Annotated in this window: 42 protein-coding genes; 30 read left to right on the plus strand and 12 right to left on the minus strand. The window is 63.8% G+C overall.

All coding sequences use genetic code 11. The features are described 5' to 3' along the window. Positions 1-80: 80 nt before the first annotated feature. The 3 genes from B9A11_RS18715 to B9A11_RS18725 are packed head-to-tail and all read left to right on the plus strand — an operon-like array spanning position 81 to position 8,193. A complete protein-coding gene (locus tag B9A11_RS18715) occupies positions 81-1,934 on the plus strand; it encodes a hypothetical protein (protein WP_084662831.1) in 1,854 nt (617 codons plus the stop codon). Between the two features lie 8 nt (positions 1,935-1,942). Further along, positions 1,943-4,705 (plus strand): penicillin-binding transpeptidase domain-containing protein, encoded by a 2,763-nt coding sequence (locus tag B9A11_RS18720; protein WP_058249286.1) that lies wholly within the window; start codon positions 1,943-1,945, stop codon positions 4,703-4,705. Further along, on the plus strand, positions 4,702-8,193 hold the full coding sequence (locus B9A11_RS18725; RefSeq protein WP_143595935.1) for a hypothetical protein: 3,492 nt from the start codon (positions 4,702-4,704) through the stop codon (positions 8,191-8,193). The genes B9A11_RS18720 and B9A11_RS18725 overlap by 4 nt, the downstream gene beginning before the upstream one ends. 7 nt (positions 8,194-8,200) lie before the next feature. Here B9A11_RS18725 and B9A11_RS18730 read toward each other — a convergent pair whose 3' ends face one another. Then, positions 8,201-10,573, minus strand: a complete 2,373-nt coding sequence (locus B9A11_RS18730; RefSeq protein WP_143595936.1) for a hypothetical protein — start codon at positions 10,571-10,573, stop codon at positions 8,201-8,203. A 356-nt stretch (positions 10,574-10,929) separates the two neighbouring features. Here B9A11_RS18730 and B9A11_RS18735 point away from each other — a divergent pair, with 356 nt between their 5' ends. Both B9A11_RS18735 and B9A11_RS18740 read left to right on the plus strand, forming a co-directional pair. Beyond that, complete coding sequence (locus B9A11_RS18735) at positions 10,930-13,656, plus strand: coiled-coil domain-containing protein (RefSeq protein WP_058249289.1); 2,727 nt, start codon at positions 10,930-10,932, stop codon at positions 13,654-13,656. 134 nt (positions 13,657-13,790) lie between these two features. Beyond that, a complete protein-coding gene (locus B9A11_RS18740; RefSeq protein WP_058249290.1) occupies positions 13,791-16,715 on the plus strand; it encodes a hypothetical protein in 2,925 nt (974 codons plus the stop codon). Positions 16,716-16,732: 17 nt separating this feature from the next. Here B9A11_RS18740 and B9A11_RS18745 read toward each other — a convergent pair whose 3' ends face one another. Then, complete coding sequence (locus B9A11_RS18745; RefSeq protein ID WP_058249291.1) at positions 16,733-18,214, minus strand: hypothetical protein; 1,482 nt, start codon at positions 18,212-18,214, stop codon at positions 16,733-16,735. 679 nt (positions 18,215-18,893) lie between these two features. Here B9A11_RS18745 and B9A11_RS18750 point away from each other — a divergent pair. The 17 genes from B9A11_RS18750 to B9A11_RS18830 all read left to right on the plus strand — a co-directional run bounded on the left by B9A11_RS18750 (position 18,894) and on the right by B9A11_RS18830 (position 38,508). Further along, positions 18,894-21,014, plus strand: coding sequence for a GumC family protein (locus tag B9A11_RS18750; RefSeq protein ID WP_058249292.1), 2,121 nt, complete (start codon positions 18,894-18,896; stop codon positions 21,012-21,014). Between the two features lie 137 nt (positions 21,015-21,151). Continuing rightward, positions 21,152-22,195, plus strand: a complete 1,044-nt coding sequence (gene rfbB / locus B9A11_RS18755) for a dTDP-glucose 4,6-dehydratase (protein WP_058249293.1) — start codon at positions 21,152-21,154, stop codon at positions 22,193-22,195. Then, positions 22,192-23,058, plus strand: coding sequence for a dTDP-4-dehydrorhamnose reductase (rfbD, locus tag B9A11_RS18760; protein ID WP_058249294.1), 867 nt, complete (start codon positions 22,192-22,194; stop codon positions 23,056-23,058). Before rfbB ends, rfbD begins: the two co-directional genes overlap by 4 nt. Further along, on the plus strand, positions 23,055-23,933 hold the full coding sequence (gene rfbA / locus B9A11_RS18765; RefSeq protein WP_058249295.1) for a glucose-1-phosphate thymidylyltransferase RfbA: 879 nt from the start codon (positions 23,055-23,057) through the stop codon (positions 23,931-23,933). The genes rfbD and rfbA overlap by 4 nt, the downstream gene beginning before the upstream one ends. A 66-nt stretch (positions 23,934-23,999) precedes the next feature. Next, a complete protein-coding gene (locus B9A11_RS18770) occupies positions 24,000-25,010 on the plus strand; it encodes an NAD-dependent 4,6-dehydratase LegB (RefSeq protein ID WP_058249296.1) in 1,011 nt (336 codons plus the stop codon). A gap of 66 nt (positions 25,011-25,076) precedes the next feature. After that, positions 25,077-26,246, plus strand: coding sequence for a LegC family aminotransferase (locus B9A11_RS18775; protein ID WP_058249297.1), 1,170 nt, complete (start codon positions 25,077-25,079; stop codon positions 26,244-26,246). Next, on the plus strand, positions 26,243-27,400 hold the full coding sequence (neuC, locus tag B9A11_RS18780) for a UDP-N-acetylglucosamine 2-epimerase (RefSeq protein WP_058249298.1): 1,158 nt from the start codon (positions 26,243-26,245) through the stop codon (positions 27,398-27,400). Before B9A11_RS18775 ends, neuC begins: the two co-directional genes overlap by 4 nt. Continuing rightward, positions 27,381-28,469 carry an N-acetylneuraminate synthase gene (gene neuB, locus B9A11_RS18785; RefSeq protein ID WP_058249299.1) on the plus strand — a complete coding sequence of 363 codons (1,089 nt, stop codon included), beginning with the start codon at positions 27,381-27,383 and terminating at the stop codon, positions 28,467-28,469. Before neuC ends, neuB begins: the two co-directional genes overlap by 20 nt. After that, complete coding sequence (locus B9A11_RS18790) at positions 28,466-29,116, plus strand: acetyltransferase (protein WP_200807319.1); 651 nt, start codon at positions 28,466-28,468, stop codon at positions 29,114-29,116. The genes neuB and B9A11_RS18790 overlap by 4 nt, the downstream gene beginning before the upstream one ends. A 37-nt stretch (positions 29,117-29,153) precedes the next feature. Next, positions 29,154-30,188, plus strand: a complete 1,035-nt coding sequence (locus B9A11_RS18795) for a nucleotidyltransferase family protein (RefSeq protein ID WP_159452526.1) — start codon at positions 29,154-29,156, stop codon at positions 30,186-30,188. After that, positions 30,185-30,898 carry an acylneuraminate cytidylyltransferase family protein gene (locus B9A11_RS18800; RefSeq protein ID WP_058249300.1) on the plus strand — a complete coding sequence of 238 codons (714 nt, stop codon included), beginning with the start codon at positions 30,185-30,187 and terminating at the stop codon, positions 30,896-30,898. The genes B9A11_RS18795 and B9A11_RS18800 overlap by 4 nt, the downstream gene beginning before the upstream one ends. Beyond that, entirely contained in the window at positions 30,895-32,346 is a 1,452-nt protein-coding gene (locus B9A11_RS18805; RefSeq protein ID WP_084662835.1) for a capsular polysaccharide export protein, LipB/KpsS family, read from the plus strand. Before B9A11_RS18800 ends, B9A11_RS18805 begins: the two co-directional genes overlap by 4 nt. After that, positions 32,343-33,599, plus strand: a complete 1,257-nt coding sequence (locus tag B9A11_RS18810; protein ID WP_058249260.1) for a lipopolysaccharide biosynthesis protein — start codon at positions 32,343-32,345, stop codon at positions 33,597-33,599. The genes B9A11_RS18805 and B9A11_RS18810 overlap by 4 nt, the downstream gene beginning before the upstream one ends. Next, the gene (locus B9A11_RS22640) at positions 33,596-34,309 is read left to right on the plus strand and encodes a CatB-related O-acetyltransferase (protein ID WP_058249261.1); all 714 of its coding nucleotides are present in this window, start codon (positions 33,596-33,598) and stop codon (positions 34,307-34,309) included. Before B9A11_RS18810 ends, B9A11_RS22640 begins: the two co-directional genes overlap by 4 nt. Beyond that, positions 34,299-34,988: an acyltransferase gene (locus B9A11_RS18820; protein WP_058249262.1), complete on the plus strand. Its 690-nt coding sequence runs from the start codon at positions 34,299-34,301 to the stop codon at positions 34,986-34,988. The genes B9A11_RS22640 and B9A11_RS18820 overlap by 11 nt, the downstream gene beginning before the upstream one ends. Before the next feature lie 11 nt (positions 34,989-34,999). Further along, the gene (locus tag B9A11_RS18825) at positions 35,000-36,238 is read left to right on the plus strand and encodes a hypothetical protein (protein WP_058249263.1); all 1,239 of its coding nucleotides are present in this window, start codon (positions 35,000-35,002) and stop codon (positions 36,236-36,238) included. A 230-nt stretch (positions 36,239-36,468) separates the two neighbouring features. Continuing rightward, positions 36,469-38,508: a right-handed parallel beta-helix repeat-containing protein gene (locus B9A11_RS18830; RefSeq protein ID WP_058249264.1), complete on the plus strand. Its 2,040-nt coding sequence runs from the start codon at positions 36,469-36,471 to the stop codon at positions 38,506-38,508. Positions 38,509-38,582: 74 nt separating this feature from the next. Here the strand turns inward: B9A11_RS18830 and B9A11_RS18835 are convergent, their stop codons facing one another. From B9A11_RS18835 to B9A11_RS18855, 5 genes are read right to left on the minus strand one after another with little or no spacing between them, the layout of a single operon-like run. Continuing rightward, positions 38,583-39,461, minus strand: coding sequence for a hypothetical protein (locus B9A11_RS18835; RefSeq protein WP_058249265.1), 879 nt, complete (start codon positions 39,459-39,461; stop codon positions 38,583-38,585). Further along, positions 39,458-40,489 (minus strand): Gfo/Idh/MocA family protein, encoded by a 1,032-nt coding sequence (locus B9A11_RS18840; RefSeq protein WP_058249266.1) that lies wholly within the window; start codon positions 40,487-40,489, stop codon positions 39,458-39,460. Before B9A11_RS18840 ends, B9A11_RS18835 begins: the two co-directional genes overlap by 4 nt. Before the next feature lie 22 nt (positions 40,490-40,511). Then, complete coding sequence (locus tag B9A11_RS18845; protein WP_058249267.1) at positions 40,512-41,657, minus strand: NAD-dependent epimerase/dehydratase family protein; 1,146 nt, start codon at positions 41,655-41,657, stop codon at positions 40,512-40,514. Further along, the gene (locus B9A11_RS18850) at positions 41,654-42,640 is read right to left on the minus strand and encodes a WaaS/CpsH family glycosyltransferase (RefSeq protein ID WP_058249268.1); all 987 of its coding nucleotides are present in this window, start codon (positions 42,638-42,640) and stop codon (positions 41,654-41,656) included. Before B9A11_RS18850 ends, B9A11_RS18845 begins: the two co-directional genes overlap by 4 nt. After that, positions 42,637-43,611, minus strand: coding sequence for a WaaS/CpsH family glycosyltransferase (locus tag B9A11_RS18855; protein ID WP_143595937.1), 975 nt, complete (start codon positions 43,609-43,611; stop codon positions 42,637-42,639). Before B9A11_RS18855 ends, B9A11_RS18850 begins: the two co-directional genes overlap by 4 nt. Before the next feature lie 238 nt (positions 43,612-43,849). Here B9A11_RS18855 and rfbC point away from each other — a divergent pair, with 238 nt between their 5' ends. Next, positions 43,850-44,404 carry a dTDP-4-dehydrorhamnose 3,5-epimerase gene (gene rfbC / locus B9A11_RS18860; protein WP_058249270.1) on the plus strand — a complete coding sequence of 185 codons (555 nt, stop codon included), beginning with the start codon at positions 43,850-43,852 and terminating at the stop codon, positions 44,402-44,404. Between the two features lie 518 nt (positions 44,405-44,922). Further along, positions 44,923-45,954: a replication initiator protein A gene (locus B9A11_RS18865; RefSeq protein WP_058249271.1), complete on the plus strand. Its 1,032-nt coding sequence runs from the start codon at positions 44,923-44,925 to the stop codon at positions 45,952-45,954. A gap of 21 nt (positions 45,955-45,975) precedes the next feature. Here the strand turns inward: B9A11_RS18865 and B9A11_RS18870 are convergent, their stop codons facing one another. Further along, positions 45,976-46,674: a hypothetical protein gene (locus B9A11_RS18870; RefSeq protein WP_058249272.1), complete on the minus strand. Its 699-nt coding sequence runs from the start codon at positions 46,672-46,674 to the stop codon at positions 45,976-45,978. Between the two features lie 224 nt (positions 46,675-46,898). On the opposite strand from B9A11_RS18870, the gene B9A11_RS18875 reads away from it, so the two are divergent. The 3 genes from B9A11_RS18875 to B9A11_RS18885 are packed head-to-tail and all read left to right on the plus strand — an operon-like array spanning position 46,899 to position 50,254. Then, the gene (locus B9A11_RS18875) at positions 46,899-47,912 is read left to right on the plus strand and encodes a GDP-mannose 4,6-dehydratase (protein ID WP_058249273.1); all 1,014 of its coding nucleotides are present in this window, start codon (positions 46,899-46,901) and stop codon (positions 47,910-47,912) included. A 57-nt stretch (positions 47,913-47,969) separates the two neighbouring features. Continuing rightward, the gene (locus B9A11_RS18880) at positions 47,970-49,364 is read left to right on the plus strand and encodes a phosphomannomutase (protein WP_058249274.1); all 1,395 of its coding nucleotides are present in this window, start codon (positions 47,970-47,972) and stop codon (positions 49,362-49,364) included. Beyond that, entirely contained in the window at positions 49,361-50,254 is an 894-nt protein-coding gene (locus B9A11_RS18885) for a hypothetical protein (RefSeq protein ID WP_143595938.1), read from the plus strand. The genes B9A11_RS18880 and B9A11_RS18885 overlap by 4 nt, the downstream gene beginning before the upstream one ends. A 27-nt stretch (positions 50,255-50,281) precedes the next feature. Here the strand turns inward: B9A11_RS18885 and kdsA are convergent, their stop codons facing one another. The 4 genes from kdsA to B9A11_RS18905 all read right to left on the minus strand — a co-directional run bounded on the left by kdsA (position 50,282) and on the right by B9A11_RS18905 (position 54,510). Then, positions 50,282-51,130 (minus strand): 3-deoxy-8-phosphooctulonate synthase, encoded by an 849-nt coding sequence (kdsA, locus tag B9A11_RS18890; protein WP_058249276.1) that lies wholly within the window; start codon positions 51,128-51,130, stop codon positions 50,282-50,284. After that, positions 51,127-51,915 carry a 3-deoxy-manno-octulosonate cytidylyltransferase gene (locus B9A11_RS18895; RefSeq protein WP_058249277.1) on the minus strand — a complete coding sequence of 263 codons (789 nt, stop codon included), beginning with the start codon at positions 51,913-51,915 and terminating at the stop codon, positions 51,127-51,129. The genes kdsA and B9A11_RS18895 overlap by 4 nt, the downstream gene beginning before the upstream one ends. 111 nt (positions 51,916-52,026) lie before the next feature. Beyond that, positions 52,027-52,980, minus strand: a complete 954-nt coding sequence (locus B9A11_RS18900) for a KpsF/GutQ family sugar-phosphate isomerase (protein WP_083499959.1) — start codon at positions 52,978-52,980, stop codon at positions 52,027-52,029. A gap of 93 nt (positions 52,981-53,073) precedes the next feature. Beyond that, the gene (locus tag B9A11_RS18905) at positions 53,074-54,510 is read right to left on the minus strand and encodes a mannose-1-phosphate guanylyltransferase/mannose-6-phosphate isomerase (protein ID WP_058249279.1); all 1,437 of its coding nucleotides are present in this window, start codon (positions 54,508-54,510) and stop codon (positions 53,074-53,076) included. A gap of 419 nt (positions 54,511-54,929) precedes the next feature. Between B9A11_RS18905 and B9A11_RS18910 the strand changes: the two genes are divergently transcribed. The 3 genes from B9A11_RS18910 to gatA all read left to right on the plus strand — a co-directional run bounded on the left by B9A11_RS18910 (position 54,930) and on the right by gatA (position 57,597). Then, positions 54,930-55,622 carry a ParA family protein gene (locus tag B9A11_RS18910; protein WP_058249280.1) on the plus strand — a complete coding sequence of 231 codons (693 nt, stop codon included), beginning with the start codon at positions 54,930-54,932 and terminating at the stop codon, positions 55,620-55,622. Beyond that, entirely contained in the window at positions 55,622-55,987 is a 366-nt protein-coding gene (locus B9A11_RS18915) for a hypothetical protein (RefSeq protein WP_058249281.1), read from the plus strand. Before B9A11_RS18910 ends, B9A11_RS18915 begins: the two co-directional genes overlap by 1 nt. Positions 55,988-56,154: 167 nt before the next feature. Beyond that, positions 56,155-57,597, plus strand: coding sequence for an Asp-tRNA(Asn)/Glu-tRNA(Gln) amidotransferase subunit GatA (gatA, locus tag B9A11_RS18920; RefSeq protein WP_058249282.1), 1,443 nt, complete (start codon positions 56,155-56,157; stop codon positions 57,595-57,597). Positions 57,598-57,671 lie beyond the last annotated feature (74 nt).

Genomic DNA, 57,671 nt, shown 5'->3' on the forward strand with positions numbered 1-57,671 from the left:
GTAAATTCTGGGCCGGCCCCTCGCCACAGAAAGAAACCGCATAGCCGCCAAAGGGAGAAGACATGCCGAAGATAACGGATATGAGCAAGCTGCTTGGCTATCGCGACAACTACAGCGAACGATCCCCCATGTGGTATCGCCAGCGGCTGGCCGTCTTTGTGCCGCACCCGGAAAAAGAGTCCCAAGACGCCAACCGCGCGCTGAGCCTTGAGGATGCGTTCAAGGCCCTTGTCCAGGTGATCGAAGCCCCCTTTGACGATCGGGACAGCCGCCTTTATGCGCCCATGACGCATTTCATCCTGCGCACGCAGGTGGGGGCGCAAAATCACGAACCGAGCTACATCCGGAACAACATCGACCGGACGTCCCGCGAGCTGGGCATCACCTTTGAAGGGCGCATTCTGGAGACCCAGACACTGGATGCCCGCACCAGCGGTTTTTTCACCGGCAACAGCCTGTTCATCCCCGAAACTGTGGATGAAACGCCGCGCGGGCGCATTTCCCTGTATCTTTACGCCCCGCCGGAAGAGAACGGCAAACAGGAGGTCACGGAATGGGAGGTGGTGTTTGCCAACACCAGCGGATCGTTCCCCGCCGGTTTATACCTTGGGCAGGATCGGATATGCTTTGGCACGTCTCCCGCGATGCCTGCACATCTGCGCTGGCGGCACGTGCATTTGATCGACCAGAACGGCGCCCCTTGGATCGAAGATGACAATGGGGCTCCTGAAACGGTGAATGCGCAGGACCTGAGCACGCTGCTTGCGCCAAACAGGATCTGCTGCGTCTTGCCGCCCACCGCCAGCGGGGCCAGTGACGACAGCACCAATATCTTTTTCACCACCCTGTGCCCAGAGGCCCGAAGGATCATATCGGGCGAAGAGAAAGCCACGCAAAATACCCCGGTCTCGCTGATCTGGGAGCCCGAACCCGATGACAAGTCTTCTCAGTGGATCACACCGCCCCCCAGCAGGCCGGACCCGGCGACGGGCGCGATCGAGGTCGACGTGACCACCAGCCTTCTTCAAACCTCGGCCCAGACACAGCAGTATGAGGCGATCCTGCGGATTGCGCCCAACACCGCCTATTCGCGCTTGCGGCGCAGCCCCGATGCTTTGACCCAAGGGCGTTTCGAGGTGCTGGGCATCGTCTTGCCCAGCCCTTCGGGGATGCCCCAACTGCGCGAGACCGTCTTGAACTTTCAATCCGCAGAGCATTTGCTGGCCGACGATCTGCAAGCGCACAAACAGTCGGTGCTGTTGCGGCCAAAGCCCTACCCGCTGTCGACCCCGCGCGATCACGTGGCAACCGCCGATAGCATGGGCGAGCTGTGGGAAGATCCGTTCTTTGTCGATGATGCAACGGCCAGCAAGATCGGCACCCGCCACCGCGTCCAGATGATCTCGACCCATTCGGTTTTCAACCTGGGCACGCACCCGGAAAAAGTCCTGCATGTGGTGGACAAGATGCAGGGCGAATTCCCGGGCGGAAGCTTTGCCTATCTGTGGTGCCAGGCGGCGCATCACAACTTTGGCTGGTTCGGGGTGCCCCTTCCCCACAGCTGTTTGCGACACGACGACCCCGAAGATGTCCCGGTGACCTTTCGGCGCAGCGGACAGGGCGACCCCAGCCAGGAGGTGTGTCTCGACTGGCTTGATATTGCGGCCAAGGTCGTCCTCGAAGAGCGCGCCAACAAGCTGGAACTGGCAGGCTATGCGCAATTCTGGGAAGACGTCGTGCGCAACGAGTATGAAAACGTTGCGGACCACCAGTATTTCAGTATGCGCGGCGTCGGCGAGGGCCGCAAAGCCTTGCATTATGTCGAACGCATCCGCGGCGAAGAGCTGCCGGTGCGTCTGAAAGCAGGCAGCTGCATTCGCATCGGTCCGTTGATTGCGCGCTACAGCCATATCGAAAAGGGGGACACGCCGTGATTCCGCGGATGCTTTTCGTAACGGGGCTGTTGTCTGCTGCGATGCTTGCAGCGGTCGGGGTGTTGATTGCCCCGCTGTTCTTTAATCTCGAGGACATCACCCAGCGCAACAAGGCGTGGATCGACACGGCCAGTGTGCGTGCCAGCAACAGTGTGTCGACCCAGCTTTTCCTGAGCGGCGCGCGTCATGGATATATCTACTACGATCCGGCAGAGGATCAGGTCAAATTGCGGACCCCTCGGGAAATCACATTTGGGCTGGCACGCGAAGTCCCCGGCGTGACCGAGCCCGAGGATGGCTTTTTGCCACCCGACATCACCCAAAAGCTGCTGTGGCGAAACACGGGCGCGGGGGTCGAAATCCGCAAAGAACTGGCTCGTCACCAGGTGCGCCGCAGCATCATCGGTGTGCGCGATGCCAGGATCAGTCGCCGATGCCAAAGCGCCGATCGGACGGCGGGAATTTGTTCAGGCACGCCATGGCTGATCACGCCGCGTGATCTGGCCCCCTCTTCGGGGGCGGCTTCGCAGGCGGCGGGGGCGGATGATATCGACCCGACGATCTTTTCCGGCTTTGCTCGCAGGACCGGGCCTTTTCCCGGCGACTGGAGCGCGATTTCCGGCGCGGATGTGCGCAACAGTAGCTTTGAGATGCGCCCGCTGCGTTTGCAGCTGGGGCGCTCGGGGACAGCTGTGGTGGATATCATCGGAAGTGCACCCGCGCTTGAACCCGCAGGCGCCCACCCCAATGCCCGATTCCAGCCGCTGTGCCTGAGCGATAGCGAAGCGTTGGTGCGTCTGCGGGTTACCCCTTGTGCCGATCTGGGCAAGGACGCGGACCAAGCCATCGCGTATCGGCTGCAAATGCCTGCCGGTGAGTGGACCGCCGACAGTCGTCTGATCGCGCAGTCGGTGCAGGTGCCGTCCCTGCCCGGCGAGCTGCGCGACCGGCTGAGCAAGGGCCAGGCTCCCAGCCGCGCCGGGACCACCGCGCCGTTTCGGCGGCGGATTGACGACCGTTTCAATCTTGCCTGCATGGGCCGCGCCTGCTGGCCCGAGTTGGTGCTCAATCGGCAGGTCCGGCGCGTGGCCATTGATCTGGTCGAGGCCGAGCAGCTGCGCAATGCCCCTGCGGCGGGTCAGTCTCCTGCGCCGGACCCGGCAGACCCCGATACGCCCGCGCCCGCAGTGCGTCTTGGAGTCAACGATCCCTTTCTGGCCAACACCGACACCGGCGGCGTGGCCCTGTCCGAGGCGGCGCATCAGCTGAACCTCGAACCGATGATCGGCATTCCGGGGCTGTCCAACGGCAGCTACATGAACTTCCTCGAAAACCTGCCCGCCGGGGTGACACGTGACCAGCTGCGGCTGACCTTTGACCCGGCGCTGCAAGAAGTGGCCCTGCGCCAGACGCGCAGCCTGCTGGAGACCCGCGATTTCCCGGTCCAGACCAACGTCGTGCGCGCCACCTTTGACGAGGACCGCAAGGCCGGTTTCGTGATGATCGACCTACAGGACAATCCCGGCGCGGTGCGCGCGGCGGTCAGCTATCCGTTCTTTAACCCCGACATGCCGATCTGGGACCTGCAAGCGCTGGCCACCGGGGCCGAGGGCAACAGCCCCGCCTCGCCCAGCGTCTGGCGCGGGCTGGACGCGCGCCTGCAACCGGGCTCTTCGATGAAGATCGTCTCGTCCCTGTCGCTGATCCGCTCGGCCATCGGCCTGAACGAAGCCATCCCCGAAGAGCATCAACCGCTGATCGCCCAGGCGGTCTTTGGCGCGAAACCCGCCACCTATCGCAACCAGATCGGCTTTTCCATCGAGCGGGCGGACACCACCGTGAGCGCCAGCCGCACCAACGTTGCGCCGCCCTTTACCTTTGCCGACCGCGGCGAGGTGCCGTTCACCACCGCCGCGCGCACCGCCTGTCAGTCGCAGGGGCTGGCGGCGGAAAAGGCCGCCTCGGGGCGCAACTACGGCATCTGCGAAGCGCTGGCGCGCTCGTCCAACATCTTTTTCGGGCAGATGGCGGTGTACGAAAGCGAAAACGCCATCGAAGCGCTCTATGACGCCGATGTTCAGCCGCGCGTGTTCACCGGCCTTGGCCAGACGCTGCGCGATATGGGTCTGAACGGGGCGCTGCCGCTTGTGGCGCTGCCGCCCGAGGTGGCCGCCGAGGCCAGTTTCGTTCCCCGGATGGAGCCGCCGACGCTGGCCAGCACGCCGGGGCTGCGCGGCTCTGGCGGGCCGATTGCCGGGTTCGATTTCCACGAGCGCAACGTGGCGATCAACGCCTATGGGCAAAACGCCTTTGCCTCGCCGTTGACCATGGCGACGGCGGCGGGGGATATCGCGCTGAACACCCGTCTGGTGCCGCATATCGCCCATCCGGTCGGCTTTGCCCCCGCCCCCCAAGGCCCGCTGCTGCCTGACACCCCCGTGGCCCAGGCCATGATGAGCGAGCTGCATCTGGGCATGAAGGCGGTGATGCAAAGCGGCGGCACCGGGGCGCGGTCCTTTGGCTCGTCCTCGGGGGCGGCCAAGGCGATCCAGCCGCGGGTGCATGGCAAGACCGGCACCGCGACCATGGGCATCGCCGACGGCAACGGGCGCAACCTGAACACCCATTGGTTTGTCGGCTGGGTTGATGATGTGGCTGGCAAGCCGCGCTATGCCTTTGCCTGCGCCATCAGCCACACCAGCGGCGGCTCGCCCTGCCCCGCCCTGACCGGCGGCATTCTGGGCGCACTCGCCGAGGCGGGTCAGCTATGAGGTCCAAGACTCACCCTGATCGCGCCCCGTTTGCGGTGCGCTTTGCTATGGCCATCGCGTCCACGCTGTTTCTGGCACTGCCATACTTTTGGTATGCGCTCTATGTTGACCGCATGTCGGCGTTTGAGCCCGTGCGCGAGTTGACCGAACTGGCCGTGACCATTCCCGCGACGGCAAACCCCGAAGACGCGCATATCATTGGCTTGGTCGAATTGGGGCAAAGCCCGGGAAGCGACAGCGCCGACGGACGACACGCGGCGATTTCCGGCCCGCCAGCGGCGGCAAGCATCGCCAACATCTCTTCACGCCGCCTGATGGCGCTGCGCTATGAGAATGAAAGCTTTAACAACCTCGAATTCCCGCTGAGCGCGGGCGACCAGTTTACGCTGTCCGGGGTCACCTATCAGGTCGACATTCCCCCCGATGGCCGGTCCCTGCGCCTGATGCACGCGGGCGCTTCGGTTGTGACGCTCCCACAGGTTTACGGGTTGCACCAGCTTGGCCTGTCCGCGTGGGAAAGCAACTCTTTGTCGATCGGGGGGCGGGTGCCCCATGCCCCTGATCAGCTGGATCAGGCGGGCTCTCTGGAAACGCTCAAGCGGTTGGGCCTGCTTTGGCTCAAGCGCGCCCCCGCACCCGACATTACCGTGCCCCAGGACAATGTCGCCGAAGGCAGCCTGCGCATTTTCAAATCCGATCGCAGCACGGGCTACAAGCTTCGTACCCAGCGCGGACGGCTGGTGTCGGTCTGCCCGGCCAGCGGCCCCGATTGCTTTCAACTGGGCGCGCAACCTTGGCCAATCGATGATCCCGCCCGACTGGGCAAGCTCAACTCTGTGATCCTGGGGCGCACGGAATACAGCGTCACGCAGGTGGCGGGGCAACTGTTTTTCAACCCGGTCAATCGCGGACACTGGCTGACCCAAGAAGATTTGAACCGCGACGGACTGGACCCGGCAGAAACCTATGCCAAACGGCAATTTTCGCCCACGTTCATGCGGGGGCTGCCTTCGGTGCAAGCGCCAAACCTCTTCGCGGCCATTGGATACTTGTTCGATGCGCTGTCCTACAAGGCAATCGGGCTTTTGCTTCTCTTGGGGGTCTATGCTTGGCTGCAAAACCCAAAGTTGCCGATCCCCACGGTGTTTGTGACGCTTGCTTTCACGTTGTGGTTTCTGGCGGTGTCCCCGGCCGTCACGCGGCGTCTTGGGGTAGAGAACGCCGACTACCTGCTGTTTGGGCTTGGGATCGGCTATATGCTGTTGCCCCTGCTCAAGTTTGTCTTCAGCCTCCGCACCTTGCGTCTGATCAAGCAGCCAAAATCCTGGCCCAGATTGATGTGGAACAGGGTCCGCAGCCAAGACAAGGTGCGCCTGCTGCTGTGGATGATCGTGGGGCTTCTGGTCCTGTGGCTGCTGCAAAACCCCGACCCAAACCCGGTGCCGCCCTCTTTGTTCGCAGCACATAGCGCGCTGATCGCCCTGTTTGCCGTCGCCTTTCTGGCCTTGGCCTATGCCTTGGTCATGAATGCTGCCGGGGGCGCGTTCCTGTTCTTGTTTTGGGTCAGTGTGACCGTGGTGGCGGGCCTGGGCGCGGTGGCGCTGGCACAGCAGACGCTGGGCAACCACTTTGCGCTGAATGTCAGACTGTATGAACGCCACCTGTCTGCCTTGGCGATGATCGCGTTTCTGGCGGTGATCATGGCCGTCATTCCCCCACGCCGCATCGTCGATGTCAGCAAGCGCACGCTGCGCATCGGTTTCATGGGCCACCGCATTCCCCGCTGGATCCTCGCCCTGGGGGCGGCGTTCCTCGCGGTCTGCGCGTTGTTGTTCATCGTGATACGAGCGGGCCTGACCACGATCAGCCTGCCACAATGGCTGACCACACTGCCCCAAGATTGGCGAGGGTGGCTCTTGCCGGCTGCAGGCATTCTGATCTTGCTGGTGCTGAGCCTTTTGATCGTCAAGCGCACCTCCAGGATCACAGAGTGGTTCAAAGCCGCGCAAAGACTGCCCTCGGTGATCTTGCTTGGCCCCTCGGTGATTTTGGCCGGCTTGGTCTTTGTCACGCCGGAAACCGGGATCGGCGGGGTACAGCCCAGCGAAGCGGCCAAAACATGGCTGGCGATCCTGCTTGGCCTGTTTTTGGCCATCTGGCTGGAACGGCGCGAATGGATGCTGTCCTTTGAAAGAGGCCGGTCCGTTGCGCTGTTGCTTTTGTACTTTGCGCTGGTGGCGGTTTTCTTTGCGGTGGGCAGCGCCATCAACTTTGACATGTCGCCGATCCTGATCATCCTGGCGATGTCCGTGCTGTCGGGCGGCTGCGTCACGATCTTCCTTGTGCTCAACGGCAAACCGCTGATCCTGCGCGGTCTCATCCTGTTGCTGCTGGCGCTTGGCCTGACCTATCTGGGGGTGCCGCTGTATGTGACGGCGGCCCTGTCCCTGGTGCTGTTGTGGTTCACCGGAATTCAGCAACAGCAGATGCGAAAACACCACCGGGTGCCCGCTTTGGCAACGGTCCGTGCGCCATGGTATCGCGGACAGGCAACGCAGGAAAGGACGGCGGTGTCTGACCTCTTCATCTGGGCCAACTCCAAAAGCCAAGCGTTCTACGTGATCGCGTTCCTGACCGTCTTTGGCATTTTCGCCGGCGGGTGGCAGCTTGGTCAGATCCTGCCCAGAGCCTTTGATACCAATACCTTGCGCACGCTTCAGGTTAACCCGCTGCCAGCGGTCCCCCAAGAGCGTATCTTGTCGTTCATGGATGCCTCGCTGTACCGCGCCCCGGACCCGGACACCGATCTGTTGATCATCGAGCACCCGGACCTGTCCTTGCAGGTGCGCCAGTCGCGGCAGGTCATCGCGGCGACCGATTGTGGCTTTTGGCAAGAGATCAAAAGCACGGCCCCCGAGACCCCGATCAGCCTGGACCCCTTGGTCACCCCACGCCTCCAAGAGGCCTTTACCGGGCTGTGCCCGAGCTATTCGACGCTGTTCCCGATCAAAGGCGACGTGCCAGAAAGCGTCCTGAGAGTGCCCGCCATTCAGGATGACTTTGCCATCACCTTCTTGCTGGCCAGCTTTGGACTGGATGTGGTGCCGGTGATGATCGCGGCGCAAGCGCTGATGCTGACCTCGATGCTGGCGCTGGCGATGAATGCCGGGCTGCGTATGTCGGTGTATCCCTCGTTCCGGGGGGTCGGGTTGTTTTGCACCGTGGCGGTCGGCAACCTCGCGGTGATCCTGTGGTGCCAGTTCGCCATGTCGTGGCTGAACATGCTTGGACTGTCGGCGGTGGTCGGACAGCCCATGACCTTTGTGTCGCTGGGCGCTTCGCACCATCTGGCCTTTGCCCTGCCAGCGGTATCGCTGACAGTGATGGCGGGATTGATGTCCAACCCCGATGCCTTGCAGCCGCGCGAAGAACGCCAACTGCACAGCCTGTCCCTGCGGCGCCACTGGGGACCGATCCAGGGCCGCTGATCGCGGCCTAGAACGGTCTGCGCCGCGGGTCCGACAGACCGGTGACCGCACCGGCAAGGATCAGAGCAATCAGCCAGCCTACCAGAATAAAGAGGGATTCGAGCGCGATGAAAACGATGCCCAAAAGGCTTGGGCCCAGATCCTCCATCCTGGTGGCGCGGATCGACCATTCGCGTTCCTGCCGCAGGTCCAGCAGCGGGATGACCACATCCGCCGCATAGAGCCACGCGTTAAAGGTCGAATACTCGGGCGGCAAAAAGCGCGCACAGGTTTGCGTGACCAGATTGGCGTCAAAGGCGTCCGTCAGCCGCGTGCGCCACGGGCTTTGCTTGGCCCCCGTGTCCGCATCTTTCGTGATGATGCACAGGCCGTCATCGTCATGACCCGTCCCGCAATGCTTTTTCTCGAGCCCGCCGACCAGCGTCTCGACCCAGACCTCGGGGGCGATATTGCCCGGATTGGTCCAATTCCTGCGGCACACTTCCAAAATATCGGTGGCGTGTATCCAGCTGAACATGCGCTTGACCGCCTTCTTCTCTTTCTTCGAAAGCGAGGCATGTTTCGTCAAGTCAAACGGACCGCCATGGGCGGTTGCCATGCGCGCAAAAGAGTGCGTGGGCCACTCGCTGCCTTGGATCACCGTCTTGGCGGACCCATCGACATCTGTTGGCGCCAGTTGGCGATAGGCCATGTCGACCTGGTTCCAGCGCGGGGTGCTGGCGGTCACTTCGAGCCGGTCAGGCACCATCATCCCCTTTGACGCCAAAACATCGTAAGCAAGCGCGCTCACCAGCCAGATGAACACCAGGATGCTGAGCGGGCGCAACGGGCGGATGCCGCTTTTCATCACGGCGAAGACCACGGTATTGAACAGAAATTCCGGCAGGGTCTGGCTGCTGTCCTTGGCCTTGCGCTTGCGGTACAACCACAAGCCCCCCATCCAAACGAAGGCGAGTGCAACGGTCGCATGCGTTCGGTTAAAAGGCCAGTCCGCGGGCCAAAACGCCCAATGCAGACCCCAAACAGCGATAAAACTTACAACCACCACACAAGTTGCGACGAACGCAACGCGCTTGCCCGAGACGGCCTTCCCCTTGGTCAGCGGATTGAGCCACTTGGGCAGTGGCTTGAGCCATGCCGTCAGTTCCAGCTCGAGCAGGGCTTCTTTTTCGCGGGCCAGGACCACATCGGCCACGCTGCGCTCTCCTGATCGGTCCAGGGCTTCGGCCAAAACGTACAGCGGCTTTTGCGCATCCTTCGCCGTCAGCTCTGCAAGGTCGATCCAGAATTGCGCGCGCTCTTGCCCGGAAAGCGGCTCTGCGGAAAGCGGTTCTGGCGGTGCCTCACCTTCCGCTTTCGGCGGCGGCTGGTCGTCCAACTCATCGGTCACAAGGTCGATCCGGCACAGGGCAATGCCGTTGCGCGTTTCCCGGGCCGCAAATGCCTTCGCCTGAAAGGCCCGCTGCGGAACGCTCTTGAACACCAGATGGTTGATCTTGCCGCGTCTGAGGTCGAACTTGGGCCGGCCCGACCCGTCCGAGGGCTGGAATTGCACGCCGCGAAGGGTCAACTGCCCGCCGATGATGACTTCTGGCGCCTCGATGGCAACTACGGGCAGACCTGCATGGTCCACGGCTTTGGCATTCGTGCCGATCTCGACCCGGTCACTAAAGGTGCCCCCCTCGCAGGACAGTACAAAATCGTAAAATCGGTTCTCCGCACCCAGCCCCAAACCACCTGCGGCCAAGCGATACCCGTCGTCCCGCTTTGCCAGCCCCGCCAGATCGATATCGCAGCGTCCTTTGAAGCTGCCGTTCTTGGCGCGGATCCAGACCGGACCATGGTCTGCATCCTTTTTCGAATTTGGCGTCCCTGGCCCTGTATCGCTCCATGCTTTTCGATCTATCTTGATCTCCAGCCGATCGCTGATGACACATGCGCTTAGGTCAATTGCCAGACGTGCAGGTCTGTAGAGATCATGTGTTTTGGTTTGTGCTGTTTTGGTTTGTGTGGTCGCGCCCTCATTTGTGCTCTGTATGATATAATAAGAGCCGCAGGACGACATCGAAAAATGATCGGCGCGCAGGCCGTTGAAGTCCAGCGTATTTCCAGCCGTGCCTATTTCTCCTTCACCTTTGGGATTACCGGCAACCTTACAGGCAAAAACGCAGTCTTTGAACTCGACACGAGAGGCCACAAGATTTCGGCCCACCACAGGAATCTCGAATGTACATCCGTCAAAGACATAGATTGCATCGGGGGGCATGTTGTACTTCGAAAGATTAAAGGTCTTCATCGAGTCGTGATATTTCACATGACCTGTGAAGGTAATCTTCTTGCCTTCTGTTTTGCTGGAAACTGTTGGCTTTGGTTCCGTCACGTTCTTACCCTACCCTTGTCTTGACCCGCTGACAGGCTGCCCAAGACAGACCCGTCAGCCACTAGATCCTTGATTTCAAACGGCTTACCCCCCATTTTATCTAGGGGGCACCTGTTTAGTTTTAGGCTTTGATCAAAGCCCTGTGCTATGGTCCCAACCGAGGGTGGGAATCAACGATGCTGAAAACTTTAGGTCTCAAGAAATATTCACGGATAATTCTAGGGGTTATTGCCGTCGTATTTCTAGGGTCTATCTTTCTTTTCCCGGATCGTTTTGGCGCGGACCCCATTGAGTTCATCGCTAAAGTCGGTGGCCTTGGGACGATATGTGTCGGCGCATTCTTTCTGGGCCGCAGGATGCTTGCCGATCAGGAAATGAAAACCGGCACCGGCGGCGAAGGCACGATGGGCTGGATTCTGGTGGGGGCCGTCACGCTTTCGGCGGTTTCCTTTTCGACCACCATGTTCGGCATGGCCGATTTCGCCTCTCAACAACAGGGCTCGGGGGCGGATGCCCTTGTCAGCTGGTTCATCAGCCTTGGAAGCACCTTCGGCGTCCAGATCATCATGCTGTATATCTCCCTGAAACTGGGCGAACAGCTGGTCCGGATGCGCCCCACCTTTGACGAACGCATTCAGGGCGATGACCCGTTCGACGCCTCGGACCGACCGGCCCGAAAGACCCAAGGCAAATGGGGCACCGTACAGAGACTGTTCCTGCTGATCGTGGTCACCGGGCTGATTGCCGTCTCTCTCATGGTCTTTTTGCAGATCTCGCTGCGCGACCTGATGGACTTTTTCACTGCGCTGCAAGACGGCTCTCAGGAAGTGTCGCGCTGGATCGGGCTCTTGCCGCTGGGGCTGGCCTTTATGCTGCTGGTGGCGGTCGGCGTCATCAAGAACGTCTGGGATATGAGCACCTCGGCGCTTTTGCTGGGGGTTTATTTCGTCACGCTGTCCATCTCGTCGCTGTTTTCCTTCGACAGCTATTACAAGCTGTTTCAGGACGAAGAGGACATCATTCAGCGGCGGGCGTCGATCATCCAGGAAGTCACGAGCAAGATGCTGATCGATGCCAATATCTCTTTGAATGCGGCGGCGGTCGGTCTGCTCGAGGATCCGCAAAACGCCGCCGCCCTGCGCGAGGTCGAAACCGCTCTGGACGGGTTGCAGGCGGATCGGGATGAAGTCGTGCAAACCCTGCTTGACCGTCAGGCCGCCGGAGCCGAGGCGGCGCGGGACCAGCGCGCCACGCTGACCGCAGAACTCAAGCGACTGAACGACGAAGAAGCCGAGGAAATCGCTCTGGTCACGCAAAACAGCACCGCCGGTGTGGGCCTGAGCCAGCAAATCCGCACGCTCGAGCCGCAGATCGCCGCGCTTGAGGCGCAGCGCGATCAGATCACCGCCAGCATTCAGGCCAAGCGCGAAGAAGTCACCGTGCTCGACGCCCGGCTGGAATGCGAGCGCACCGGCTTTAAGGGGCCACCGCATTGCGAAAACGCCTCTGGCATTGCCAACCCGCCAGATTTCGACCCGGCCACCCGGCCCGGCACCTTTTCGGGGCGGCTGTTCATCGCCAAGAACAAGGCCGAGGGCGAGCTGCAACAGCTCGAGGCGCAGCTGACCAGCACCACGGATGAACTCACCACCCTGGCCGAAGAAAAACAGGCGCTGGAGCTGCAACTGCAGCTGGCCAACGCCGCCGTAGCGCAGGATGCCGACGGCAACTCGGAGGCGCTGAATGAGATCGCCAAGATCCGCGAGCGTTTCAACACGGCACGCCAAACCCTGCGGGACAGCTTTGCACAAGGCAGCCCCGTGACAGAGACCACAGCGCCGGTGTCTTTGGATCAGCTGACCACGCTGCTGGGCAGCTTTAGGAACAATCCCACAAACGCAACCTTTGACGCCTGGAGCACCGAATGCACCGCCGTGCGCCAATCTTTGGTGCAGGCCGGGTCTAATCTGGCCTCTTCGCTGAACTGCCAGCCTGCGCGGCTGGACAACCTTGCGCAGCGCGGAACGGACATTGAGGCGGCCCAGCAGACCTTTGTGGACCGCGCCTGCGCCACCGCCGCCGATCCGGCCGAAACCCCCAGTGTTGCGCCGCCCGACCTCACCGATCTGCGTGCCCTGACCGCGCAGACCCGCGGCTGTCTGAACCTTGCGAACCGCGGACAGGAAGACGTGCGCGAGATGATCGCCGAGCTGACCGAACTGGAAAGCGTCTATCTTAGCGACGAAAGCGATATTCGCCGCTCGGTCGATGACTTCTTCCGCGGAGCCGGCAGCGCCCAAGCCGCGATGCTTGGCGCCGTGACCGTTGACATGCTGATCCTCGTGGTGGGTTTTTTGGCCGCACTCAGCGCCCATTCCTCGCTGTATGGCAACCCGCTCAAACCGATGCCCGACGAGGTCAAAGCCTCGATCTGCGCCTTGGCGCGCAACTTTTCGGGAGATGGCACGGTGGAAACCGGGTTGCGACGCTTCTTGCGGTATATCGAAGTCCGCCGCCCTCAGCCTGGTGTCCGCGACTGGGCCCGCCGCGAAGCGTGGTTCCGCAACACCCTGAACCGGCGGGCCGTCACCGAAGAAGACCGCGAACTGGTCAGCGCAATCATGACCGCGATCCCTTTGGGGAACATCCGGGAAGTGCCCTATTACCCGCCCCTTGGCGAGGAGCAGCCCAATGAGATGGAAATGCGCGAAGGCATCAGCCAGTCGGTGATCCGCATCATGACAGAGCTGGCCTTTCAGAATGGGCAGCCCGCACCCACCAATCCAGAGGCCACCTCAGAGGAGTCTTTCGCCAAGCAAGACGCCCGCGCCCGTGCCGAAGAGCAAAAGAAGATCGCCGCACTGCGCCAGCGTATGCAGGCGCGGGCGCAGAAAAATGCGTCGGGCAACACCGACGCGCCGCCTCGGCAAGCTCCGGCACAGCCACAAGCCCCGACGCAGACCGATCCCCCCCCGCCCCCCCGGCCACAACCACAACCACAGCCTCAGCAAACGCCCAAACGGTACACGATGAACTATGCTGATCCGCTGGATGGGCCGCCACGACCAAAGTCCAAATCCTAACCCCGGATTGTTGCAAAAATGTGCATACATCCGGGTTTCCCGCCGCGCAGCCCTGTGGATTGTTCCAATACGGACTTGCGATGCACATATAAGTTTCAACGAAAATATTTGCGGGCGAGAAGACTTTTATTGGAATGGCGGATGGTGGAGCTGCAAACAACAATACAGACTTCCGCACATTCGTAGAGCGGCTCATCATCTTTTGGGAGCCGAATGCGTTTCAATCGATCCTGCCGAGCACAAGCGATACGCCCCCCATTCAGCAGGTCAGCTTTCTGACGCCGCAGGCCTTGCCGGAAACCGACCCGCAAGATCCCAAGCCCGCATTCGAAATCCGCAGCGAGTCCGGCGAATTTCTGGGGCGGGCGCTTGCTTTTGCAAATGGCGCGCTCTGCGAGGTTCTCTTTACATTCGGCAGCACGGCACATCCCATTCCCCTGACACTGGTTCCTCTGGGGACGTACAAGGATCAAGACCCGGTTCAGGTCGTCCTCGACGCCAGTCTCAGCGCGCCAGAAGGGCGGCTTCACCTGATCCAAGGCGATCCGCGGAACCTGCCCTCCTCGGCGTTGACGATCACCGACACTCCTCCGCCGCCGCAGGATCCCCAGCCGCAGTTCCAGTATCTGCGCGGCACGCGAAACGGTGCGATCGTCGCCGGGCCGATCACCGACTGGATGGCCAAGCCCGGCGCGGTGGCAGCCCGACCCGCAAGGAACAGGCCTGCCGCGATCACCACGCACTCCAGCGGGTTGTCCTTTGAAATCAAGCCGGTCCTGCGCAGCCCGCAAAAGCAGGAACAACACACCGATACGGGCGACAACCCCCGGGATGCCGGGTCAGAACAGGCGTGGATGATCACCCTGTTGTTCAGGGGTGAGCCGATCGAAGCCAGCAATACGCCCCATGACATGACAGAGGCCGCGCGCCTTATCGCGCGTGCGATGCTTGATATCAGCCTTACGCATTTTCACCTGCGGCGTTGGCTGGCCAAACAAGAATCCCTGCGCGGAGTGAGCCGCTATAGCCCCTACAGCCAGGGCACGCTGGACCACGCCACCATCCACAGCCTGTTCCAGCTGATGGAACGCGTGGACACGATGATGCTTGAGTGGGTCCAAGGCATCGACGATCCCGAAAACCATCCGGAACAAGCCCCCGAGTTTTTGCCCGATATTGCTTTCGACGAGCTCAGCGAGCGCGTCGCCGATTATGCCGAAATGTATAACGGGCTAACAACACCGATGCGCAAGAAGCTTCAGGACGCTGGGATCACGTTGCACAAGTTTGTCGCCAGCAAGATCCTAGATACCTTCACCTCGCTGAACGTGCACACAGACGCGCAAAAGCAGCGCTTTGACGCCTTTCAACTGGTCATCGCAACACATATGATCCGGCAGCTTTTGGAGCGCATGCTGCATATCAAGCAGGTTGGCCTGGCCACCGACCCCATGACCCCGGACATGTATGATGTCTACCAGCTGTTCCGTGCCGATACAGATGGGCTTCCCGTAAGTCTGGTGGGCGCCAAGGTGGGCGCCAACCAAAGACAGAAACACCCCGTCAGCAACGATCCCGGCGCCTGGAACAAGAGCGCCTTTGTCAATCTTGGCAGCCACTACCACTTTATCGAGGAAAACCTTTCGGCCAAGCAAACGCTGGCCCCCCTGTTCGATCTGGCGACCGCCCGGGTTCAGATGGCGCTGCAAACCCTCGAAATGCACCGTGCGCATCATGGGCATATGGCTGCGGCGCCGGCCGCAGCTGTTGCGCCCCCTCCAGAGCCCCAAGACCTGTTCGTCTATCGCCGCCGCGCACAGGCTCTGGCAAGGCTAAGAGGGTCCGGAGTGGACGCGTTGCGCCACCAACCCGGGCAGGCGCTGCGCATGGTGACGGATGCAAAACTCCCCTCCTCAGCGGGAATTGACCCCTCGACGCCCGACTTTACATTTAAGGACAGGGTGATGCTGGATCCCACGCATTGGCGGTCTTCGCGACTGTTGAAAGCCTCGGACAAGGCCCGGAGGCCCGGCCCGTTCAGCAATGCTGAGAAACTGGATCACATACTGCCCCGAACCGAAAACGAGCTTGGCAACAAGGGCGGACGCCTGTGGGCAGAGCCGGACAGCACAGGCGATGGGTACCCCTTTGCGATCCTCGGTGTGGAGGAAAGCACTGCGCAAAAGATCCGCACGCACAAAAGCTACCAATCAGGGGACGCCGACAACGAAAGCAACACCAGAATTCTCAATGCGATTTGGCGCCAACCGATCCCAGATGCGGATCGGGACGCATATTTCGACGCATTCACCGCGCAGTGGGAGCCGATCAAAAAGTATCTCAAGAAGTCGACCGGTCAGCACTATCAGGACATTCTGGAGTCTCTGCCCCGCGCGGAGCAAACTGTGGAAAAGGCCGATACGTTTGCCAGCAGGCTGGAAACTTACCTCAGTGCTTTTCATGCCGATATCGACATGATCACCCAGACAACGACAGGGCTTATCCTGTCCGACTTGTTTCAGGACAAGATCGCCGACCCGATCCCCAAAGACCTCAACGCGCTCTGCGGCACAAACCCCGATTTGCAGACTGCCTGGCTGGCTAAGACCAATATCATCGCGGTGCAGTTGCTGGCTCTGGAGACACATATCGAAACTATCGCAGAGCGCGATAACATATCGGAAATTGCCATGGCCCCGCTGCGCGATGGCGCATTGGGAGAGGCAAAGATCGACCTTGCCTGCCTAAGCGCCATTTCTGCACGCCTGCAAAGCATCAAAGACCAACCGCCTTTCCAAGCCAAGCTGACAGCTGCAGGGCAGATGGATCGCAGCGCCGAGCCTGTCAAAACCTTGACCAAGGTCTGGAAGAACGCCCTGCCCGCGGACAATCCCACCCTTCGCAAAACCCTTTGGATGATTTTCAAAGATCGCCCTGATTTTGAAGCAAAATATGGTGCAGACATCACCCCCGAGGCGTTCTGGACCCAGTTCGGCGCGCTGTTCGCGCAAAGCGATGATGCGGCCTTCGCACGGGAACTCTGCAACTTCCTGCCATGATTTCGGGGCTTGGGGGCTTAGCCGTGCCCGGCGATGCGCAGCGATGACAGGTGGGATTTGCTTTCCCAACGCTCCAGGCTGCGTGTCCAGGCGTAACGGGCGTAGCTGGAGCTCATGGCGTGTGTCCAGTCGCGGTACAAACCGTCAGACGGTAAATCCATGCGCAGGCACATCCGGTCATAGGTGGCCTCATCCAACTCACGCGCAACGGTCATGTTGGCCCAGACCGCATCGCCGTCAGCCCCCTGTTCCTTTTGGGGAAAGCTGCCAAGCAAAATGGGCGCGAATTCCAGCCAGGATATGGCGCGCAGATCGGCCAGATCCAATAGAATGCTACGCCGGAGCAACGCCAAAAGCGCGCCGCTGTACAGCTTGAACACATCGCGCAACAGATCCCTGTTGCTGAAGGTCATCGCATAGGCGCAATCCAGCAGGATAATCGCAGATACCAGGCTTTTGCCTGAGAATTGCTCCAACGCGTCAGAGCCAAGGGTCGGCAGCAAAGACAGGCTGGTCAGCACCGGCTCGGCTTCGGCAGCAACCTGCGGCAGCTTAAGTCTCACACGGGCCATGAGCTGCTGAACGGACTGGTCAGGCTGATAGACCTGCGTTTCTGCCAACTTGGACCGCAGATCGTTGCAATTGGGATCGGTTTCGGACGGAAGGGAAAACCCGGCCGTTTCCAAGGCCCGCCCTAATGAGGTCATGCCCGCTTCGTAAAACTGCACGGTCATTCCGGGAATTCGGCGTGTAAAGCCAGACGCCAATCTGAAATGCGCCCGCTCGTCCGGAGAGTATCTTTCGAGTAGGGTCAAAATCGGCGAAATGGGCGCGTCCAATTCATCGTCGTCAAGCAAGCGGGACGGGATCTTTGAGGCCGGCATAAGCGGTTCTAGATCCTGCTCGACATCCTGTCCTTTTGGAATGCTGACGGTAAATTCAGGAACGACCGGTATGCCCATTCGGCAGTGCCATGCGGCTGATCCGGTGATCCACGTCCTGGCCTGCGCAAAAAGCTCTGGGGCGTGCAAAGCCCAGTCCTTGCGCGCAAAACGGACGGTGCACTGCTCTACGAAAATCGCGCGATCTTCGGCCCGTTTCGTCTGGGTGCCGCCTGCTTTCGTTGGGCTTTGGCCCGAGTTCATATTGGTCAGGAAGGTCCAGTCATCGCTGTGACGCACCATCCAGGCGCCTTGGGATCGGCGCGCCTTGGGGGCGATCAGGCCCGCCGCACCGGTGCGAATGGACATTTCGCTGGGACGCGCCATGCGGTCGAATAAATCGTCCCAAACATCTTCGGCGGGTTTGAGTATAAACTCAAAAGGGCTGCCTATTGCAGCCCCCACCCCATGCGCCGGTGCGCGTGTGTATAGTGCGATTTCAGCCGGGATCGTGATGTAATCCACCGACTGGGCAAAGGTGCTCTCGGGTTTCTGGAGATACTCCTGAAACGGGAAAGACGCCGCATCGGATGTAAATCCGGGCGCATACTGGTTCATGACGACTGCTCGACTGCCTGATTTTATTTGTTTTTCTAGGCCCAAGTTATTCACAGCCGCCTTCTGAAAGGAAGCCCCCGGTAGATAATCTCTTAAAAGAGTGCGACAAAAGTGCGGCAGCATCGGCACGATTACGTGGCCCCCATCAGTGGCAGCGAGGGGGGTTGAATAGACCGAGTCGCTTAATGGACCCTCAATAAAACGTCGAAAAAACGTCGAAAAAGTACAACATTAGCAATAACTTAACCAAGCCTACCGCTTTGGAAAGCTAGGTTAAGAACACGCCCGTTCACCACATACGCCATCAAACGGAAAAATGACGCCCCCCAGCGTCACATCGACCCTTGATAGCGTCGATGTAAGCAGCCGCTCCCGGCACGGCAAGCGGTCGAGCCTTCACCTCGATGTTACTACGTGCCGGGTACGCGTTTCCGCCGATCACACGACAAGATCCGGCAAAATACCGCCGAGCGCGCCGCGCAATCCAGCCCTGACGGCGCGGCAAGCCAGCAAAAGCTGTCAAAAATAACCTGCTCCCCCGGCAAGAGCGCGTGGTTAAAGCCCGATTTGGAATTTACTTTTTGCCGCCGTCAGGGGTACACAGCCGCCAAGTTAGCCGAGGCATTTTACATCCTGTCGGCTGTTTCGTGTGCCCGAACAGGATAAGAACGGTAAGCCAGTGAACACCCCAAATACTTCTCCGACATCAGGAAACGGCGCGCATCTGACCAACCGCCTGAGCTATGGCAAGGGCGAGCAGGACATCGACCTGATGGTGCTGCTGACCTTCTTGTGGGTGCGCAAGTGGATCTTGCTGCTGACCATGGGCGTCGGGCTGCTTTGCGGAGCCTATTACGCCCTGCGCGTGGCCGAGCCGCAGTTCCTGTCGACCACCCGCATCGCCTTTGAAGAGCGCACGCCGCAGCTGCTGAACCTTGACAGCATGTTGCCGGGCGCCTCGACCGAAAGCCAGGCGATCAACACCGAACTCGAAGTGGTCCGCTCGATCCCGCTGGTGACCAAGCTGGTGCTGCAAGAAGGCCTGCTGGACGATCCCGAGTTCAACCCGACCCTGACCAAATCCGGCCTGTCCAAGGTGATCGGCGGGGTCAAGGGGCTGTTCGGCATGAGCAACGACGAGCAATATACCGACCAGCAGATCCTGAACGCCACCGTGCGCCAGACCACCACCAAGATCCGCACCAGCGCGCAACGCGATACGTTTTTGTTCAACATCGGCGTGGTCACCACCTCGTCCGAGAAATCCATCCGGTTGGCCAACGCGCTGGCGCAGATCTATCTCGATAACCAGGTCACGGTGAAATTCGAGGCGACGGAATACGCCGTGAACTGGCTGTCCCAGCGGGTGGCCGAGCTGGAACAAGAGCTCAAGACCAGTGAAGAGACCGCCAAGAAGCTGCGCGAGAACTCGAACCTCGTCAGCCAGGAGGCGCTCGACCAGCTGAGCATCCGCGCCAGCGGCCTGCGCGACCGCGTCGAACAGACCACCCTCGAAATCGAGCGCGGCGAGACCAACCTGTCGGTGCTTCAGACGCTGTTGGACGCCGGGGATTTCGACGGCTTTGCCGAGATCGTTGAGAGCGCCGCCTTCAACCGGCTGTTGCAGGCGCAACCGCGCAACGAAAGCGCCCTGCGCGCCGAGGCCACCACCCAGATCGCGCAGTTGCGATCCTCTGTGCGTTCGGCGCAGGCGCGGCTGCTATCGCTGCAACCGGCGCTGGATGAGCTGCAAGCGCAGATCGACGAGCAGACCGCCGCGCTGATCCGGCTCAACACGCTGCTGCGCGACGTCGAGGCGAACCGCGCCCTCTACGAGACCTTCCTGACCCGTCTCAAGGAAATCTCGATCCAGCTGGGCCTGCAACGTCCCGACAGCCGCATCCTGTCCGAAGCCACCAGCGCGCCGATGATCGCGCCCCGCACCGTGATGGTCTCGGCCTTTGGGCTGGTCTTTGGCGCGGTGGTGGGTCTGGGCCTGCTGATGCTGCAGTTCCTGCGTCACAGCGGCCTGCAAAGCGTGACCGCCACAGAACGCGCCACCGGCCTGGCGGTGCTGGGCCAGCTGCCGCTGGTGCCGATCAAGCGGCGTCAGGACCTGCTGCCCTATCTGATCAAGAACCCCACCTCGGCCATGGCCGAAGCGGTGCGCAACCTGCGGACCTCGTTGCTGATGATGCAGCCGGGCAAGCCGCCGGCGGTGGTCTTGCTGTCCTCGACCGTTCCCGGTGAAAGCAAGACGACCACCGCCATCACGCTGGCCAAAAACGTGTCCGATCTTGGCCGCCGCGTGCTGCTGATGGAAGCCGACAACCGCCGCCTGACGCTGGCCGAGTATTTCGAGTCGGACGCCAGCTCGAACCTGCTCAACGCCATGCGCGATGGCGGCGCGCTAAGCGATGTGGTCACCCAGACCGAATACGGCTTTGACCTGCTGATGGGGGCGCAGTCCTCGGTCAACGCGGCGGATATCTTCAGCTCGTCGGCCTTCTCCGAGCTGATCGAGCGCGCGCGCGAGGAATACGACATGGTCATCATCGACGCGCCGCCCGTTCTGGCGGTGCCCGATGCCCGGATCATCGCCCCGCTGGCCGATGTCCTGCTGTACTGCATCGCGTGGAATGCGACGCCGGAAAACCAGATACAGGCCGGCCTGCGCGAGTTCGCCTTTACAGACAACACCGCCTTTGGCACCGTTTTGACCAAGGTCGATCGCAAGGCCGCGGCGCAATATGGCTATGGGGGCTACGGATATGGCGCGGGGGCTTACTACGACACGTAATTGTGTTATGTCGCGCGCATATGTGGCCCTGACATCGCGTGTGCCATGATTTGAGACAGCTATTTTCAAACGGCCGCAATCGCATATTTCAGCACGCGCCCGCCGGACCAGACTATTGAAGAAGAAAGAGACATGCTGTGAAGATTTTGATTACAGGCGGCGCCGGGTTCATCGGGTCTGCTGTGGTTCGGCTTGCGGTTTCTCGCGGTCATGAGGTCGTCAACCTCGACGCGCTGACCTACGCCGGATGTCTGGCGAACCTTGATCCCGTAGCCGATGCCCCGAACTACCGCTTTGAAAAGGCCGACATCCGCGACCGCGCGGCGCTGGACCGGATCTTTGCCGAGCATCAGCCCGACGCGGTGATGCACCTGGCCGCCGAAAGCCATGTGGACCGCTCCATCGACGGGCCCGGCACCTTTATCGAGACCAACGTCATGGGCACCTTCCACATGCTGGAGGCCGCCCGCGCCTATTGGCTGGCGAAAGGCAAGCCCGAGGGCTTCCGCTTTCACCACATCTCGACCGACGAGGTCTTTGGCTCGCTGGGCGAGGACGGCCAGTTCACCGAAACCACGCCCTATGATCCGCGCTCGCCCTATTCGGCGTCCAAGGCATCGAGCGACCACCTGGTGCGCGCCTGGCACGAGACCTACGGCCTGCCGGTGGTGATGACCAACTGTTCCAACAACTACGGCCCCTACCATTTCCCCGAAAAGCTGGTGCCGGTGGTGATCCTGAACGCGCTGGCGGGCAAGCCGCTGCCGATCTACGGCAACGGCGCGAACATCCGCGACTGGCTGTATGTCGAGGACCACGCCGACGCGCTGCTGCTGGTGCTGGAAAAGGGCCAGCTGGGCCGCAGCTACAACATCGGCGGCGAGAACGAGCGCACCAACCTCGAATTGGTGCAGACGCTCTGCGCGATCCTCGACGACAAGCGCCCCAAGAACGACGGCAGCTATGCCGATCAGATCACCTTTGTGACCGACCGTCCGGGGCATGATGCGCGCTATGCCATCGACCCGACCCGCATCCGCGAGGAACTGGGCTGGCGTCCGTCGGTGACCGTCGAGGAAGGTCTAGCCAAGACCGTCGACTGGTATCTGGACAACGCGGACTGGTGGCAGGCGCTGCTGGACCGCGACGGCGTGGGCGAGCGACTGGGGAAAACGGCATGAAGGTTCTGGTATTTGGCAAGACCGGTCAGGTCGCAACCGAACTGGCGCGCCGGGTGCCCGCAGGTGTCGAGGCGACGTTCCTGCCCCGCGCCGAGGCGGATCAGACCGATCCCGCCGCCTGCGCGCAGATCGTCCTGGATCAGCGCCCCGATCTGGTGATCAACGCCGCCGCCTACACGGCGGTGGACAAGGCCGAGGACGACGAGGCCACAGCGCAGCTGGTCAACGGCGACACGCCCGCCGCGCTGGCCCGCGCCTGTGCCGACATCGGCGCGCCGTTCCTGCATGTTTCCACCGACTATGTCTTTGACGGCTCGGGCGATGCGCCCTGGACCGTGGATGCGGCCACCGGCCCGCTGGGCGCCTATGGCCGCACCAAGCTGGCGGGCGAGGACGGCATCCGCGCGGCGAACGGCGATCACGCCATCCTGCGCACGTCGTGGGTGTTCTCGGCCCATGGCGGGAACTTCGTCAAAACCATGCTGCGCCTGTCGCAGACCCGCGACAAGCTGACCGTCGTCGCCGACCAGATCGGCGGCCCCACCGAGGCAGGCGACATCGCGCAGGCGCTGTGGGACATGGCGCTGGCCTTTGGCGCCGGCAAGGGCACCACGGGCACCTATCACTTTGCCGGCGCGCCCGACGCCAGCTGGGCCGATTTCGCCCGCGAGATCTTTGCCCGCGCGGGGCGCGCCGTGGCGGTCGAGGACATCCCCTCCAGCGCCTACCCGACCCCGGCCAAGCGCCCCGGTAATTCGCGCATGGACTGTTCCGACATCACCCGCGATTACGGCATCGCCCGCCCCGACTGGCGTGACAGCCTGACCCGGGTTCTGGCCGAGCTCGAAGGAGAAGACGCATGACCCAGAAACGCAAGGGCATCATTCTGGCTGGCGGCTCTGGCACGCGGCTCTACCCGATCACCATGGGCGTGTCCAAGCAGCTGCTGCCGCTGTATGACAAGCCGATGATCTACTACCCGCTGTCGGCGCTGATGCTGGCGGGCATCCGCGAGATCGCCATCATCACCACCCCCGACGATCAGGCCCAGTTCCAGCGCCTCTTGGGCGACGGCAGCCAATGGGGGCTGGAGTTCACCTTTATCCAGCAGCCCTCGCCCGATGGTCTGGCGCAGGCCTACCTGCTGGCGCGTGACTTTCTGAACGGTGCGCCCTCGGCCATGGTGCTGGGGGACAACGTGTTCTTTGGCCACGGCCTACCCGACCTCTTGGCCAAGGCCGACGCGCGCGAGAGCGGCGGCACGGTCTTTGGCTATCACGTCTCGGACCCCGAGCGTTACGGCGTGGTCGGCTTTGACGCCGATGGCACCGTCAGCGAGATCATCGAAAAGCCGCAAAACCCGCCGTCGAACTACGCTGTGACGGGGCTGTATTTCCTCGATGGCACCGCGCCGGATCGCGCGGCGCAGGTGCAGCCCTCGGAGCGGGGCGAGCTGGAGATCACCTCGCTTCTGGAAACCTACCTGCACGAAGGCACGCTGGACGTGCAAAAGATGGGCCGCGGCTATGCGTGGCTGGACACCGGCACCCATGCGTCGCTGCTGGATGCGGGCAATTTCGTGCGCACGCTGGTGCTGCGGCAGGGCTTGCAGATCGGCAACCCCGACGAGATCGCCCACGAACAGGGCTGGATCGACGACGCCCAGCTGGCCAAACGCGCCGAGCTGTTCCGCAAGACCGATTATGGCCGCTACCTGATGGCGCGGCTCGAAGACTAAGGCCGCGCAAGCGCCTGACAAACGATACGAACGGCCCTCAAGGGGCCAAAGGGACGGACGACTGACATGACCAAATCCTTCAAGAAGGTTCTTGTGACCGGGGCCGACGGCTTTATCGGCTCTCACCTGACCGAGGCGCTGGTGCGCGCCGGCTACGAGACGCGCGCCTTCGTGATGTACAACTCGCTGAACTCCTGGGGCTGGCTGGACCGCCCCGCCGAGGACGTGAAGGGCAACTTCGAAGTGGTGGCGGGCGACATCCGCGACCCGCACGGCGTGGCCAACGCCATGGAAGGCTGCGACGCGGTGCTGCACCTGGCGGCGCTGATCGCCATCCCCTTCAGCTACCATTCGCCGGACAGCTACGTGGCGACCAACGTCACCGGCACGCTGAACGTGTTGCAGGCGGCACGCCGTCTGGGCACCGAGCGGGTGATTTCCACCTCGACCTCGGAAACCTACGGCACGGCGCAATTCGTGCCGATCACCGAGGAACACCCGGTCAACGCGCAATCGCCCTATGCCGCCACCAAGGTGGCCGCCGACCAGCTGGCGCTGTCCTTCCAGAAAAGCTTTGGCACGCCGGTGTCGGTGCTGCGTCCGTTCAACACCTATGGCCCGCGCCAGTCCGCCCGTGCGGTGATCCCGACGATCATCAGCCAGATCGCCGCCGGGGAACGCCGCATCAAGCTGGGCGCGCTCAGCCCCACGCGCGACTTTACCTTTGTGCATGACACCGCGCAGGGCTTTATCCAGGCGATGGAAACCGAGGCCTGCGTCGGTCAGGCGACCAACATCGGGTCGGATTTCGAGATCTCCATCCAGGACACCGTGGCGCTGATCGCCGAGGTCATGGGCGTCGAGATCGAGATCGTGTCCGACAACGAGCGCATCCGCCCCGCCGACAGCGAGGTCGAGCGTCTCTATGCCGGTGTCGACAAGGCGCGCGAACTGTTCGGCTGGGCGCCGGAGCACGGCGGTCGCGACGGCTTTGCCAAGGGCATCGCCAAGACCGCCGAGTGGTTCCAGGACCCGACCAACCTGGCCGCCTACAAGACCGGGCAATACAACGTCTGATCGCCGCCGCGCGCGGCCCGCTGGGTGGTGGGGCGCGCGCGCGTATACGGTGGACAAGGGGGAAAGATGGAACTGGCACAGGATCTGGTGCAGCGCATCCGGGGTGTGATCGGGGCAGAGGCGGGCTTTGTCCCGCTGCATGTGCCGGAATTTCATGGTCGCGAGCGCGAGCTGCTGATCGATTGCATCGACACCGGCTGGGTGTCCTCGGTGGGCTCTTACGTGGATGCCTTCGAGGCAGAGGTGGCACGGCTGTCGGGCTGCACCCATGGCGTGGTGGTGGCCAATGGCACGGCGGCGTTGCAGATCGCCATGCTGGTGGCCGGGGTGGCCCCCGGGGACGAAGTCCTGATGCCCGCGCTGACCTTTGTGGCGACGGCCAATGCCACCAGCCATCTGGGCGCGGTGCCGCATTTCGTCGACAGCGCCTATGACACGATGGGGGTCTGCCCCACGCGGCTGCGCGCCCACCTTGAACAGGTGGCCGAGGTCCGCGAGGGCGCGACCTGGAACCGTCAGACGGGTCGCCGCATTGCGGCCATCGTGCCGATGCATGTCTTTGGCTGTCCCGTCGACATGGACGGGCTGGACGCGGTGGTGGCCGACTGGCCCATGGTCGTGGTCGAGGACGCCGCCGAAAGCCTTGGCAGCACCTACCATGGCCGTCCCTGTGGCAGCCTTGGCCGCATCGCCGCCATCAGCTTTAACGGTAACAAGATCGTCACCACCGGTGGCGGCGGGGCCATCGTCACCAACGACGAGGCGCTGGCCAAGCGCGCCAAGCACCTGACCACCACGGCGAAACAGCCGCATCCTTGGGCGTTCATCCACGACGAGGTGGGCTACAACTACCGGATGCCCAACCTCAACGCGGCGCTTGGCGTGGCGCAGCTGGAACAGCTGGGCGACCGTCTGGCGCAGAAACAGCGCCTGTTCGACGCCTATGCAGCGGCCTTTGACGGGCTGAGTGGCGCGCAGCTGTTCACCGCGCCCGAAGGGTCTGTGTCGAACAACTGGCTGGTGACGCTGATCCTTGATCCCGACATGGCCGCGCAGCGCGACACGCTGCTGAAGGTGCTGAACGATGCGGGCATCATGACCCGCCCGATCTGGACCCTGATGCACCGCCTGCCGATGTATCAGGACGCGCCGCGCGCCGACCTGACCCAAGCCGCCGACCTTGAGGCGCGCGTGCTGAACATCCCGTCCTCGGCGCATCTGGGGGCGGCCCTGTGAAGGTACTGGCGGTTTCGGGCACCCGCGCCGACTGGGGCTTGCTCCAGCCGGTGCTGACGCTGCTGCGTGATGATCCGCGCTTTGCGCTGGAGATCCTCGTGACCGGGCAGCACCTGATGGCGGGCAGCACATCGGTCGCGGCGATCGAGGCCGCCGGGTTCACCGTCGACCACCGCGTCGACATGGGCCTGACCGAGGGCGACAGCGACGCGGCGCTCTGTGCCGCCACGGGGCGCGCGGTGGCCGGTGTGGGCGCGGTTCTGGCCCAGACGACACCCGACCTGATGCTGATCCTCGGCGACCGCTACGAGATCCTCGGCGCGGTGACGGCGGCGCTGCTGTCCAAAGTGCCGGTGGCCCATATCGCGGGCGGGGATGTGACCGAAGGCGCGTTCGACGATTCCATCCGCCACGCCATGACCAAGATGTCGGCCCTGCATTTCACCACCACCGAAGAGGCCGCCGCCCGCGTGCGCCAGATGGGCGAGATGCCGCAGAACGTCTTTGTCACCGGCAGCCCCGGCATCGACCAGGTCGTCGCCCTGCCCCGCATGGAGCGCGCGGCGTTCTTCGACAGCGTCGGTCTGCCGGACCAGCGCCCGACCTTTGTCATCACGCTGCACCCTGCCACGCTGTCGCGCGACAATGCCGCCATGGCGCAGGCCATGCTGGACGCGCTGGACGCCTATCCGCAGGCGGGGCTGATCTTTACCGGCTCGAACGCCGATCCGGGCGCTGCCGAGCTGGACGCCATGGTGCAGGCCTATGTGGCCGGGCGCGACAACGCGGTGTTCCATGCCTCGCTGGGGTCGGCGCGCTATTTCTCGGCGCTGGAACATTGCGATCTGGTGCTGGGGAACTCGTCCAGCGGGCTGTACGAGGCCCCCAGTTTCCAGATCCCCACTGTCAATATCGGCGACCGGCAAGCGCGGCGCGTGCGGGCGGCCTCGGTCATCGACTGCGCCCCCGACGAGGGCGCGATCCGCGCCGCCATCGACACCGCCCTGACCGGGGACTGGTCGGCCGTCACCAACCCCTACGGCGCAGGAGACGCCGCGCCACGCATCCTGTCGCATCTCGCTGCGGTGGACGATCCGGCGGCGCTTATCCGCAAATCCTTCGAGGACATGACCCATGGTTGCGAAAATGGCTAACCCCAAGACCCTGATCATCGCCGAAGCCGGTGTGAACCATAACGGCGATCTGAACATGGCGCTGGAGCTGGTGGACAAGGCCGCCGAAGCCGGGGCCGATTACGTCAAGTTCCAGACCTTCAAGGCGACGAAACTGGCCTCCGCCAGCGCGAAGAAGGCCAGCTACCAGACCCGCACCACCGATGGCGCGGAAAGCCAGCTGGCGATGCTGCAACGGCTGGAGCTGTCGGTCGACGACCACAAGGCGATCATGGCGCGCTGCGATGAAAAGGGCGTGCGGTTCCTGTCGACGCCCTTTGACCTCGACAGCCTCGCGCTGCTGACGGACACCTTTGCCCTGCCCGAGATCAAGCTTGGCTCGGGCGAGCTGACCAATGCCCCGCTGCTGTTGGCGGCGGGGCGCACCGGGGTCAGGATCATCCTGTCCACCGGCATGGGCAGCCTGTCCGAAGTCGAAGAGGCGCTTGGCGTGCTGGCCTTTGCCATGTGCCGCGAGGGTCTGCCCAAGGGGCGCACCGATTTCGCCGACGTGCTGCTGGACCCCGCCGTCTGGCCGGTGCTGGCCGAGCGGGTGATGCTGCTGCATTGCACCACCGAATACCCGGCGGCGGTCGAGGACACCAACCTGCACGCGATGGAAACGCTGCGCCGCGCCTTTGGCGTTCAGGTCGGCTATTCCGATCACACCGTGGGCGAGGCGGTCAGCCTTGCCGCCGTGGCGCTGGGGGCCTGCGCCTTGGAAAAGCACTTTACGCTGGACCGCACCCTGCCGGGACCGGATCACGCCGCCTCGCTGGAGCCGGGCGAGCTGACACAGCTCATTCGCGGGGTGCGGGCGGTGGAGCTGGCGCTGGGTACCGGCATCAAGCAACCGGGCGCCGCCGAGGTGGCCAACCGCGCCGTGGCCCGCAAGAGCCTGCTGGCGGCGCGCGATCTGCCCGAGGGCCATGTGCTGACGCTGGACGACATCGCGGTGAAACGCCCCGGTGACGGGATTTCGCCGATGGCCCTGTGGGACATGGTCGGGCAGGTCACGACCCGCGCCACGCCCGAAGGCGACGCGCTGTGAGCGCACCGGCCGCACCGCTGCCCCATGTGATCCTTGGGGCGGGCGGTCATGCCCGCGCGCTCATGGGGGTGCTGGCGGCCTGCGGCCTGCCTGTGCGGGGCTGCATCGCCCCCGCCTGCCCTGCCCCGGCGGACTGGCCCCATGCGGACAGCCCCTGGCTGGGGGATGACGCGGCGCTGGACGATCTGGACCCCGCGCAGGTCTTGCTGGTCAACGGGCTGGGCTCGGTCGGGGCAACCACCCTGCGCCACAAGGTCTTTGCCGCGGCGCGCGCGCGCGGTTTTGACTTTCCCGCCCTGGTGCATCCTTCGGCCATCGTGGCCGCCGGCGTGACGCTGGCCAAAGGCGCGCAGATCATGGCCGGGGCGATCGTGCAGCCGGGGGTTGCCTTGGGTGAAAACGTGCTGCTCAACACCGGGTGTATCGTCGATCACGACGGGCAGATCGGGGCGCATAGCCATATCGCGCCGGGAGTAACCCTGTCCGGTGGCGTGACGCTTGGCACAGACGTACATATCGGCACCGGAGCCACGCTCATTCAGGGGATCACCGTCGCAGACGGGGCCATTGTCGGCGCCGGTGCGGTGGTCACCAAAGACGTACCCTCGGCCGTTACCGTCGTGGGAAACCCGGCCCGCCGTATTTGAAGAAAGTGATTTCGACATGATGACAGACTTGAAAAAGATGACACTGACCCCGGATGCCACGCTGCGTCAGGTCATGGAAGTTATCGACAGCGGTGCGCGCCAGATCGCGCTGGTCACCGATGCCGAGGGCGTCCTGATCGCCACGGTCACCGATGGCGACGTGCGGCGCGGCCTGCTGCGCGGTCTGACGCTGGAGGCCCCCGTCTCCGAGGTGATGCACCGCAATCCCACGACGCTGCTCAAGGGCGCCAGCGCGGCTTCGGCGCAGCGGCTGATGCGCGAGCGCGGCCTGAGCCATATCCCGGTGGTCGACCCCGAAGGCCGGCTGGTGGCGCTGGCGCTGCGCGACGGCATGACCGGGGTCGAGCCGCGCTCGACCCGTGTGATCCTGATGGCCGGCGGTCTGGGGATGCGCCTGCGCCCGCTGACCGAAACCGTGCCCAAGCCGATGATCCCGGTGGGCGACAAGCCGCTGCTGGAACGCATCGTGACGCGCTTTCAGGATCAGGGGTTCAGCCGCTTTACCCTATCGCTGAACTACCTTGGCCACGTGATCCGCGACCACTTTGGCGATGGGTCGCAGCTGGGCGTCGAAATCGACTATGTCGAGGAAACCCAGCGCATGGGCACCGGCGGCGCGCTGTCGCTGCTGGACAGCCGCCCGGATGAGCCCTTTGTGGTGATGAACGGCGATATCCTGACCACGACCTCCTTTGGGGCGATGATGGACTTTCACGCGGAAACCGGCTCTGCGGTGACGATCTGCGCGCGCGAATTCAACATGCAGGTGCCCTACGGTGTGCTGAACACCGACGGCACCACGCTGGTCTCGATGGAAGAAAAGCCGGTCCACAAGCATCTGGTCAACGCGGGCATCTACGCGCTGTCGCCCGTCGCCTTTGACCACATCAAGGACGGCGAGCCGCTGGACATGCCCGACCTGATCGAACGGGTAAAGGACGCGGGCCACAAGGTGTCGGTCTTTCCGGTGCGGGAATACTGGATGGACATCGGCCGTCTCGAAGACCTCGACCGCGCGCGCTCGGAATACGAGACGGTGTTCGGCAAATGAGCCAGACGGGTGGACAGGATGGCGTGCTGGCGGTGATCACCGCGCGCGGCGGCTCCAAGGGGGTGCCGCGCAAGAACGTGCGGCCCTTGGGGGGCGTGCCGCTGATCGCCTGGACGGTGCGCGCGGCGCTGGAGGCGTCCTGCGTCGCCCGCGTGATCGTCTCCACCGATGATGCAGAGATCGCCGAGGCCGCGCGCGATGCCGGGGCCGATGTGCCCTTTATGCGGCCCGCCGATCTGGCGTCGGATACCGCGACCTCGGTGGATGTGATGGTCCACGCGCTGGAGGCCGTACCGGGCTATGACCGCGCGGTGCTGTTGCAACCGACCTCGCCGTTTCGCACGGGGGCCGATCTGGATGCGGGCTTTGCCCTGTGGCAGGCCAGCCCCGGCGCGGGCGGCTGCGTGTCGGTCTGCGAGGCCGCCGAGTCGCCCTGGCTGATGTACGGCAGCGATGCCGCAGGCCGCCTGAACCGCCTGCTGCCCGAACCGCCGAACGGCACCCGCCGTCAGGATCTGCCCAAGGCGCTGGTGCTGAACGGCGCGTTCTATTTCGTCGACGTGGCGCGGTTCCTGGCTGAACGGCGGTTCCTGTTTGCCGACAGCCTTGGCTTTGAAATGCCGGTGGCGCGCTCGGTCGACATCGACACCGCCGCCGATTTCGCCGAGGCCGAAAGCCTTTTGGCCCATATGTCGGAGGCCCGCACATGAAGACCCTGTGTTTCCTTGACCGGCTCGAATTGACCGACCTCTTTGGCCCGGTCTCGCAGGTGATGCCCGAGGACATCCGCGTGCTGCACCTGGCCTATGACACCCCCGAGGCCGACAAGCTGGCCGCCATGGGGATCACGGACGCGCCTGTCTTCAAAAAGCTTTTGCCCGCTTTCCTCAAGGACACCCCGCCGGACGCGGACCGTCTGGCCGAGATGGAGCGGCTGATCGTTTCCGCCACGGATGGCGCCTTTGGGCTGAATTCGGCGATCCAGAGCGACCGGACCATGCAGGGCATGGACTATGCCGACTGCCTGCGGCTGGCCGATGCCTACCTGGCCTTCTGGCAGGACTATGTGGCCAAGCACGAGGTCGACCACATCCTGCATGAAACCGTGTCGCTGCTGTTCAACTTCATGGCCGCCGTGGCGCTGGCCGAGCGCGGCGGGTCCTACCTGTTTTGCATCATGTCGCAGGCCGAGCCGGGCAGCTATCGCTTCATGGTGATGGAAGGGGTCGAGCTGTTCTCGCCCGATATCACCCGCGCGCTGGCCCTGCCCCCCGGCACACGCGGGGCCGAAGGGTACACGCGCGACGACCTGCGCGCCTTTCTCGAAGAGTTTCGCAACTCGATCGCCACCTTCTTTGGCGGGGCGGTGACGCAATCGGTGGCCTGGCACCAGCTGGCGGCGAAATCGCTGCGCAACATCGTGCGGCGGCAGGCGCGGGCGGGCGGGCTGGACCCGATGATCGACGCCATCGAACTGTGGGGTCTGCGCCAGAACACCCCCGCCGAAAAGCTGCGCAACCTGCGGGACTACCGCCGGGACGTGCGTTTCGACGCCTATGAGCCGGACCAGACCTATTGGTTCTACCCGCTGCACCTGGAGCCCGAGGCGGTGGTCCTGTACCAGTCGCACGGGATTTATACCAATCAGATCAAGCTGATCGAGAACATCGCAGGGCAACTGCCCCCCGGCCACCTGCTGTATGTCAAGGATCACCCCCACGACATCGGCTATCGCGCCGCCGCCGATTACCGGCGGCTGAACGCGGTGCCCAACATCCGCCTGCTGGACGCGGGCGTGCCGGGCAAGCAGGTGATCGGCAATGCCTATGGCGTGGTGACGATCACCGGCACCGCCGGGTTCGAAGCCATGCTGATGCGCAAGCCGGTGGTGGCCTTTGGCACGACCTTCTACACCGGATATCAGGGCGTGTCGCAGCTGGATCACATCCGCGACCTGCGCGCTACGCTGCACGGGCTGACGCCGGACAGCCTGCCGGATGACGAAGCGCTGCTGGACTACCTCGAAGCTTATTTCGCGTCGATCCATCCCGGCATGATCAGCTTTTTCGCGGGCCGCGCCGCGAAATCCGGCATCGACCTCGACGAGAACGCCCGCGTGGTGGCGCAGGGGCTGGCGCGGACGATACGGGCGCTGTGACCGCCATGCTCGCCCGCCTGTTCCGCTCCAGCTATGCCTACGTGGTGATCAACACCGCCGTGAGCCTGCTGGCCTTTGGCCGCAACCTGCTGTTCATGAACAGCCTCGGGCTGGCCGAGGTGGGCCAGATCGCGCTGATGCAGACCATCGTGATGCTGGTGGGCTTTGCCCAGGGTGGGCTGATCAGCGGGGCCTTCATCCTGTGGGCCGGGGGCGACCGCGATCTGAACCGGCGCATGGCCGACGTGCTGTTCGCCGGAAAGGCGGTGCTGGGGATCGTGCTGGCGCTGGGGCTGGCGGTGCTGGGACCGGGCGTGCTGATGCCCACGGTGGCACCCGAGACGCTGACGATCGGGCTGGCGGCGGGGCTAGCGACGCTGGCCTCGACCTGGATGAACAACGTGCTGGTGGCGGATCAAAAGCTGCGCCAGTCGAACCTTGTGAACGTGGTGGCGGTGCTGGTGTCGCTGGGGCTGGCGCTGCTGACGCTGGGATCGGGAGACCTGCAGCTGGCGCTGCTGTCGATCGCGGTGCAGCCGCTGCTGGTGGCGCTGGGGGGCGCGGTGCTGGAACCGCAGGCGCGCCCGCGCGCGGCCCGGCCCGAGGGCGCGGCACTGCGGCGGATGCTGGCGGTGGGGGTGATGCCCTTCTTGGGGTCGCTGTCGCTGCTGCTGATCTACCAGATCGAACGCTGGAGCATCGCGGGCGTCATGGGCCCCGAGGCGCTGGGACGCTATTACATCGTCATCCTCTACATGACCTTCTTCCTGTTGGTGCCGACGGCGCTGATGAACGTGCATTTCCCGCGCGCGCGCCGGGCGCTGGCCGCAGGCGACACCGACGGGTTCCGCCGCACGATCCGCCGTCACATGGTGGAACTGGCAGTCTACGCGGGTCTGGCCCTCTTGGTGAAGCTGGTGCTGCTGAGCCTCGTGCTGGACAGCTTTCTGCCGAACTTCTCCGGCACCGAGCCGCTGGTCTACCTCGCGTTCCTCACGGGGCTTGGGATGCTGGCGCAGGCACCGGGGACGCTGGTGCTCTACGCGGTGGAAGACACCCGACCGGTGCTGATCGCGGGGCTGGTGTCGCTGGGCAGCTTTTGCGCGCTGCTGGGGGCGGTCTGGCTGGCAGGGTTCACCCTGACGGCTGTCCTTGTGGCGCGCATCCTGTCGGCGGCGCTGGGGGCGGTGTACCTGCTGTGGCAGCGCCATGTGGCCCTGACCCGTCTCGACCGAAAGGAGAGAGCCCTATGAAAGCCCTGCTGAAATCGCTGATCAGCCCGCCCTTTCACCATGTCTGGTGGGCGCTGAAGAACCGCCAGCGCGACCACCGGGTCGAAAGCTGGTCGGTCAGCCGCAAGGCGCGCATCGGGTTCCGGTCGATCATCCGCAAGGGGGTAGAGGCCGGGCCAGGGCTGGAGCTGGGGGATTTTTCCTACATCAGCGGGCCGGGCACCTATGTCGAGGCGGCGCAGATCGGGCGGTTCTGTTCCATCGCGCGGGGCACGGTGATCGGGGTCTCGGGCAAGGACATGCGCCGGGTGACCACCTCGAACTTTCCCACCTCGCCCGCCTATGGCGGGCTGGCAAAGGCCACGCGCCTGCCGCCGCAAAAGCCCGCCACGGTGATTGGTCACGACGTCTGGATCGGGGTGAACGCGGTGATCATGCGCGGCGTGACGGTGGGCCATGGCGCGGTGATCGGGGCCAATGCCGTGGTGGCCCGCGACGTGCCGCCCTACGCGGTGGTGGGCGGCAACCCGGCACGCCACATCCGCGACCGCTTTCCGCCGGAGCAGGTCGCAGCCCTGCTGCGCATCCGCTGGTGGGACTGGGACGTGGCCACGCTGGCCGAGCGCGAGGCAGAATTCCTGGACACCGCGGCCTTTGTCACACGCTACGATCCGGGCCCCACAGCCCCGGCGCAGCCTGCCAGCCCCGAAGGAGACAACTATGGCCAATGACGGTGGCAACCTGATGTTCGTCTTTCGCCTGCGCAACCTGATCTGCACGCGGGTCTTCCGGCTGCTGTTCGCGCGCCGCTTTGCCGCCTTTGGCCGGGGCACCAACGTGCTGCTGCCCGATGGCATCGAGGGGGCGCAGAACATCTCTTTGGGGGATGGGGTGCTGGTGGGGGCGCGCACGCTGCTGGCGGCGCGGCCCATTGTGCCGGGCGGGCGCGCGGCGCTGAAGATCGGGTCGGGCACCCTGCTGGGGCGGGCCAACCACATCTACGCCACCGGGAGCATCGAGATCGGCGAGAAGGTGCTGACCGCCAACAACGTCTACATTGCCGACAACCGTCACGGCTACGAAGACCCGGACACCCCCGTCATGGACCAGCCGGTGATCCAGCTGGCCCCGACCCGCATCGGAGATGGTACATGGCTGGGCCATGGCGCCTGCGTGGTCGGCGCGCAGGTGGGGCGGGGCTGCGTGATCGGGGCCGGGGCCTTTGTCACCACGGACATCCCTGACCGCTGCGTGGTGGTCGGCGCACCGGCCCGCATCGTCAAACGGTTCGACCCGGACAGCGGGACATGGCGTTCGACCCACCCTGATGGTACGTTCCGCCCCAATCAGACCGACCCCGCCCACACCGACACCGCCCAAACCGGCCCAGTCGAGACCGATCCAGCCTGACCCGAGCGCCCATGACCACCGCCGATCCCAGCTTTGGGGGCCACCCAGACCCTGCCGCCGCCGTACCGGGCGGTGACGACGCGACCCGCCCCGAGCGGCGCGCGGACAAGCTGCTGGTGGCCAGCCTTTTGGTGGTGATCCTGCTCAGCGGGGCGGTGCAGTATTTCGACATCTACATGCTGGCGGCGGTCAACGTGGTGCTGCAGCTGGCACTTCTGGCCAAGTCGGGCTTTCGGGTCTCAAGAGCCATTGGCGCTGCGGCGTTGATGATCTACGCCTACCTGTTCTACAGCCTGCTGCTGCACCACCCGTCGGACCTGATCTTCATCGCCTTCCGGTTCCATGACATCCTGACGGCGCTGTTGGTGCTGAACTACATCCTCGTGCGCAAACCCGACGTGGGGCGCACGCTGGAAGTCACCCTGATGATCCTGATCGTGCATGGGTTCATCAACTGGCTGCTGGTGACCTTTGCCTTCGGGCTGTTCAGCAAGGCCAGCGGAATCGGGTCCTACAAATTCCTGATCTTCTTTGGCAGGGCCGAGACCGCCTTTGGCATCCACCGCAGCCAGGGCCTGTTCTGGGAACCGGGCGTCTACCAGATCTACCTGAACGTGGCGCTGCACTTTTTCCTGTTCTACGCCAAGCGCAACATGTGGGCGGCGCTGTCCTTTGTCGGGCTGGTGTTGACGTTGTCGACCACCGGCGTGGTGCTGGCCAGCCTGCAATTGCTGGTGTTCCTGTTCGGGGTGAAACAAAAGCTGTCCATGAAGGTGCTCAAGATCGTGATCTTCCTGCCCTTCTTTCTGGTCTATGTGGGCTTTGCCCAGACCGTGGTCGAAGACAAGCTGTCCGGGGCGTCAAAGGGGTCTTACATGGCGCGTAACTTTGACACGCTGAACGGGATTGCTGTCACGCTGGAACACCCTTGGGGGATCGGCTTCAACCCCGGCACCTATCAAAAATTCGCCCGCGAGAACACGTTCAACATCGACACGCCGCTGAACACCGACCGAGGTCAGACCAACGGCGTCTTGATCCTGGCCTATTCCACCGGCGTGGTCTGGGCGGTGATCGTGCTGTTTGCCACCTTTCGGCAGAAAATATTCCCGCATTACAGGGTGTTGTTCTTTTTCGTGCTGATCGGCTCGATGACGACGGAACCGCTGTTCTATTCGCCTTTCGTGTGGCTGTTCACCCTGTCGGGGATGATGCCGATCCGCCTGCCGGGACTGGGTGACCGGGCCTGATCGCCCACCTTTCCCCCGCTTTCAGACAGGCTTTGCACGCCCTGCCGTTGCGCCCCGGACCGGGCAGCGCACGCTGCCGGACGATTTGATTAACAAAGCTGTCGGACTCTCCGCCCTGCAACCTGAATCGCTCCTGACGGGGGAGAAGGCCCGTTCGAGCGGCGCCTCGCCTCCTCCTCTTCTGTGGAGCGCGCAGACCACGACATGCGGGCATACGAAGGAGATACGGCATGGCACAGCTGAAACTGGAGAAGCAAGATTTCGACAACCTCGACCCAGGTGTCGACCTGAGCGAGATCGCGGCAGGCGCCGATATCCAAGAGGCGCTGTTCGGCGGTGCCCGGATGTATGTCTATGCGGCCAACAAGGAAACGCTGGTCGCGTTGTACCAGGACGAAGACCTGACGGAATTGCGTGCCAACCCCGTCGTCGCCGATGACAACGGCCGGTTCCCGATCATTCACACACTCGAGGCGGTCTACGACATCCGCGTTTATTCCGCACAAGACCAGCTGCTGCTGGATCTGCCGGATGTGCGCGTGCGCGCGCCCGAATCCCTGATCTTTTCCACCGTTCAGGACCTGACCGATGACGCCTTTTTGTCGTATGATGCGGGCTTTGGCCGTCAGGACGTCACCAAGAACGAGCTGATCCACGTCACCAACACCAACTTTTTCTACCGCGTCGCGCCCGAAACCGCGACCGATCACCATCTGACCACCGCTGGCGGCGTCAAGCTCTATGCCCAGATCACCTCGGCGGGCTATTACAACGCCGCCGCATGGAACCCGGCGGGCGACGGGATCGCCGATGACACCGCCGCGCTGCAAAACGCCATCGACTTTGCCCATGACAACGACGCCGACCTGTTCGTGCCGTCGGGCATCTATCTGGTCACCGGGCTGGTTCTGCCGGGCACCGTCACGGGCACCGACGAGCGCGGCAAATCCTTCCGTATCTTTGGCCAAAGCTATGGCGAACCCTTCGTGGTCGCAGGTCAGGGCGGGACCGTGCTGAAATCGGTCACCGACGCGCCGGTGCTGCGCGACATCCAGGACACCGACCCGTCATCCAACGGCACCATGCGCATCGAGAACCTGCGCATCGACGCGCAGTCCGACACCACCCCGGCCATCCGGCTGGACAGCTTTTACGGCCTGTCGGTGATGCGCGATCTGGCGATCTATCAAAAGGGCTCGGGCGACGGGATCCTGATCACCTACTCGGCGACCACGGATTTCGACAACATCTATGTGCTGAACTCGGACTTTGCCACGCCGGTTCTGGGCTTGGCACGCACCGGCGCCGGTGTGCGAGTGGCGACCTCGCACGACTCGGGGCTGGTGACTTTGCGCAAGGTCACCTCGCGCGGCTTCCTGACCGGCTTTGACATCGGCGGCGGCAGCGGGGCGGAATACACGCTGACCATCTCGGAATGCGAATGCTCAACCGTGACCAACGGCATCCTGCTCAGCGGCACCAAAGGTGCGATCATCGAGAAATGCTACATGGAAGGCGGCGACGGCGGCATCGGCATCCAGGATGCGGGCGATTACACCTCGATCGTGCACAACTACATCGCGCGCGGCTTTGCCGTGGGGATCGACGCCACCGCCACCACCTCCAAGGGCTCGCTCATCGAAGGCAACCTGATCTCGACCGGCTCGCGCGCCAACTCGGTTGGCATCGACGTGGCCTCTTCGGCGGGATTCGGCGGCTACAACAAGACCGTGCGCTCGAACTCTCTGGTCTATGTCGAAGGCACCAACGGCGTCACCGGCATCCGCATTTCGGGCACCGAGCCGCGCCTGAGCGTGGTCGACAACTGCTTTGACCCACGCGGCGACTGGTCCGGCACCGGCACGAAGAAAATTCAGGACAACAGCACCGGGGGCATCTGCGGGCTGCTGCAAACCGGCGCGAACGGGTCTGAATTCGTGACGGTGACCAAAAGCGCGATCAACTTTTACAAGGCCAACACCGCGCTGACCGAGGCCGGCGTCTCGGGCAGTGCGCTGGCCCTGCCCGATGGCAGCTACTTCCGCGCGGCGGCCACCACGCCGGTCACCGTCAACAGCTTTGACGCGGGCACCCAGGCCAACCGGCTGGTGATCCTGCGGGCCGAGAACGCCAACATGACCATCGCCGCGACCGCGCAGAACAAGCTGAACGGTGGGGTGAACTTTACCGGGCCAGGGGTGCTGACGCTGATGATCGAGCGGATCGGCGCCTACAGCTATGCCTTTGAGATCAGCCGCAGCAATTACTGACCGAACAGCGCGGCATAAAGAAACGGGCGGCCCGCCAAGGGCCGCCCGTTTTGCATCTGCGCCCTGCCCCACCATCAGGTGGGCGGGGTGTTGTCCAGGATGGTGCGGGTGTTGGCCACGATGTTCTCGGGGCGCGAAGACCCGAACAGGATCGCATCCACCCCGCCGCCGGGGCACTGGTCGACCACGTGGCGCAGGCTGGCCTGGCCGCCCGCCGCGCCCGACGAGAACACCGACATGGCGATGTTGCGCGTCTTGCCCGAGGCAAAGCTGCTGACCACGGTTTCGGCCTTGGGGTTCATGCGAAAGCCCGCGAGGTTGTAGTTGGCGCAGACCCAAGGACGGTCCAGCCCGATCTTGTTGGTCAGCACATCCACCGCCTGCGGGTGGTTCATGGTGATGAAGCCCGGCTCGGCGCCAAGGCGGCGCTTGACGCCCTCGGCAAAGGCCTCGATTTCACGATGCGCCTCGATGGACATGAGCAGGTCAAAGGCGGCGTTCTGCAAGAACACCCCGCGCAGCGGCAGGCCCTTGCACATCAGCACCTCGATTTCCGCCAGCAGCTTCATGAAGCCGCCGAAGTTGCCCAGCATCAGCCCCAGCCCCGCCGGGATCACCTGCAGCGCGTTGACCTGGAACAGGGTCTCCTTCAGCACCGAAGGCATGCTCTGGGCCGAGAGTTTGGACCAGTATTTATGCGCATAGGGCAGGCAGGGCGAATAATACATGCCCGGGAACAGGTTGGACCGCCGCACCTCGTCAAAGACCGGCTCGAACCGGTCATGGGTGGTGAACATGAAATCCCGCACGCCGGCCTCATAGGCGGCGCCGATGACCTCGATGATGGCGTCGGGCTTGCTGAACTGTTCATACAGTTGCACCGCCTTGGCCTGGTTGGAATGGTTGACGCCCAGGAACTGGTTGTCGCCAAGGATCACACGACCAAAGCTCATTTCAGGCCCACCTTTCGCGCAATGGCGTCGATCATGCGATCGACCTCGTAGCCGTCCACCAGACGGGGGGTGATGCCCTGCGGCACCTCGTCGTCCACGTGCAGGTTGCGCCCCAGGCAGGTGCCGATGAAATCCTCGAGCTCGAGCGAGAATTCCTCGCCGCGCAGGTAGAAGCCCACGTTCAGCGGGCGCGGCTGGGCGGCCAGGTCTTCGGCGCCTTCGGGCAGGTCCACACCCTCGCGCCAGGTCAGTTCGACGGCAGAGTTGTCGACGCGCACCTCGGCCTTTTCAAAGATCACGCGGAACTCGTTCACCGACTTGCGTTTCGTGGTGTCGCACCAGTCGATGCGCATGTGGCCGGGGATGCCGCTTTCGTGGGTCCAGTCCACGTCGATGCGGTCGTCGGCCTTGGTGCAATGCACATGGGCCTTTTCCGCCGCCTCCACCTGCGCCACCCGGCCAAAGACGAAATGGCACAGGTCGATCAGGTGCGGGCCGTATTCGTTCAGCGCGCCGCCGCCGCGGCTGAAATCGCCCTGCCAGCTTTCGTCCGGCAAGGGTTTCGTCACCACGTTGCCCAGCATCGACGCCTCGTAGCGTTCGACGCGGCCCAGACGCCCGTCCGCCACCAGCGCACGCAGGCGCAGGAAGGTGGCGATGTAGCGCAGCACAAAGCCGGTCTGCGCGGGCACGCCCGTCGCCTCGGCCAGCTTGACCAGCTCCATGGACCGGTCCGGGTCCAGCGTCAGCGGCTTTTCCACGAAAACCGGGATGCCGTTCTTCAGCGCGGTTTCCGCCACCGGCGCGTGGAACCGCGTCGGGGTGGCGATCAGCACGCCCTTGGGGGCCGCGCCCTTGGCCATCGCCTCTTCGAGGCTGGCATAGGTGCGAAAGCCCAGCATCCCAAAGACGCGGCGGACGGATTTCTTGGGCTCACAGAGCGCCACGCCCTGCTTGCCCGCGTATTGCGCGGCCAGTGCAAGATGGGTCGCGCCCATCTTGCCGCCGCCGATCACGAGGATCGTCATGAGCAGTCTCCCCGCTTTGGGATTATTCCGCCGCGCCCTTCATCAGGCCGCGTTCCTTCATTTCCTCCAGCGAGCGCTCGTAGGCGCTGGCGCGGGGGCCTTGCGTGCCGGCCCATGCGGCGAACTGGCGGATGCCTTCGGCGAAATCCACCGACGGCTGGAACCCGAGGCGGCCAGAGATCAGCGACAGGTCGGCGTAGTTGTGGCGGATGTCGCCCAGGCGGAACTGGCCAGAGACCTTCGATTCCGTGGGGCGACCATAGGCAGCGATCAGCGCGTCGACCACCTCCAGCACCGTGGTCGCCACGCCGGAACCGACGTTATAGGCGAAACCGGGCGCGTTTTCGTGTTCGATCGCCAGCATGGTCGCGGCCACCACATCGTCGATAAAGACGAAGTCGCGGCTTTCCAGCCCGTCCTCGAAGACGTTGATCGACTTGCCCTGCATGATGAGGTTCGAGAAGATCGACAGGATGCCGGTGTAGGGGTTCGACAGCGACTGGCCGGGGCCGTAGACGTTCTGGTAGCGCAGCGCGACCGGCTCGATCCCCAGCGTCGGGCAGACGGTCATGACCAGCTGCTCTTGCACCTGCTTGGTGATGCCATAGACGGACGAGGGGTGGATCTTGGACCCTTCATCGGTGGCTTGCAGGGTGTAGGGCTGGCCGGTGGCCGGGTCGAGCGGGTCGAACTTGCCCGCCAGCATGTCGGCCTCGACGCGTGCGCCGGGGTAGACGTCATTGCCTGCGGCGTCCGTATAGCGCCCCTCGCCGTAGATCGACCGCGACGAGGCCACGACCATGCGCTTGACCGAATGCTCTATCGCGCCCAAGAGGTCGAGCATCAGCGAGGTGCCGCCGATGTTCACGTCACAGTAGTTGTGCACCTGATACATGGACTGGCCGGTCCCGGTCTCGGCGGCGTAATGGACCACGATGTCGGTCTTGGCCAGTTCCTCGGCCATGACGTCCTTGTCCATCACCGAGGCGTGGACCAGACGCGCCTTGCCGTCCAGCGACTGCACCAGCGGGCTGGCCATGGGGTCTTCGCCGTGGATCTGCGGCGACAGGCTGTCCAGAACGGTGATGTCATAGCCCTTGGCGTGCAGCGCCTGCACGAGGTTCGAGCCGATGAAACCGGCGCCGCCGGTGATGAGAACGCGTGTCATGCGGTGTCCCTCTGTCGTGTCTGTTGTCCTGCCTCGTCCAGAAGGTCGGCCAGGAAAGTATCGGTGTCCCGCTGGGCGGGGGTGATGTCGATGTCGTCGAGCGTCTCGAGGATCGGCCCCAGCTGCGCCGGGTCATCCTCCAGCCCGAAGGTCGCCACGGCGCCGGGGGTAAAGACCCCCGCCTCGGCCACGTAAGGATTGTTGGTGACCACCGCGACCTTGAGGCTCTGGGCCTCGTAGCAGCGCACGGTGATGCCGCTTTGCAGCGGGTGGGCGTAGTCCAGCGTGGCGCGCGAGCGGGCGATGGCGGTCATCGCGTCCGCATAGGACATGGGCGTGAAACTGATGTGACGGCGCAGGCGCCAGATCGGGCCGGGCGCGCGCAGGGCCTGCTTGAGGACCTCGAACCAGTTCGGCGCATAGAGAAAGACAAACGGCTTGCGCCCCGCGGGCAGCGCCGCCAGCACCCGGTCCACATAGGCCAGCCGGTCCGAGTGGATCTTCATCACCACCGACAGGTCGGTGTCGCGGCTGGGTTCAGGCGCGCGGGTCGCCGCCGAGAACAGATGCACCAGCGGCAGGCCGGTGTCACGCGCATCGGCGATGTCAAAGGTGCAGTAGCGGTCGCACAGGTGCAGCCAGTCCTTGGGCGACGGGTTGAACCGGAAGCTGTCAAAGTTGTAGCCAACGATGCGGGTGGCGTGACGGCGCAAGAGCTCCAGCGCGGCAGGCCCAAGCCCCCGGCCCTTGACGATCACCACCAGGTCGAACTGGCCCATCTGCGGCAGGCGGCGTTCCAGCTCGGCCAGCGTGGTCTTGCGCAGGCGGTCCAGCGCCAGCTTGCCCATGATCTTGCCCAGCGTGCTGGCGGGGTATTCCTCGTTGAGCATCTCGACGGCATAGCCCGCCCGTTCCAGCGCCGCGCCCAGATCCTTGTGGAAGGCGTAGAACGACAGCGGCGCGATCAGCAGACAGCGTTTCATGCGGCGGCCTCGGCGGCGGTCATCCCCAGCAGGGTGCGGGCAAAGGCCTGAATGCGGTACTCTTCGAACTCGGCCTCCGGGTCGGCCAGAGGCGTATCAAGGAACTCGGCCACGCCGGTGAAATCGAGGTCCTTGTAGATAAAGAACCGGTCCTCGGTGCCAAAGGCTTCGGAGCGGACCGAGCCGTTGTTGGTGATCACCTTCTTGCCGCCGCAGAGGTTTTCAAAGGTGCGCATGGTGTGGCCCGACTGCGCCTGATGGTTGGCAAAGTCAAAGGTCGCGGCGTTGCGTTCGACCATGGCGCGGAAATCCTCGGGCTTGATCGAGCGCAGGCTGACGCCGCGCGGGATGCGCCCCATGCGCAAAAAGCGCAGGTAGACCACCGGGCTCATCTTCATAAACGCCTCGAAGGCGATGCCGTGCTGCTGGCAATAGGCCTCAAAGGCCTTGATGGCGTCGTAGCGGCGCGGGTTCACGATGTTGCCCACGGTATAGACGCTGCGGGCGGGCGCGCGATCACGGGCCAGCCCCTGCATCTCGCGCGGGCAGAACAGCGGCAGGTAGTGAAAGCCATGGGCGCGGGCATCGGCGGGGTCAAAGGTATAGACCTCGTCGAACAGCGGCGCCTGGGCCAGGTAATCGTGGGTGGTCAGCGCATCCCAGTTGTACAGCACGAAATGCGCCTGCGGCTGAAGCTCGCGCAGGCGGGCCAGCGTTTCCGGCGCGATCTGATGCGCCTGCAGAAACACCACGCGGTCATAGCGGGTGCCGGCGGTGTCCTCGATCATCTGCGCATGGCGGGCGGCGGTGGCGCGGCGGCAGCTTTCGGGGGCGAGCGTGCGCCAGGCCTTCATCCACACCGATCCGGGCTGAATGTCGACGAAATCGACACTGGCGCCCAAGGCTTCGAATTCGCGGATGATCTTGGTGGTATATCCGTAATAATCGAGCCCGACGAAAAGAACCTTCATGTCGATAACGCTGCTTTCAAAATTCAAAATCAAAAAGAGACCCAAGGGCCGATGCAAACCATCCGCGCCCGTATAGAAGACGCGCCCCAACCTGACAAGCCAATTGGCCGGGCTCGGCGGAGTGGCGCTGTCGCCTTGACCTGTTGGCGTCTAGGGCGTCTAAACGCGCGCAATGCCCTGCGGCAGGTCGCCCCTTAGTCACACGCAATTCCGCGCATTCAAAAAAGGAATTTTTCTCATGAAAATCGAGGACACCCCGATCGAAGGTCTCAAGGTCCTGACGCCGCCACGTTTTGGCGATGCGCGCGGCTTTTTCAGCGAAAGCTGGAACCACAAGCGCATGAGCGAGGCGGGGATGGACTACAACTTTGTGCAGGACAACCATTCGATGTCCATGGCCGTGGGCACCCTGCGGGGGCTGCATTTCCAGTCGCCCCCCCACGCGCAGGCCAAGCTGGTGCGCTGCGGGCGCGGCCGCCTGTTCGACGTCGCCGTGGACATCCGCCACGGCAGCCCGACCTTTGGCCAGTGGTACGGGATCGAGCTGTCCTTTGAGAACGGCAAGCAGCTGATGATCCCGGCGGGCTTCCTGCATGGCTTTGTCACCCGCGAGCCCGAGACCGAGATCGTCTACAAGTGCACCGATTACTACGCGCCCGAGTGTGACGGCGCGGTGCGCTTTGACGATCCCGACATCGGCATCGACTGGGGTCTGGAAACCACGCCCACGCTCAGCGCCAAGGACGACGCCGCGCCGCGCCTCAAGGACCTGCCGGTGATCTTCACCCTGTAATCCCAGGCGGGGCGGGTGCGTGTCATGCCCTGCCCCGCTTTGCCCTTGCCGCCCCCCGGATCAGAGCCTTTCCGGCCAGATCACACGGCGTCCTTCCCCAGCACATGCACCGGCCTTTGCCCCTTGTCGGCCCCTGTCGTGGGGCGCATTCGGCCTTTGGGGTGTTATATATGTGTTAGATATAGTGTTACGCCCTCTCAGAGGCCGATTTTTCCCAATCTTTCCAAAGCCTTGCAGACACCCCCGTGTGTAAAGTGGTGATTCTGCGTGTGTAAAGTGGTGATTCCCCGTGTGTAGAGTGGTGATTCGAGAATCGCCGCCCCCACACGCGCAGCGCGTGCATGAAACACGGACGACAACCCATTGAAACAGAGTCATTTTTTCAGCCCCAAGCGTGGGTGAAGTGTCGTTTCCCCGTGGGCGAAGTGTCGTTTTTCCCTTGGCGTGTGTGAAGTGTCGTTATAGGCTGGTCCGTGTGTGAAGTGTCGTTGCAAACTGTCGCCCAAAGGAGCCCGCCCATGACCACCGACTACCCTTTGTTGCCGGACCGTCACCCGCAGGGCGATTTCTTTGTCTGTGACATCCTCGATGCGGCCCCCAAGGGCGACGTCGGCTCGATGGAGCATCCGATCTTTTCGCTGTCGACCAAGCCCGACACCCGCCCCCGCAAGTACGAGCACAACGGCATGACGGTGGAGATCAAGCCCTCGACCGACGGGCTCGCCACGGTGCACGACCGCGACATCCTGATCTACTGCATCTCAAGCCTGATCAAAGGCATGAACGAGGGCAAGGAGCCGCAGCAGGTGATCCGCTTTCAGGCCGCCGACCTGCTCAAGGCCACCAACCGCATGACGACGGGCCGGGGCTATACGCTGCTCAAGGCGGCGATGGAGCGGCTGGCGGGCACGCGCATCTCCACCAACATCACCACCGGCGGGCAGGAGATCTTTGAAACCTTCGGGCTGATCGAACGCGCCCGCATCGTGCGCGAGACCCGCGACGGGCGGATGCAGGAGGTCGAGGTCAAGCTCTCGGACTGGGTGTTCAACGCCATCCGCGCGCAAGAGGTGCTGACGCTGAGCCGCGAATACTTCCGCCTGCGCAAACCGCTGGAACGGCGCATCTATGAACTGGCGCGCAAGCACTGCGGCCGCCAGCCGGAATGGCGCGTGTCCATGGCGGTGCTGCAAAAGAAATGCGGGTCGGGGTCCACTCTGCGCGAATTCCGCCGTCTCGTGCTGGCGATCGCCAAGGAAGACGCCGAATACGGCCACATGCCCGATTATGAAATCCGCGTGGACGACGAAAAGGACCACCTGATCGCCCGCAGCCGCGGCACCGTCGGGCCGGACGCTTCGGACATCGTCGACATTCCCGCGCTCGACCCCGAGGTCTACGAGATGGCCCGCGCCGCCGCCCCCGGCTGGGACGTGCGGATGATCGAGCAGGAATGGCGCCGCTGGGCCACCGAGCGCCCGCGCAACCCGGAAATGGCCTTTCTGGGGTTCTGCCGCAAATGGGCCGAGCGACGCGGGCGGCCCAGCTAGGACCGCCCTGACAGCTACAGCTTAGCGGATGATTTCAGGTGCGGTGGTGGCAAAGCGTTGATCGCCCATGACACCCCACAGCCCGCAATCCTCAGGTGGGTTGGGCCCAAAACACTCGGACGGGATCATCACGCCGTCCTTCTTCTTGCCAAAGATCGCCTTGAGCAGCTTGCCCAGCCCCTTGACGACTTTGACCACGCCATCGGCCACGTCCATGACCCCCTTGATGACGGCCTTTGGATCCAAGGTTTTGATCCCGGTGATGATTTGCAGGACGCCCAAGACGATCTTTCCGCCACCGATCAGCATCGTTGCAATGCCTTCGATCACGTCCATGGTCAGATCACGTCCGCCCTTGCCGCCTGCCTTGTCGCCCACATAGGTGACATTCTCGACCGTCAGCGCGGACCCGTCCCGGCCGATGGCGACCGACTGCGACAGGCTCTGGAACAGCGGCACGCCGTTGACCGCCACCTGGCCGTTTTCCTCGGTGATCTTTGCCTGCGCGACGTCGTTGTCCAGGGTCAGGACCGGTTCGGGTTTCACGTCCTCCAGCGCGAATTGCGCCCAGTCGCCGGTCTGGTGGTCCTGCAGGCCGATGTGCCACACGTCCTTTTGGGTCTTGCCCATGGCGACCGTGTAGGACCGGCCCTGAAAGGACATGGTGCAGACGAGGCCGGCAATCCCGGTGGTTTGTTGCAAAAGCGGAGCGTCAAGCATGGGAAAATCTCACATCACTAAGGGTTGAAAAGCATGCCTTAAAAGCACCCAAAGCGTGCGTTCCCCTCCGAGTCGTCTCAATGGGGGTATTCCAGAGTGTGCTCTGGTAATTTTATCAAGTTTTGAGGGGGCCTCTTGCCCGCAAAGCCTCTGCAACCCTTTTGCGCCCCCGCCCGATTGCCGCTAAGCACGGGGGCAAGCACCCGCAATCAAGGCCTTTTCCCATGTCCCGCATCTTTATCACCGGCACCGCTGGCTTCATCGGTTTCCACCTCGCGCGTTTGCTGCTGGCCGAAGGGCATACGGTCCACGGGCTGGACGGGATGACCGATTACTACGACGTCACGCTCAAACAGCGCCGCCACGCGATGCTGGCGCAGAACCCGAATTTCGCCGCCACCGAATGTATGCTCGAAGACCTCGCCGCCGTGGATGCGGCCATCGACGGCTTTGCGCCCGAGATCATCGTGCATCTGGCGGGTCAGGCGGGCGTGCGCTACAGCCTTGAACAACCGCGCGCCTATGTGGACGCCAATGTCACCGGCACCTTCAACATCATGGAAGGCGCGCGCCGCCACAAGGTGCAGCACCTGATGATGGCCTCGACCTCTTCGGTCTATGGCGCGAACACCGAGATGCCTTTCCGCGAGACGGACAAGGCCGACACCCCCATGACCATCTACGCCGCCACCAAAAAGGCGACAGAGGCCATGGGCCACAGCTATGCGCATATCTACGATCTGCCCACGACCATGTTCCGGTTCTTTACGGTCTATGGCCCTTGGGGGCGACCGGACATGGCGCTGTTCAAATTCGTCAAGGCGACGCTGAACGGCGAGGCCATCGACGTCTACAACCACGGCGATATGTTCCGCGACTTCACCTATGTCGAAGACCTCGTGCGCGCCATTCGCCTGCTGATGTTCGAGGCGGTGCCGCAGCGCCCGGCGGATGGCAAGGTGCCGGCCGGCGACAGTCTGTCCCCCGTGGCCCCTTACCGCGTGGTGAACATCGGCAACTCGAAATCCGAACGCCTGCTGGATTTCGTCGAGGCGATCGAGGACGCGCTGGGGCAAAAGACCACGCGCAACATGATGGACATGCAGCCCGGCGACGTGCCCGCCACCTGGGCCGACGCCAGCCTGCTCGAGACGCTGACCGGCTATCGCCCGCAGACCGACATGCGCGACGGGGTGGCGCGGTTCGTCGAATGGTACCGCGAGTATTACAACGTCTGACCCCGGCAGGTCAGACACGGTTTACCCCACAGGTTACCCCACAGGCAGGAGCGCCCCATGCCCCCCAAATTCGGAACCAGCGGCCTGCGCGGCCTTGTCATCGAGCTGACCGAAGCGCTGGTGCGCGATTACATGCGCGCCTTCATTGCCGCCTGCCCCACCGGCAGCGCCATCCATGTGGGGCAGGACCTGCGCCCCTCGTCGCCGCAGATCGCGGCCTGGGTGCTGGACGAGGTGCAGGCCGCGGGGCTGGTCGCCGTTGATTGCGGCGCGCTGCCCACCCCGGCCTTGGCGCTGTCGGCGATGGACGCAGGCGGCGCGGCGGTGATGGTCACCGGCAGCCACATTCCCGCCGATCGCAACGGGCTGAAATTCTACGTCCCCTCTGGCGAGATTTCCAAGGCCGACGAGGACGCGATCCTTGCCGCTTTGGGGGCGGGCGCCCCGGTGGGCACACGCGGCTCGATTGACCGACGCGAGGCCAGCGACGACTACATCCGCCGCTATTTGTCGGCCTTTGGCCCGGCTCTGGACGGCCTGCGGGTCGGCGTCTATCAGCACAGCTCGGTGGCGCGCGACATCATGGCCGAGGTGATCCAAGGCCTGGGCGCAGAGGCGATCCCCATCGCCCGCTCGGACGTGTTCATCCCCGTCGACACCGAGGCGCTGGACCCGGATACGCAGGCGCTTTTTGCCGGGTGGTTTGCGGAACACGCGCTGGACGTGCTGATCTCGACCGATGGCGACGCCGACCGCCCCATGGTGGTCGATGACGCGGGCCGGGTGGTGCCGGGCGATGTGCTGGGCGCCTTGACGGCGCGGATGCTGGGGGCCGAGGTGATCTGCACCCCCGTGTCCTCGAACACCATGATCGACGAGGCCTATGGCATCGGCTTTCAGCAGATCCAGCGCACGCGCATCGGCTCGCCTTACGTGATCGCCGCCATGGAAGAGGCTTTGGCGCAGGACAGCGCCGCCAAGGTGGTGGGCTATGAGGCGAACGGCGGCTTTTTGCTGGGGTTCACCGCCACAGGCCCCAAGGGCAAGCTGGCGCCGCTGATGACCCGCGATTGCCTGCTGCCGATCATCGCGCCGCTTGTGGCCGCACGGCAGGCGGCCTGCGATCTGTCCGCGCTGGTGGACGCCCTGCCGCCGCGCTTTACCGCTGCGGATCGTCTGCAAGGGGTCGAACCTGACCGCGCCCGCGCCCTGATCGCCCAGCTGACCGAAGACGCCGCCGCCCGCGCCGCATTCTTTGCCGAGGTCGGGCCGGAACAGTCGCTGGACCTGACGGACGGGCTGCGGGTGACTTTCGTCAACGGCGTGATCGTGCACCTGCGCCCCTCGGGCAACGCCCCCGAATTCCGCTGCTACGCCGAAGCCGGCAGCCGCGACCGCGCCGCCGGTTTGGTGCAGAGTTTTCTGAGCAAGCTGGGGGCCGCGCTGGCATGACTGAGGACGCGATGACCGCGCAGTTTGACCGCTACCGCGAGGCCGCCAAACGGCGCATCGCCGCGCAGCAGGCCTTTCTTGCGGTCACCAAGACCTACCGCGAGGATATCCAGCGCGACGGGCGCAAGATCACCATCGATTTGCTCGAAGGCTTTTTCGACGAGACATACGGCAAGAGCGACCGGGTCAAGGCAGAAGCCCAAAGGGCCAAAGAGCTGATAGAGGACTTCCACAAGGCCGCAGAGGACATCACACAGTCGGTGGCGATGATGGTTCTGGAGCTACAGACCGCCCTGTCCACGCTGCCGACCAAGGCGCTTGCGCCGTTTTTCGAGGAGATGGGCAAGCCCTTGGCCCCAAAGGGAAACACCCCTCTGGATGTCGCGCGCGCGGGTATGGAAAACCTCTCGGACGCCGGGCAAAAGCTGCTGGACGGCGGGCATCAGGCCGCGATTGAGGCGCATGGCCTTGAACTGCGGGCCGAGGAGACGCTGTATCAGGCCACGATCCTGCTGGAGCTGCGTAAAAAGCATCTGTCGGAGTTCCGTCAGGAAAACCTGTCGGTGACTTTGGACGATCTGAAACAGCGCGCCACCAAGGAAGGCAAGGATGCCGTGGCCGAGGGGCTGCGCAAGGAACTGGCCGAGATTCTCGCCGAGGTGGTGGCGCTGACCGTCGAGGAGGTGGCCCAGATCAAACGCGCCCATAAGCTTGGACGCCTGTTCCAACGCCTGATGGGCAAGAAACAGGTGAACCGCCAAAGGAACGACACCGATCAGTTAATGGATCTGGTGGGGCTTCTCGAAAAGGAAAACGCGCTGCTGGGCAAGCTGGACGCGGTCTTTAAGGAGACGGCGGAGGCCATGAAACAGGTGCTTGAGAGCGCGTAAGCCGCGCCCTCTTAGCCCCCCCGATCTTTACGCGAACAGATGCGCCAGCGCTTCGGTGCGGCCCTTGGTCAGATCGTCAATGGCGCGCAGGCCGTGCAGGACGTGCCCCAGCGCCTCGACCGGGACCATGTTCGGGCCGTCGCTGGGGGCCGTGTCGGGCGCTTCGTGGGTTTCCATGAACACCGCCGCGCAGCCCACCGCCAGCGCCGCCCGCGCCAAGGGTTCCACGTATTCACGCTTGCCGCCCGAGGATTTGCCCATGCCGCCCGGCATCTGCACCGAATGCGTCGCGTCAAACACCACCGGGTAGCCGGTCTGCGCCATGATCGGCAGCGCGCGGAAATCGCTCACCAGCATGTTGTAACCAAACGAGGTGCCGCGCTCGCACAGCATGATCCGCTGGTTGCCCGTGCTGGCGATCTTGTCGGCGACGTTGCCCATGTCGTGGGGCGCAAGGAACTGGCCCTTTTTGATGTTGATCGCCGCGCCGGTTTCGCCCGCAGCCAGCAAGAGGTCGGTCTGGCGGCACAAAAAGGCGGGGATTTGCAGGATATCCACCGCCTCGGCCACGGGGGCGCATTGCGCGGTCTCATGCACGTCGGTCAGCACCGGCACGCCGAATTCGCGGCCAATGGTCGACAGGATGTGCAGGCCTTCGTCCATGCCGATGCCGCGCTTGCCCTCGAGGCTGGACCGGTTGGCCTTGTCAAAGCTGCCTTTAAAGATCCACGGCGTGCGGTTGGCTTCGGCGGCGGCGGCGATTTTCTCGGCCAGCATCCGCGCGTGATCCAGCGTTTCCAGCTGGCACGGCCCCGCGATCAGCGCAAAGGGCTGGTCGGCGGCGATGGTGATATCCTTGATGGTGACGGCGGTCATGCGATGCCTTCCTTTTTCAGAACGCCCTCGATGCGGGCCACGTCGATGGGGTTGTTAAGCTCCCAGAACACCCGGCCGCGCGCCTCGACGGCGGTGCAGGTGACGGGGGTGCCGTTTTCGAGGAACCGCAGCTGTTCCAGCCCCTCGGCCTTTTCCAACGGCCCCTCTGGCCACTGCATATAGGCAGCAAGGGCAGCGGGGCGATAGCCGTAGACGCCCACGTGGTGCCAGACCTCGGGCGGATTATCGAGGCTGCCGACGTAGGGCAGGACCTCTTTGGAGAAGTACAAGGCCGTGCCATCGGCGCGCATCACGGCGGTGGTGCCGCCAACGCGGCCATTCTGGCGGTCGGTGACAAAGTTGGTCAGCGTCTCGGCGTCGCATTTCAGCACCGGGGTGGCCATCTGCACGGCGGGGTCCTGCATGGTCTGGATCAAGGCTTCGACGAACCACGGCGGGGTCAGGGGGGCGTCGCCTTGCAGGTTGATGACGGTCTCGGGCGGCGTGCCCAGCTGGGCGACGGCCTCGGCGCAGCGCTCGGTGCCGTTTCGGGCATTGGACGAGGTCATCAGCACCTCGGCGCCAAAGCTGCGGGCGTGCGCGGCGATGCGGTCATCGTCGGTCAGCACATAGACGGCGTCGGCGCCCTGCACCTGGTTCGCGGCGTCCCACGCGCGGCGGATGAGCGATTTCGCCTCGCCCGTGGCGCCGGTCAGCTCGACCAGGGGCTTGCCGGGGTAGCGGGTCGACGCATAGCGCGCGGGGATAAAGATGACGGTTTTCATTTTAGCTGTCCTACCCCTTCGGTACTTGAGGACTGGTTTTGTTGCCCTACCCCTTCGGTACTTGAGGGCGGGTTTGTGCCCTACCCCTGCGGTACTTGAGGGCGGGAAGGTTCACGCTGCGCCCGCGCGCAGGGCGTCGTGGATGTGCAGCAGACCGACCAGGCGGTGATCGTCCTCGACCACCATCAGCACGGTGCGCTTGGACATGTTCATCACCCCCAGCGCCTCCAGCAGCAGGGTCTGCGGGCGGGTGACCATGGGCGTGCGGGTGGCGACCTCGCCGGCGGTGCGCTCCATCAGCCCGTCCATGTTGCGGCGCAGGTCGCCGTCGGTGATGATCCCGGCCAGCTTGCCGCCCTTGGTCAGGGCCGCCACGCCAAAGCCCTTTTGGCTCATGGTCAGCAGCACCTCGGACATGGGCGCATCCTCGGCCACGATGGGCAGCTCGTCGCCCTTGTGCATCACCGCCGCCACGCGCAGCAGCTGCGCGCCCAAAGTGCCGCCGGGGTGGAAGGCGGCGAAGTTCTCGCGCCCGAACCCCCGGTGCTGCATCATCGCCACCGCCAAGGCGTCCCCAAGGGCCATTGCCATGGTGGTCGAGGTCGTGGGGGCCATGCCGATGGCGCAGGCCTCGGGGGCGTCGGGCAGGGTCAGGACATGCTCGGCGGCGCTGCCCAGCGTGCTGGCGGGTTTCTTGGTCATGGCGATCAGCGGCACGGCGAAGCGCGCGCAATGGGCGATCATGTCGGCCAGTTCCTTGGTCTCGCCGGAGTTGGAGATCAGGATCACCGCATCATTGGGCGTGATCATCCCCAGATCGCCATGGCTGGCTTCGCCGGGGTGGACGGTCTGCGCCGGGGTCCCGGTCGAGGCAAAGGTCGCCGCCATCTTGGCCGCCACATGGCCCGACTTGCCCATGCCAGAGACGATCACCCGCCCCTTGACGCCCAGCAGCAAGCGCACCACCGCGTCGAAATCGGCGGGCAGCTCTTGGGCCAAGCGCGTCAGGGCGGCGCTTTCGATGCCCAGCACGTGGCGGGCTACATCAGAAGGGGTCTGCGTCATGGGATCACCGGGCATTAGGTCTGACGCCTGTTAGCGCGCCGGGGGCGCGGTGTCCAATCTCTCGGGGGCCCCTGCCCGCTTTCTGGCCCTGCCCTAGCCGCGCGCGTAGACGTCTTCGTAGCGGACGATGTCATCCTCGCCCACATAGCTGCCGGTCTGCACTTCGATCAGGACCATGGGCATCTTGCCGGGGTTCTCCATCCGGTGTTTGGACCCCACCGGGATGTAGACCGACTGGTTTTCCGTCACCAGCTGCACGGTGTCGTCGATGGTCACGCGGGCGGTGCCTTCGACCACGATCCAATGCTCGGACCGGTGAAAGTGCGATTGCAGCGACAGCGACGCGCCGGGATGCACAAGGATGCGTTTGACCTGAAAGCGCGGGCCGACCACGAGGCTTTCGAACCAGCCCCAGGGACGGTGATCCTTGGGGAATTGCGTGGCCTGAAGGGCTTGCTTGTCCTTCAGCGCGCTGACCGCCAGTTTCACGTCCTGCGCGCGGGACATATCGGCCACCAGCACCGCGTCGTTCATGGCAATGGCCATGATGTTGTCCAGACCGATGCCCACGACCTCCAGCCGGTCGCCTTCGGCCCGCAGCAGAGTGTTGTGGCAGTCGATGGCGGTCGCACCCGCGCTGGTGACCACGCCATTCGCGTCCGGGTCGCTCTCGCGCCAGACGGCATCCCAGCCGCCAAGGTCCGACCAGCCCGAGGCAAAGGGCACCACCGACAGGTTGGCGGCGCGCTCCATCACGGCATAGTCGACGGAAATGTCCTCGGCCTGTGCCCAAGGGTCGGGGGCCAGACGCAGGAAGCCAAGGTCGGTTTTGGCCTGCGCCAGCGCGTCCGACACCGGGGCCATCAGGGTGGGGGCATGTGTTTCAAAGGCGGCGATCACATCGGCGGCGCGGAACAGGAAGATGCCCGCGTTCCACATGTAGTTGCCCGCATCCAGCATGGTTTGGGCGCGCGCGGCGTCGGGCTTTTCGACAAAGCGCGACAGCTTGACCGGCCCCTGCCCCGGCTGGCCGGCGAGTTCGAGGTAGCCATAGGCGGTTTCCGCATGGGTCGGCGCGATGCCAAAGGTCACAAGGTCGCCCTGCCCCACCGGCCCCAGCCCCTGCGCCACGGCGTCGTGAAAGGCGGCAATGTCCGGGACCACGTGATCCGATGGGGCCACCAGCAGCACGGCGTCGGGGTTGCCTTGATGCGCGTAGAGGGCGGCGGCGAGGATGGCGGGCGCGGTGTTGCGCCCTTCGGGTTCGATCAGGATCGCGCCGGGGTCGATGCCCACCGCTTGCAGCTGTTCGGTGACGATAAAGCGGAAATCCGAGTTGGTCAGAACGAGGGGGGCTGCGAAACTCAGGGCCTCTGTCTGCCCCGACAGGCGGCGGGCGGAGGCTTGGAACAGGGTTTCCTCGCCCATCAGGTGGACGAACTGCTTGGGGTAGCTCTTGCGCGACAGGGGCCACAACCGGGTGCCGGAGCCACCGCAGAGGATGACCGGAGTGATATGCGTGGCTGCCATGGTGTCGTTCCTACAAGCTACAAAGACCAAGGATCACTGTTCCCGCCTGCGCGCGTCAGGGCAAGCCACCGCCTTGCGAATTTCCCGGACCTGTCGTGGCCATGCCGCAGGACGCTTGGAAAAAGGCAATGAAATCAGTGGTACCATGGGGTACCCTGCGTGCTTGCGATGGTGCTGGCTGCGTCATGGTACGGTAGGGTACCAAAGGGTACCACGCCGCGCCTTTTACAGGGGTACCAAGGGCTACCAAAGGCTACCGTGTGGTAGGCTACCCTACCCTAGCCAAGAGTATCCAAAGGTAGCGCAAGGTTTCCCTTGGTACGGTAGCCTACCCTATGCTAGGCTAGGGTAGAGGCCCCGCCAGAGGGCACCGAGCACAAGACCAACAACACAAAAGACAGATACAGGACCCAATCAAAATGCCAGTCATTGCCTTCGCCAATTCCAAGGGCGGATCGGGCAAGACGACGAGCGCGCTTTTGCTGGCGCAGGCGCTCGCCGCTCATCGCCCCACCACCCTGATCGACGCCGACCCTCGCCACCCGATCACCACATGGGCCGAAAAGGACGGCAAGCCCGATGCGCTGACCGTCATCACCAACAGCAGCGAAAAGACCATCCTTGATGAAATCGAAGAGGCCGCCGCGCGCGACCCGTTTGTGATCATCGACCTCGAAGGCACCGCCTCGCGCCTGATGTCCTACGCCATCTCGCAATCCGATCTGGTGGTCATCCCCATGAAGGAACAGCAGCAAGACGCGCTGGCCGCCCTCGACGTCATTCAGGAAATCCACCGCGACATGAAGGCGACCCGGCGCAAGATCCCCTACGCCGTGCTGTTCACCCAAAGCCGCGCGGCGGTGAAATCGCGTACCGCCCGGCACATCGCGGCGCAGTTCCGCGAGAACGCCCATATCGACACCTTCGTGACCGAGATCCACGAACGCGACGCCTTTGCGGCGATGTTCTCCATGGGCGGGACCGTGGCGGGCATGTCGCCCAAGCTGGTCAACGGTCTGGACAAGGCGCTTGAGAACATCGAAGGCTTCCGCGCCGAGGTCATCGCCAAGCTGCGCGCGATCCGTGACGCCGAAGCTGGAAAGGCCGCGTGATGTCCGACCGCCAAGCCCTGAGCATGCCGTCCTTTGACGACGACATGGATGACTTCGCGCCGCGCGCTGCGGCCCCAAAGCCTGTCCAGCAACCCGCGCCCAAGGCCAAAGCGGCAGGGCAGGGGGCCAGCGCCCCGAAACCTGCCGCACCGACGCCGCGCGCCGCCGACACCCGCCGCGCCATCGACGCCGTGTCTCAGTTCCCCAGCCGCGAGGCGACCCGCGACGGGCAGCTGAACCTGAAAGGGCCTCAGCATGTGCTGGATCGGTTCAAGGCCATGTGCAAGGCCGACCGGCGCGCCTATTACGACATGCTGGAAATCCTGATGGACCAGTTCGAAGGTAAAGGGCAGGGCGCGCGCTAAGCCGCCCTTGATCCGTCCAGACCCGGGGCAGGGGGCTTTTCGCAGTCAAAAGGGCAGGGGGCACATCTGTTCCCCGCCTGTTTCCCCTTGCGCCCTTGATCCCCGCCCCCCCAACGCGATAGATGCACGGCAACCCTTTGGACCCTCCAGCACGGCTAGGCACTCTTATGCGTTCAGACCAAGACACCTCGACCTTCGGAAACTTCGACGCCTATACCGCCGCGGACGGCACCCGCGCGCAGCTGATCGACGACGTTCTGGCGCGCTGCGAGGCCAAGGCCGACCTCAACGCGATCATCACGCCCACCGCCGAGATCGCCCGCGAACAGGCCGCCGCGTCCGATGCCGCCATCGCCGACGGCAAGGCTCGCCCGCTCGAAGGCATCCCGTTCACCATCAAGGACAACTTCTGCACCATGGGCGTGCGCACCACCGCCGGGTCGAAGATCCTTGAGAATTTCGTGCCGCAGTATGAATCCACCGTGACCCAGCGCCTGTGGGATGCGGGCGCGGTGATGCTGGGCAAGGTGAACATGGACGAATTCGGCATGGGCTCGTCCACGACCTCCAGCTATTTCGGCGCCACCGGCAACCCCACCGCGCTGGATCTGGGCCTGTCCGACATCGTGCCGGGCGGCTCTTCGGGGGGCTCTGCGGCGGCTGTGGCGGCGGGGCTTGGCCTTGCCTCGCTAGGCACTGACACCGGCGGCTCGATCCGCCAGCCCGCCAGCTTTTGCGGTATCTACGGCATGAAACCCAGCTACGGGCTGTGCTCGCGCTGGGGGATCATCTCCTACGCCTCCTCGCTGGATCAGGCGGGCGTTCTGGCGCGCAGTCCGCGCGACATCGCCACCACGCTGAACGTGATCTCGGGCGAGGATGCCAAGGACAGCACGTCCTACACCGGCGCATACCCCGACCTGACCGCCAACCTTGGCCAGGACCTCAAGGGCAAGAAGATCGGCATCCCCAAGGAGTTCTTTCACGACAAGAACACCGCCCACACGCAGATCGTCTGGGACGCGCTGCAGAAAAAGGCCGCCGAGCTGCAATTCGAGATCGTCGAGGTTTCGCTGCCCAACATCGCCTACGCGCTGCAGGCCTATTACGTGATCGCCCTGTCCGAAGCGTCGTCGAACCTGGCGCGCTATGACGGCGTGCGCTACGGCCACCGCGCCGAGAACGTCAAATCCATCGACGATCTGTACGAACAGACCCGCTCCGAAGGGTTCGGGGCCGAGGTCAAGCGCCGCATCATGCTGGGCACCTACTGCCTGAGCGCCGGTCACTACGACCAGTACTACCAGCGCGCCTGCAAGATCCGCCGCATGATCACCGAGGATTTCAACACCGCGCTGCAAAGCGTCGACGTGCTGGCCTGGCCGACCACGCCGACCTCGGCTTTCTCGGCCAAGGCGCATTCCAGCGATCCGGTGGAAATGTACCTTGAAGACGTGTTCACCGTGCCGGTGAACCTCGCCGGTCTGCCCGCCATGAGCGTGCCGCTGGGCCAGTGCGAGCAGGGTCTGCCGCTGGGCCTGACCATCGCTGCGGGCCACCTGCAAGACGCCGAGGTGATCGGCGTGGCGGACGGGTTCTTTGCCAGCTAAGCGCGCGTCATAACGTGATAGGAAAGGGGCCCTGTACGGGCCCTTTTTTGTGCCGCGATGTCGCCCGTAATCCG

Source organism: Tropicibacter naphthalenivorans (assembly GCF_900176475.1).
GTDB classification, from domain to species: domain Bacteria; phylum Pseudomonadota; class Alphaproteobacteria; order Rhodobacterales; family Rhodobacteraceae; genus Tropicibacter; species Tropicibacter naphthalenivorans.

Excerpts from the sequence above, each read along its gene's own strand:
- rfbC (WP_058249270.1), top strand. The coding sequence starts at position 43,850 with ATGAAAATCGAGGACACCCCGATCGAAGGTCTCAAGGTCCTGACGCCG.
- rfbD (WP_058249294.1), top strand. The coding sequence starts at position 22,192 with ATGAAGGTTCTGGTATTTGGCAAGACCGGTCAGGTCGCAACCGAACTG.
- neuB (WP_058249299.1), top strand. The coding sequence starts at position 27,381 with ATGGTTGCGAAAATGGCTAACCCCAAGACCCTGATCATCGCCGAAGCC.
- B9A11_RS18845 (WP_058249267.1), bottom strand. The coding sequence starts at position 41,657 with ATGACACGCGTTCTCATCACCGGCGGCGCCGGTTTCATCGGCTCGAAC.
- kdsA (WP_058249276.1), bottom strand. The coding sequence starts at position 51,130 with ATGACCGCCGTCACCATCAAGGATATCACCATCGCCGCCGACCAGCCC.
- B9A11_RS18715 (WP_084662831.1), top strand. The coding sequence starts at position 81 with ATGAGCAAGCTGCTTGGCTATCGCGACAACTACAGCGAACGATCCCCC.
- B9A11_RS18720 (WP_058249286.1), top strand. The coding sequence starts at position 1,943 with ATGCTTTTCGTAACGGGGCTGTTGTCTGCTGCGATGCTTGCAGCGGTC.
- B9A11_RS18735 (WP_058249289.1), top strand. The coding sequence starts at position 10,930 with ATGCTTGCCGATCAGGAAATGAAAACCGGCACCGGCGGCGAAGGCACG.
- B9A11_RS18905 (WP_058249279.1), bottom strand. The coding sequence starts at position 54,510 with ATGGCAGCCACGCATATCACTCCGGTCATCCTCTGCGGTGGCTCCGGC.
- B9A11_RS18770 (WP_058249296.1), top strand. The coding sequence starts at position 24,000 with ATGACCAAATCCTTCAAGAAGGTTCTTGTGACCGGGGCCGACGGCTTT.
- B9A11_RS18800 (WP_058249300.1), top strand. The coding sequence starts at position 30,185 with ATGAGCCAGACGGGTGGACAGGATGGCGTGCTGGCGGTGATCACCGCG.
- B9A11_RS18900 (WP_083499959.1), bottom strand. The coding sequence starts at position 52,980 with ATGACGCAGACCCCTTCTGATGTAGCCCGCCACGTGCTGGGCATCGAA.
- B9A11_RS18885 (WP_143595938.1), top strand. The coding sequence starts at position 49,361 with ATGACTGAGGACGCGATGACCGCGCAGTTTGACCGCTACCGCGAGGCC.
- gatA (WP_058249282.1), top strand. The coding sequence starts at position 56,155 with ATGCGTTCAGACCAAGACACCTCGACCTTCGGAAACTTCGACGCCTAT.
- rfbA (WP_058249295.1), top strand. The coding sequence starts at position 23,055 with ATGACCCAGAAACGCAAGGGCATCATTCTGGCTGGCGGCTCTGGCACG.
- B9A11_RS18805 (WP_084662835.1), top strand. The coding sequence starts at position 30,895 with ATGAAGACCCTGTGTTTCCTTGACCGGCTCGAATTGACCGACCTCTTT.
- B9A11_RS18795 (WP_159452526.1), top strand. The coding sequence starts at position 29,154 with ATGACACTGACCCCGGATGCCACGCTGCGTCAGGTCATGGAAGTTATC.
- B9A11_RS18835 (WP_058249265.1), bottom strand. The coding sequence starts at position 39,461 with ATGAGCTTTGGTCGTGTGATCCTTGGCGACAACCAGTTCCTGGGCGTC.
- B9A11_RS18855 (WP_143595937.1), bottom strand. The coding sequence starts at position 43,611 with ATGAAGGTTCTTTTCGTCGGGCTCGATTATTACGGATATACCACCAAG.
- B9A11_RS18830 (WP_058249264.1), top strand. The coding sequence starts at position 36,469 with ATGGCACAGCTGAAACTGGAGAAGCAAGATTTCGACAACCTCGACCCA.
- B9A11_RS18870 (WP_058249272.1), bottom strand. The coding sequence starts at position 46,674 with ATGCTTGACGCTCCGCTTTTGCAACAAACCACCGGGATTGCCGGCCTC.
- B9A11_RS18820 (WP_058249262.1), top strand. The coding sequence starts at position 34,299 with ATGGCCAATGACGGTGGCAACCTGATGTTCGTCTTTCGCCTGCGCAAC.
- B9A11_RS18850 (WP_058249268.1), bottom strand. The coding sequence starts at position 42,640 with ATGAAACGCTGTCTGCTGATCGCGCCGCTGTCGTTCTACGCCTTCCAC.
- B9A11_RS18875 (WP_058249273.1), top strand. The coding sequence starts at position 46,899 with ATGTCCCGCATCTTTATCACCGGCACCGCTGGCTTCATCGGTTTCCAC.
- B9A11_RS22640 (WP_058249261.1), top strand. The coding sequence starts at position 33,596 with ATGAAAGCCCTGCTGAAATCGCTGATCAGCCCGCCCTTTCACCATGTC.
- B9A11_RS18895 (WP_058249277.1), bottom strand. The coding sequence starts at position 51,915 with ATGAAAACCGTCATCTTTATCCCCGCGCGCTATGCGTCGACCCGCTAC.
- B9A11_RS18745 (WP_058249291.1), bottom strand. The coding sequence starts at position 18,214 with ATGAACCAGTATGCGCCCGGATTTACATCCGATGCGGCGTCTTTCCCG.
- B9A11_RS18825 (WP_058249263.1), top strand. The coding sequence starts at position 35,000 with ATGACCACCGCCGATCCCAGCTTTGGGGGCCACCCAGACCCTGCCGCC.
- B9A11_RS18725 (WP_143595935.1), top strand. The coding sequence starts at position 4,702 with ATGAGGTCCAAGACTCACCCTGATCGCGCCCCGTTTGCGGTGCGCTTT.
- B9A11_RS18840 (WP_058249266.1), bottom strand. The coding sequence starts at position 40,489 with ATGACGATCCTCGTGATCGGCGGCGGCAAGATGGGCGCGACCCATCTT.
- B9A11_RS18915 (WP_058249281.1), top strand. The coding sequence starts at position 55,622 with ATGTCCGACCGCCAAGCCCTGAGCATGCCGTCCTTTGACGACGACATG.
- B9A11_RS18910 (WP_058249280.1), top strand. The coding sequence starts at position 54,930 with ATGCCAGTCATTGCCTTCGCCAATTCCAAGGGCGGATCGGGCAAGACG.
- B9A11_RS18775 (WP_058249297.1), top strand. The coding sequence starts at position 25,077 with ATGGAACTGGCACAGGATCTGGTGCAGCGCATCCGGGGTGTGATCGGG.
- B9A11_RS18740 (WP_058249290.1), top strand. The coding sequence starts at position 13,791 with ATGGCGGATGGTGGAGCTGCAAACAACAATACAGACTTCCGCACATTC.
- B9A11_RS18865 (WP_058249271.1), top strand. The coding sequence starts at position 44,923 with ATGACCACCGACTACCCTTTGTTGCCGGACCGTCACCCGCAGGGCGAT.
- B9A11_RS18880 (WP_058249274.1), top strand. The coding sequence starts at position 47,970 with ATGCCCCCCAAATTCGGAACCAGCGGCCTGCGCGGCCTTGTCATCGAG.